The sequence below is a fragment of the Pediococcus ethanolidurans genome (genome assembly GCF_964062635.1).
Lineage (GTDB): Bacteria > Bacillota > Bacilli > Lactobacillales > Lactobacillaceae > Pediococcus > Pediococcus ethanolidurans.
Genome location: NZ_OZ061250.1, coordinates 1 through 57,671 on the forward strand (window position 1 = coordinate 1; position 57,671 = coordinate 57,671).

A 57,671-nucleotide genomic window follows, 5' to 3' on the forward strand; every position below is an offset into this window, starting at 1 on the left:
TTCCACAAGCAGAAAGTATCTTTATTGGGGTGATCTTTGCTGCTACCTCCGTGTCCATTTCGGTTGCCGTTTTAAAGGAATTAGGCGGCCTGCATGGTAAGGCCGGGGCCACAATTTTGGGAGCTGCCGTTGTGGATGATGTCCTAGCCGTTGTTATTCTCAGCGTTATGGTGAGTTTAATGGGGACATCGCCCTCTACCACTGGAAATTTATGGCTTACATTCATGTATCAACTCTTCTTTTTTGTCGGCATTTACTTTGTGGTTAAATTTATAGCTCCAATTCTCACTAGCGTTGGCAAACGGTTGTTTGTCGTCGGTGGCCCTACCCTCATCGCTGTTATTTTATGTTTGAGTATGGCACTACTAGCCGATGCCATTGGCTTAAGTGCAGTAGTGGGTGCCTTTTTTGCGGGAATTGCGATCTCACAAACCACCGTCAAACATGAAGTAGAAGCCAACATTGAACCAATCGGTTATGCTTTTTTCATTCCCGTTTTCTTCGTTAGCATTGGTCTATCGCTATCGTTTGCAGGGTTCATGAAAAACTTTATTTTTATCGTTTTACTGACAGTTCTTGCCACTTTCACAAAGTTATTAGGTGCTGGATTGGGTGCCAAGCTTTCGCAATTCAGCTTAAAAGATTCCTATATTGTCGGGTCCGGAATGGTATCGCGTGGCGAAATGGCGTTGATCATTGCACAAATTGGGTACAGCGCACACCTCATTTCTTCAACTTACTACTCCGCCATTATCACTGCCATCGTATTGACAACCTTACTGGCACCCTTGCTGTTGAAACATGCGTATCGTTTAAAATAAGAATATATAAAATTAGATCTCAAAAAATATGAAGTGCAACAGACCGGTTCACGAGGCACTTCATATTTATTTGTGGTTTATTTTATTTATATTAAATAATCTTATTTTCAAGCAAAACAGTTATGGCATTCCAGCCCTAAATTTTGTTAAGATCATCACTTTTGTTTTTGTTCTTTTAAAACGCGATCAATTTTCATTTAAAAATTGTCTAATTTCATCAAAAGCCAAATTCATTTGTCCCACCTGACAGTGCTGTTCCCCACCAGTTTCCTTGGTAAATAATTTAAATTGCACGTAACTAGAATTAATTAATTCCCTTTGTATTTGCCGAAGGCGCTTATATGGCACATATTGATCTTCCTTTCCTGCTAATAATAAGCAGTTTTGGTTAATCAGCGGTAAGAATTTTTTAGCATTATGTCGTTGTAAATTTTGGATTAAATGAAATGGAGAATTCTCTCCTGTCAACAAGTATCCATTATTGATCTTCCACGTCATATCGATATTATTCTTCATAATTTCAGTAAATAATAAATTCACGATTTTTTGTGCTCGAACCCAAAGTAAAAGGCGTAGCATGCCATACTTCACACGGCCTAAATTCATCGCCAAAGTATCCATCGGTGTATAAAATATATCCATACAAATTATTTTTTTAATTCGTTTTTCAAACGCTGCAGCTCGCAAGACCAGCAAACCACCCCACGATAGGCCAATCGCTACAACTGATTTCAGACCATAGTAATCTAAAACTGCTGAAACTGGTCTTTCAAAATTCGGAATAAAATGCAGACCATGCATGGATGTGTTCCCTTGGCCTGGTCCATCAAAGATGAGAATATTATAATTGGTACCTTTCAAATACTTAAAAAATCCAGCCACTTCTTCCAAGTAGCCATCAAAACCACCTATTACTAACAATGTTTTTTTGGCGTTCTTATTTTTTAAATACAGAGTTGGTAAGTAGGAATTTTCATACGGAACCCACCCACGTGTGAAGGGAAAATCATGATAAGATTTGTAAAAGCACCGAATAAAACTTTCATACAATATATTCTTTCATGAATCATCACCTAAATAAAACATAGCAGCTTTATAATAATTTGCAGCAATAGCAAATTTCTGTTTTTTTTCATAATCTCGAGCATGAACAGACCACCAATTGTACCAATCATCAAGATTGTTTATATGTAATTTCATGTCTCTAAGATCATTGATCACTTCTTGATCATTTGCAAACGGCATTGTAAACCTAGCAATTTGAAAATCTAATTGACGATTGCCAGTTATCGTTTTCATACTATCATCACCTTTCAAACTTGATCTTAGCAATCATAAAGATTAAAGTGAAGGTCAAAGAACGACATAGTGTTGGTTATCGAACACTTTGTTCGATTTCGTCCGATTAGGAGGATTCCCATGTCAACTGATCTTCGTGTTCTCAAAACAAAAAGAAATATTCAACAAGCTTTATTTAGCTTACTAATACAGGGGCAAAGCTACTCTTTAGTAACAATTGACCAAATTTGCCGGGAAGCGCTTTGCAGCCGTTCAACTTTTTATGCACACTATACCCAAAAGAATGACCTGCTAGAAGAAATTACCGATCATTACGTATCTCAATTCCAAAAATTTTTAACTAGACGATTAGAATCCAGCCAAACAACCCATTTTGAATATATTTCCCAGCAACTAATTAACCAATTTATACTCCCATCTCAGCCTCAGTTGCGCGTTTTGTTAGCCATTCGCAATGACCCTACACTTGGTTTAGAAGAAAAATTTCAAAAAGTAATCATCACCGAGTTATCAAAAAAGAGTACCAAAAGCCGAACTCTCATAAAGCTTTATGCTGTTAACGTGACAACCATTTTTAAAATGTTAGTGAATAATGAATTATGCTCCCAAGATCTTCAACAACTTTCTGTTTGGCAGGAGAAGTTGGAATTAACCGAATGAAAATATCTAACTTTCCGACTATACGCTGCAGGTTCCATACTTTCCAATCAAACATTAGGATCCCTCCTTCATTAAGATCAATGATTGCCTCAAAGTATAACCTGATACGCTGCTTTTCTCTATTAACACGTTTCTAAAGCTTTAAGAATTTACATTTAATCTTAAAATTAACTATATTTTCCTAAAAAAATTCTCGGTACTTTTATCTGGAATCCTTGGAAATAACACACAATAGCTAATTAAAAAGGTCCGTCATAACGAGAACTGTGAGTGATTCACATTTTCGTTATGGCGGACCTTTTACGCTATTTAGTTTTAAATCTAACTTACTTATTTAAAGAATTAGCCACCGCTTCATGAACAGCATCTTTTTCAGCTTCAATCAAGTCGACACGACTCTCAATCACTTTAGTGTCCATTTTAATTTCACGGGTCAAACCTGGTGTGTTTAATTTAGGTTCAAAGAAAGCTTTGAATTCTGCAAGCCGTTGTGGCGTGTGGAAAATACCTGCCGTAACTGTGATATAGGTTGTAAATTCCATATCACCACCAACAGTATCTTCTAACCATTGCCAGTCATTACGGATCCAATCCCACGCTGCCTGTTGACCCTTGTCATTGGCTAACAAGCCGCGGAACCAAGCCCGCAGATCTTGTGGCTTAATGGTCTCAGCATCTTCAAACTTCGCAACTAATTTTTGAACCAAGTCGGGATCTGGTGTGCTCGTCAAAGCAGCGCAAATGTCGGCCTTATAACTCGCATCTGAAGATTGACGATGTGCTGCCAAAAGTTGGTCAAATAAGTCCGCGCTGCCATAATTTTTGACTTCATTCCGTAAAATAAAGACACGGGTGTCTGCCGACAGTGTTTCCAAGTGATCCTTGTTAGCTACAAACAGATCATGGGCAGACTTGATGGCAGTCTCATTTTTAGCATACAACGACGCATTCAAGACATATGGTCGTGTTAACTGGTCATCATTTGATTCTCCTGCTTTGGATGTCCACCCCAAACGTGCCACTTGGTTGTGACTTAAGTGATCAAAGAATGCCTGCAAAGCTTTTTCCTCAGCTGAGTCAGGTTCGACAAACTTACGAAGGTTATTGGCCACTTGATAAAGTGCCGCATTTACGACATTAGACTTACTATCCGCAAATTTCACTAATAGTGGAACGACTTCAGCATATGAAATCTGACGTCCTTCAGCTAATAAACGTAAATCTTGTAATAACTGTAATTGTGAAATCGCATCTAAATCTGTTAAATGTGCAAAAATATCATTCAATAAGGTTTCGTCATATTTCACAATAAAGTGTGAGTTATTCCCAACATTCAAGCGGAATGGAACGCCATTTGCATCACGTAACTGGCGATAGTCACCAAGATCAAGAGCTTTGTCAGCCATGATTTGTGGTGCAACTTCGTAGTTAGCACTTAGCGGAATCTGCCATTGACGGCCGACTTCTTGACCTTCACCAATAAAGAATTGTTGTTGGCTTAACTTCAGATGACCATCTTCAATTTTAGCGTTAACAACTGGATAACCAGGCTGCTCCAACCAAGAATTCATGATGGCACCAACATCTAAATCAGAGGCGTCTCCTAAGGCTGCCCAGAGATCTGCACCGGTTGCGTTGGTATATTTATGAGAAGCAAAGTAATTCTTCAAGCCGGCACGCAAAGCATCATCACCCAATAAGGCACGAACCATGACTAACATCCGAGCCCCTTTGGCGTATACAATCGCCCCATCGAACAAAGCATCAATTTCAGCCGGATTATTAACTTGAACGTGTACAGATTGAACGCCATCTGTAGCGTCTCGTTGCAGTGCTGAAGCCGCCTCTTCTGTCTGGAACATTTCCCAAATGTGCCAATCAGGTTCAAGCGCATCAACTGCCACGTACTCCATCATATTGGCAAAACTTTCATTTAACCAAAGATCGTCCCACCACTTCATCGTGACCAAATCACCGAACCATTGATGTGCCAATTCGTGGGCAATCACAGTTGCCACCAATTGTTTTGTGTCTAAGGCTGTATTGTCGGGATCAAGGAGCAAGTAAGCTTCTCGATAAGTTACCAGTCCCCAGTTTTCCATGGCCCCCGCTGAAAAGTCAGGGAGTGCCAATTGCCAAGAATGTGGAAGTGGATATGGCGTATGGTAAAAGTCTTCATAAAATTCAATGGAACGTTTGGCAATATCCAACGCAAAATCTAATTCATTGGCTTTATGCGCTTTTGTCCCAAAAACACCAATTTTGACACCACTATTCGTCGTTGTCAGCTTACTTTGTAGCTCACCAAAGGCAAAAGCCACTAAGTAAGTAGACATCCGTACTGTACTTTCAAAGTAGTGAACGCCATTTTCAACTTTCTTTTCAGGCATGTTACTAATGGTCGTTTCGCCTTCATGTTCATCGTACTTGATTGCTAAGTCAAAAGTAGCCTTAGCTTCCGGCTCGTCCACACAGGGGAAAGCCTGGCGGGCAAAATTAGTTTCAAATTGAGTACCGATAATCTGCTTTTTTTCACCATTAACTTCATAGTAGGAAGGATAGATTCCCATCATTGAATCTGTCAACGGTGCCGTATAAGTAATGGCTAAAGTGACTTCATCAGCTTCTGGTAATTCAATATGAAGGGCATCTGCCTCATCGTCCACTGTAAATGGGACGTCGACTCCTTCGGCTTGAACCGCACTAACTTTTAAGTACTTTTGGTGAAGCGAAAAGTTGGCGGTTAACGCATCCCCCACAATGGTTGTTTTTCCAGAAATGAGTTTGTTTTTCCGGTCAATATCTAAATAGACATCGTAATGTGCCGGTTGGAAATTTTCGTAAAAACGTGTTAATTCTGCCATGATGTTCTCCTTATTTCTTTAGAATAATCTCATTATACGACATTTATACGAAAAACGCTTCATAATTTGCAGGGACAGCTTTTGCTAACCACCCAGCTTCCCCAAATGAGGCGCCTGCTGACTGACTTTCAAAAAAATGCCTTGTGGTGTACTAAAATCGCGTTAATTTTTGAAAAGAGGTTTACGATGACATTTTATTCTTATTCACAATTGTTGGCTCAAAATAACCGTCTGTTGCTTTGGCGTTACAGCATTTTGGTTGTCCTTTCACTCATTGCAGTGCTCATGCTAATCCTATTTTTACGTCACCGAAACGACGGTAAATATCGCGACTTGCTCATCATATTTGTATTAAGCGCCTGCCTAGTTGGTGGCATCCAGTTTAGTAATTATCAACGCTACCAAACGAGTTTGAACCAAAATGCTCAAATCATCCGTTTCTTACAGACCGTGAGTCGCAAGAAAGACGTTTCTTTAAAGAAACTCAAGACAAATAAAACGGTGTTAACCGATAAAATGATCTTAAAAATGAATCACCACTACTATCAAGTCAATTTTGATAGCGACTTTTCAAGCTATTATTTACAACGTACCCAGCTTATTGGTGATCAGGAGGTAAAGTAATATGTTTTCATATCTAGATATCGGCTTAAAATTTGCGCTGGGTTTGGTTTGCGTCATTGTTCAGATTAATCTTCTTGGTAAGGGCAATTTGGCGCCAACTAGCGCCGTGGATCAAATTCAAAATTACGTCCTAGGTGGCATTATCGGTGGTATGATCTACAACACAGACATTACGTTGCTTCAATTCTTCTTAATTTTACTGATCTGGACTTTAATTGTATTAATCGTCAAATTTATCAGCAATCACAACCGATTCTTACGTCGCTTCGTTACAGGTGAACCCTACACGATCGTACAAAACGGCCAAATCTTAGTCGGTGTCGCCACGCGTTTCGGCTTGAGTGCCAGCGAGTTGTCCTTGAAACTGCGTTCGGCTGGCGTTACCGATATTAGTGAAGTTAAACGAGCCGTTTTGGAACAAAATGGTCAAATTACCGTTACTATGCAGGGTGATGATGCGGTAAAGTATCCGTTAATTGTGGATACCGTAATCGACAGCACCATTCTAGAATTAATCAATAAGGATGAATCATGGGTACTGGATAATTTAAAAAAACAACATTATCAGCTAGCAGATGTATACTACGCTGTTTATCGGGACGGCACCTTAAGTGTGACCCCCTATCCTGATCACGACCAGTCATGACACGACCTCTTTATACAAAAAACACGCTTGAATTTGCAGGTTAACTTTCCTGCCGAAATTCAAGCGTGTTTTATTCTTGTTAATTCATAATTTTAAAATAAACTCAGTCGAGCTAAACGTCATTTTCAGACCGCATCTCAAAATTCAGTGGGTTCTTTTTTCTGATTGTCAACCTACAAAAGGCCATAAACATCACGTGCAATCATTAATTCTTCGTTAGTGGGCACTACCAATGTTTTGACGGTGGCATCCGCAGTACTCATATCAACCTCTTTACCAACAATCTTATTTTTTTCAGGATCAATGTGTGCCCCCACATACCCAAAAGATGCCATAACTTGAGCGCGCATTTCAAAGCTATTCTCACCAACACCACCCGTGAAAACGAGCGCATCCACGCCATTCATTAGTGCCATGTAGCTACCGACAAATTTAACTACCCGATTTGCAAAGATATTTAATGCTAATTGGGCTCTGGGATGAGTTGGCGCAAGCTTCTTTAGTTCACGTTGATCTTCTGAAAGACCAGAAATCCCCAATAATCCTGACCGATCATTTAATCTGTCGATCATGTCATCTATGCTTTTTAGATTCAGTTTTCGTACTAAATAGGCCACTAGTGACACATCAACTTGACCACTGCGTGTATTCATCACTAATCCATCTAATGGTGTAAACCCCATCGAAGTATCCACGGATTTTCCCTTATCCACAGCGGTAATACTGCAACCAGCGCCAAGGTGCATCACGATTAACCGCAACTCTGATAATGGTTTGCCAAGGATCTGGGCCGTGCGTCTTGAAACGTAGCGGACGCTTGTTCCGTGCGCTCCGTATTTACGTGCCCCATATTTTTGGTAGTATTCATAAGGAACCCCATACAAATAATTTTCTGCTGGCATCGTCTGATGAAATGCGGAATCAAAGACCGCCACATGTGTTGCCCATGGCATTAGTTGCATAAAGCGTTTAATCCCTTTAGCTTCAAGATGATTGTGTAATGGGGCCGTATTCACGCAAGTCATCAATTTGTGTTAAGACCTTGTCCGTTATCACAACAGATTGCTTAAACAGTTCACCACCCGCAACCACTCGATGGCCGACCCCAACGATGTCATGCAGATGGGCAACTAACTTTAATCGCTTCAACTCATCCATTAAAAGCAGAATCGCATCTTTAAGACTCAGCGTTTCATCGTAGGAACGGGTCCTTTTTTGATCTCCAAATTTAACGGTAATTTCTGCTTTTGTATTGTCAAAAAAATCCACTAATCCTGACGCGACCTGTTGTTCTTCAGGCATCTCAAACAAGCGCCACTTTAGTGTCGAACTCCCCAAATTCACGGATAAAATTTTAGCCATATTATCACCTTCGTCATTCAAATTTCTACCATATTAAGTACATTTACTTAGTATGGTAGGCTTTTTTTGATAAATACGCACGAAGTTAGCTCATTTCATGTAACCGATAACACTTTAAAAATGTCTGCTGCTTTCTCAGTCGGCTAAATCAATCCAATATCGTCGCAACTGATAACCGGTCTTTTTTTCAATTACGGTGTTTTCATAAACACCACCGTTAACTTCGATAACTTTTCCGCTATCGAACTATTCCTTTTTTATCTGTTCAATCCGCCGTTCAATTTCATCCCGAACATTTCTAAAGACCTGCATCACTTCAGTCTCGGTTCCCTGCGCTTGGGCAGGATCTGGTAACGGCCAGTGCAATTTTTGAACCGTCGGCGGTGTAACCGGGCACCGATCTCGAGCATCGCCACAAAGCGTCACCACTAAATCGCTCGTCTTTAAATACTGTGGATCAATTAATTTCGATTTGTTTTTCGAAATATCGATCTGCTTTTCCGCCATAACTTTAACCGCTCGTGGATTTAAGCCATGGGTCTCAATGCCAGCACTGGCTACTCGCCACTGATCACCAAGAATCTTCTTCGCAAATCCCTCTGCCATTTGGCTTCGACAGGAATTTCCTGTACACAAGAAATAAATTTGTTTCATTATTAAACACTCCTAATTCATTTTGGAAATCTTTAGGGCGATCAATTGTAACGATTAAATGTAAATTTTGCATATCTGCATCTAACTATCAAGTATTTAGTTACATGAATTTATTCAAATTTTGCCACAAAATTACTGATGCTTCAAACGTAAAAATTATATCCGGTGCCGAATTCGACTTAGTGAAACCGGAGAGATACCCAAATATGATGCAATATAATAATCGGGAATCCGTTGATTTAAATCCGGCCTATCAGTTTTGAATTTCTTATATCGTGTTGCTGGATCATCCTCTATCCGTGACAAAAAATAACGCGTATATTCAATAAACCGTTTGTCAAGAATTTGATACGCTAGTGTACTAAATTGCGGTTCTTCTTTTTGTAAGACTTTGAAATTCTTTCTATTAAGAATAAGTAATTCTGAATCCTCCAAACTTTCAATTGAGAAGTTACTAGGCGTTTCTTGTGCAAAACTCTCAAAAGAGGCGACTGGCTGATTTTCAACAAAAAATTGAAATGTAACATCTTCCCCATCTTTATTATGTCAAAGCCTTAACACACCCTTTTTAATAAAATAGATGTTATTAGATACATCGCCTTCATATAACAAGGTCGTTTTCGATTTAACAGATTTACGCGTCAGCATTTTTGAAAAATCGATTTGACTATCTTTAAGCCACAATAAAGATTCCGAAAAATTATTATGCATACTTTTACCTCTACTTAACTTATGTTAATGAGTTTCAATAAAATTCTCACTATACTATGATTACGAGAGTATAAAATAGTTTGTGTAAATGAATAAAAGTCCTGTTGAAAAGGGAATCCCTTCCCCGTATGATTAAATCATCCAAATCAAACCAAAACGGAGGGATTCCCCATGGATCAGTTTACCAAAAATCTAACCAAAACTCTATTGTCAAATGGCGATGTTAAAGAACTTTTTCGTCAACAACTCGAAACGGCTATTAATCACATCTTGCAAGCTGAACTAACTGCCTTACTTGGTTATGATCCTTATGACCGCAGTGGCTTTAATACTGGCAATTCTCGTAATGGCCAGTATTATCGTTTAATTGACTCTGAATATGGTAAGTTGAAAATTGCTGTGCCGCGTGACCGTAAAGGCCATTTTCATAACCACCTGCTTCCTGCCTATTCTCGTCGTCAGGACGCTTTAGAAACAACAATCATTCAGCTTTATTCCAAGGGCGTTACGACCCGTGAAATTGCAGATTTGATTAAAAAAATGTATGGCTCTTATTATTCACCTACTACTGTTTCTAATATCACTGCTCAGGTAACAAAACAGATTGAAGCTTTTCATCAACGAACTATTAAGGCAAACTATGTTTGTCTTTTCTTAGATGCAACTTACTTACCTTTGCGCCGCGATTCAGTTCAAAGAGAAGCGGTCTATATTGCTTTAGGTATTACATCTGTCGGCATCAAAGAAGTTCTTGATTATCGAATCGCTCCAAGTGAAAATGCAGGAGTTTGGTCAGAAATGGCAGAAGATCTTAAAAAACGTGGATTAGAACAAGTCCAGTTGATCATTGCAGATGGAATGGTTGGTCTGCAGCCAGCATTATTGCACGCTTTCCCGAAAGCTAAATTTCAAAGATGCCTAGTACATGTTATGCGCAATATTGGTTCGCATGTGCGTTTAAAAGATCGTGAGGCGATCTTAAATGACTTTAAAGAGTTGCATTCAGCGACCGATGTAACTGCAGCACACAAGATCTTAAATGATTTTTATGGTGCATGGGGGAAATCGTATTCCAATCTGATCCAGCAACTTAAATCCATTGAAAATGAACTATTAGCTTTCCTGAGTTTTCCCCCGGCCATTCGACCAACAATTTATTCAACCAATATCTTAGAATCACTGAACAAAAGAATCAAACGCAAGACCAAACCAAAGGAACAATTTCCAAACGAAAAATCTTTAGACAATTTCATTGGAGTTCAAGTCATAAGCTATAACGAAAAGTACTTCAATCGTAGCCATCGCGGATTTGGTCAAGTCAAAGACACGTTAGAATCACTTTTCGATTAATACTTTATTTTGCCAGGAGAAGGGATTTTCATTTACACAAACTTCTTGACACTCCCATCGTATTCATTTGATCCAATTAGATTACCTATTTTTATCAAGTTTATAACCCCTGTGCCAATGCCGAATCAGGTAAACCAATGTGGCAAGTATTAAAACTACGGCTCCCACAATGACGGAAATTCGTGTGTCCGGATTGATAAACATAAAAATCACAATAACAGCTAACATCACAATCGCAAAGTAATTGGAATAAGGAAAAAATGGTAATTTGAATGGATGTGTCCCCATCAAGTTCGCACTATTTTCTCGAAAACGCAGTTCAGCTAACAGAATGACAAACCAAGGCACCATTCCAGGTAAAACTGATGAACTAAAAACAACCACAAATAAGTTAGATGTTGATTTGCTAAAAATCGAAGCGACTGTATCAATAATAAATCCGATCAAGATTCCGCCAGAAATGCCAAGAATGGCCACATTGGGAACGACTCGTTTAGATAACCGACCAAACAGCCTGGGCGCTTCTCCTTCATGAGCTAACTTAAAAAGCATGCGACTTGATGAATAAATACCAGAATTAGCTCCCGATAAAGCAGCTGTTAAGACAACAAAATTGATGACCGCTGCAGCTGAGGTAATGCCGACTTTTGCAAAGGTTGAAACAAAAGGCGATCCTACCGCACTAAGTTCGTTCCACGGATAAATTGTCACAATCACAAAAATCGCACCCACATAAAAAATCAAAATACGCCAAAGTACCGATTTTACGGATTTAATAATTGCTTCTTGAGGATTGGCAACCTCCCCGGCTGAAATTCCAAGAAGTTCGATGCCTTGATAGGAACCGACAATAATCGACATGGAGAAAAAGAATCCTTTGAAGCCACCAGTAAAAAAGCCACCATGACGCCAAAGATTGCTGAAACCAGTTGGATGCCCACCATTTCCAAGACCAAAAAAGATAACCATGAAACCTAAAACAATCATCATAATAATCGTGATCACTTTGATCATTGCAAACCAAAACTCTAGCGATCCGTATGCCTTAGCACTAGCAAGATTGGCAAGCACTAGAAACAAAATAATAAGAATTCCGGCAACGAAAGGATTAATCTTTGGCCACCAATATTTAAGATATTCAGTTGCCGCAACCACTTCGGACATGCCGACCACAATGTATTCAAAAACATTAGCCCATTTTGCTAGATAACCTGCGATAGGATGGACATATTCCGTTGCATAATCTGCAAAAGAACCCGTACCGGGATTAATATAGATCATTTCACCAAGTGCTCGCATGACAATATAAAGAATTAGGCCAACAAACATATAAGCTAATAAAACGGACGGCCCAGTCCATTTTATTGTAGAAGCCGACCCCATAAATAGGCCAACCCCAATAGCGCCACCTAAGGAAATCATTTCCATCTGACCGGCTGTCATTGAGCGTTGCAGTGCTGGCGCATGGTTTCGTTTACGTTTCATTTATTTATCTCCCCAAATTAATTGCTTTTTTGTGATTCGTGCCTTCCTTAAACTTTTTATTCCTCATTTGAAACAGACATGGTCTCATCAAATATGTAGTGAACACACATTTAGTAGGCTATCAGTGGACAAATGTCGAATTAGGCTTTGACGAATTACAGCATGCCGTCAAGCATCTCTTGGCTCTCCTAAAAATGCAAAATCCTAACCGAAAAATCAATTAGCTTTTAATGCCACATGAGATCCTTGTATTTAAAAAGAAAAATTAGTAATATTCGTCAGCCATTATTTTCACCACACCAGTTGCGCCACCCAAATCATACAGGGAATTGTAACTAACGAAAATAACGTTGAGATGCCCACCACGGCAGTGCTATACAAGTAATCTTTGCCATAGGTTTTAGAAAAAACCGCCATTAGCACCCCCACCGGCGTGGCTTGCCCTAACAGTAAAGTCATCTTTAGCACTAATAACTGATTGGGCACAAACATTAAAATGAGAAGCGTTAATAATGGCGCGATGACCAACCGCGATAATGTTGCTTTGTATAAATCGATAGATCGTAAGGCCCGTTTTACATCACCCTCAGCCAAATAGCATCCCAGCGCTACCATCACTAATGGTAAATTCATATTGCTTAAATCAGAAATGGTCGTTCCTATAATATGGGACAGCTGGATATGGGTTAAAGCCAGAAAAAGGCCTAAAAATAACGCGATAATCGCTGGATTTACAATTAATTTTTTCATGGCGATATTTTGTTTGTCTTGAGAAATTAAATATAGGCCATAAGTCCAAATAATAAAATTGGTTACCCCGACAAACAAACTCATATAAAAAACACTCGCATTACCCAGCACTTGTTTGGCCAGTGGAATCCCAATAAAGCCGACATTTGCAAATACCATGGCAAATTGATTGAGTTCCTGATGATGGGGAAACATAAAATAGGCACCCAGAATGGTAACTATGTAAATAACTCCTAATAAGACTAAAGTGTAGCCCGCATAATGTAGTTGACTGGTTGGAAAATGCCCAGCAAATGAATTCACCAATAAGGCTGGATTCGCCACATAAATCACCAGATCCGAAATCTGTTTGCTACCTCGCCGATCTAAAATTTTGACCCGATAACAAATGTAGCCAACCATCATAAGCAAAAACATAATTGCAGTTTGTGAAAAAATTGTCCCAATTGAAGTCATAAGACGCCTCCTGTATCCATCAATAACTTTAATCGTCTTAAAGTCCTCTGACAAGTCTAAGTTGGGAAATCACTACTGGTTAGGCATCCTGTCTGAAGGTTACTGCTCACAATTGACCAAATTTAACATAAAAAAGGGACTAGAAAAACTTCTAGTCCCTTTCTATCGCCGAACTTTAACAATCAAAATCGAGAAAAAAGGCTATGTGCAAAGTCAAAACACCTTTTTCCACGTTTTCATTATGCTTCATTCAAAATTTTAGGCGCCTTCATGTGGTGCCAATTTTTTGTCAAATTGATCCTTATCATAATCTGGTTGATTTGAAATATGCATAGCAGACTTCAAACGGATCGTTAAAAAGTTCCACATAGATGGTGTAATTCCTAATTCATCCAAATCACGCGTTGATATTGTATAACGAATACTATCTTCATCATTTGTTTCAACTTTTTGAACCCATTGTGGTTCCCGCAAGCTTTCACGGCCAATAGCAACAAAGTCAATGCCAGCGTCGACCACTTTTTCAGCATCAGCAGGTGTTTCCACAGAGCCAACCGAAATTAATGGTAACCGACCGTTAACTTGTTTCTGAATTTTCTTGATTAACGGCTCCTTATCAGATTTATCGTTAAGCGAGGTCCGCCATACGTAACCCATAGAAACATGCAAATAATCAATTGGTTGTTCTGCCAAAACATCAATAAATTGTAAGGTATCTGCCATGCGAATACCTGGTTCTTCAATTTCCTCGGGCGAAATACGATACCCGACAATAAATGGGCGATTCGCATACTTTTCCACAGTTTCGTGCACCCGTTTGATAACTTCTAAGGCAAACGTCATGCGTTTTTCAACACTACCGCCCCACTTGTCGGTGCGACGATTAGAATGTGGAGAGAAGAATTGCTGTAACAAATACGTGTTAGCTCCGTGTAATTCAATACCATCAAATCCAGCTTGAATCGCACGTCTTGTTGCTTCACCAAAATCCACAATAATTTGTTCAATTTCATCATTCGTTAATTCCCGAGGAACTTCTGCATTAGGACGTAACGCAGCCACTGCACTAGCACTAACTGGCTGGGTTCCACGTAACACATGTGAATTGGACATCCGACCAGCATGGAAAATCTGCAAAATAGCTTTGGCCCCATTTTCCTTCATAGCTGATGCCATCTTAGTTAACCCTGGCAAAAATCGATCGTCGGTAACGGAAAGTTCGCCTTCAAAACCTTTGCCGTCTTCAGAAACGTTCGCAACAGGTGAAATAAAGAGCCCTGCACCACCGCCATGGATTCGGAAATACCGAATCTCATCACGCGTAACAGATCCTTCTTCAAAGGCAGAAGCTTCTGTCATTGGTGGAATAGCGATTCGATTCTTGACCTTCACACCATTTTTAAACGTATATGGTTCCAAAAATTTGTACTTAGCAGACATAAAAAAATCTCTCCTTTAGCAAAGTTTTGATAATGTACATATTTATTTTAGTTCATTACTTCACAAAGTCTAATGTTTTAACTCCACGCTTCTTCAAAAAAAGACAGCATCACCGTCTTAAAATGCGATTATGCTGCCTTTTTGTATGAAAAATAATTTACTTAAATATCCTCTTCGTCACGTTTTTTACTTTCATCACCAAACTCAAAATCTTTCATTTGTTTTGCGATCGACTCACTTTGGTAGGCATTCTCATCAAACCAGGCTCCAGCACCACTTGCCCGCATCATAACCGGAATTTGACGGCCATCATAATAGTGGTAACGGACGTATTCAAAAGTCCCTGCACCGGCACTTTGATGTCCACCGCGAACATTAAGCCACGTTCTCTTTTTAGTTTTAACCCGTGTTAACTTAAAATCACTGATGGTATCGGTCGAAAAACTAGTGATTTTTTTCTCATAGCCATCATAGGCGTACCACGTCCCCTGATAGGCACTCGGCCAGCGTTGTGGTGAAGCTTTAACCGCACTTGTGAGATCTGCATTTAGTGCCGCGTTCGTCAAGACCTGTGGCTTAACCCCAGTGACAATTTTGGCGAATCCTGCCTGTAACGCACTGTTCTGTGTATCCTGAATGTCTAAATCATTGCCATTCGTGGTTTGCGTCATAAACACGACTGGTTGTTGGTTATGTAAGCAAAAGAAGTACGTCGTGGGAAAGGACTTGCGTTGTTTTCCACCGCCAGTGGCAACAGCCACCACTTGAAAGGCATTTCCATTCTCCCCATTTGTAGACCAGGTTAAATTGACGGTCTGTTCGCCCCACTTTACGTGGCCATTCAAACCACCATCTTTGAGTGCCTTGGGAAATACATTCCCTAAATGATCTGGCTTTTCGTCATTGTAAGTCCCCTGATAACTTTGCTTCATCTGGGATTGCCAATTAGCCATGAATCTAGCCAGCTGGCGTGTTTTGGTTTGATTCCAAACTGTCGCATTCGCTTTACTTGTGTCATCACTCACACTGGTGGATTCTTTTGAAGTTGCCTGAGCGGTAGATGCCTTCTTAACGCTTGATGAAGTTGCTTCTGATGAACGCCGATGATGTGGCCGATTAGCCTGATTTGCCGAACAACCACTCAACAACAAAATAACTATTAATAAACGCCAACCAATTTTTTTCATTTTTTCAATGACCTTTGAAAATACAGGCCATTCCCCCCTCAAGTGACTTTTTAAACAGTCGAATTTTGGTCCTCTACAACGCCAGTATAACATCTGTGAGAGCGGTTAACTGAATCATTTGCCTTAAAAATTTTAGTTTCCTGTTGACTTTAAAACAACACGTGATATACTGAACATGTTAACAATAAAACAACAGGTCAATTGAAAGGAAGTTTTTATTTATGAATTATGCTATCACTGCTGCTACAGGTAACTTTGGACAAACTGCTGTCCGGGAACTTTTAAAACTCGCAACTGACAATCACGTCATTGCTATTGTCCGGAACACGGAAAAAGCGAAGGCTCTATTCCCACAAGACGTTGAAATCCGCCAAGGAGACTATGCAGACGAAGCTTCCATGCAAGCTGCTTTGCAAAATGTCGATCGTCTCCTCTTCATTTCTTCACAACCTGGCGAGGAAGTCACACGTGAAGAGCAACATAGAAATGTGGTCAAAGCAATGACTGCAAACAAGGTTAAATTTGTTGCCTATACCAGCTTTCCTAATGCGCAACAGTCGACCAGTGGTTTAGCTAATGACCACAGATTAACTGAAGAGGCAATTACAAACACTGGTATCAAACATGCCTTTCTGCGTAACAATTGGTACCTTGAAAACGAAATTGGCTTCTTAAAAACTGGTGCGGCAAATCAACTCACTACTTACTGGGCTAACGGAAAAGCTGGCTGGGCGTTGGAACGTGAATTTGCCACTGCCGCTGCCAAAGTGTTAACATTAAGCGATCCTAAGGAAGTTTATGAATTCGCGGGTAAGGCACGTTCCTATACAGATTTGGGCGCAGCATTAAAACAAGCCACAGGTAATGATTTTGAAGTGAAACAAGTGACAGCCAAAGAATATCAAACGGGATTAGAAAAATCTGGACTAAATGGCGATATGGCGGCCCTCTTCACTTCATTTCAAGAACCAATCAATGATGGCTCCTTGAATGAAAACTCAAATGACTTAGAAAAAGTGCTTGGACATGAATTGACTAGCTTACCAGATGCGATCAACGAAATTCTCAATCGAAACTAGGTGTAACTATGAAGTACTCCCACAAACTAAGCGATGCAATCCATATCTTGGCTTATCTTATTATCTATAAAGATGCAGATCTCTCTAGCAAGGCCATTGCGTCAAGTATCGAGGCAAATGCCAGTGTGGTTCGCAACCTAATGTCTGATTTGCGTAAGGCAGGGTTAATTCGCACGCAAGCAGGAACTGCGGCACCTACCTTAAGCTTTGCCCCCAACCAAATTACGCTTTTGCAAGTTTACCAAGCCATCCACATGGATCATAATTTGTTGCACATTGATCCCAAAACAAATCCGCAGTGTATTGTGGGAGGCAACATTCAAGACACTTTAAACAAATACTATACAGATATCGAAGAAAGTGCTTTTCACCGTATGAATGAAATTACCATTCAAGATATCACGAACGATATTTTGACACGACAAAACGCAAAATAAAAATGAGAATTGGAATTTTTCCAACTCTCATTTTTTGTACCTAAATTTTATAACGAAAATTTAGCGCGTTTTATTTAACGATGCGGACTGTCATCCTTCAATTCGTAATTCATAAAAGCCCCTATTTATTAAGCGATCCAACTCCTGTCATTATAGCAATTTTATTAGAATTTTGTCTCCCCCACATGAAATTTGATTTTATTGTTTTTTGATAATTATATATTGCTTATCGATATGCTAAATGCTATACTCAATCTATCAATCTACTGAGGTGATTTCTATGAAATTTCGTCGCACAATCTTAGATTTAGCTTTATTATTTATTACTGGTGTGATTTGGTTAATGGGATTTTTGTATGTAATTCAGGTTTCGACCTCCCGTCAACTTGAGCATCCTATTGTAATTAGTCTCCTAGGTATTACCATGTTAGGAACCGTTATTTTTGGTACCCAAATCATGTACTTCCTACATCGCATGCTTGCCCTGATTGCCAATCATAAGGCTTTTTCGTTAGCGTCCATCAACCTGGTCAAAAAAATTCGCCGCGACATTGGTTGTATCAGTCTTTGTTTTCTCTTTGCGATGCCTTTTTTTGTCACCGCAGCTGATGCTGATGACGCACCGGGAGTCGTTTTACTAGGTGCAGCCGTCGTTTGTGCCCCCTTTGCTATCTACGTCCTTTCTCAAATCATCGAGGATCTCTTTGTCAGTGCCTTTCATCTGCAAAAAGATCATGACTTGACCGTTTAGGAGGCAGATAACATGGCAATAAAAATTGACTTAGACGTGGTCATGGCACAAAAAAAGGTGACCGTCACACAACTATCGCAAGCTGTCGGCATTACGATGGCCAATATCTCCATTTTAAAGACGGGCAAAGCTAGAGCCATTCGTTTTTCTACTTTAGAAAAAATTTGTGAAGTTCTAGACTGTCAGCCTGGTGATATTTTGAAATATGAGGCAGAGCGTGACAAGCCTAGATCTACCAATTAAATTAATTTAGTTTCAACTCAAAAATTGACAAAAAAGGTCAGACTGCGAATGACTATTTCGCAGTATGACCTTTTAAATAACAATTACCAAGGTTGGTCTGTTGGACCGATCGTAAATTCACTTACATTTGTATCCTCTGGCTGATCAATTGCAAAAGCTACAACATTAGCTACCCGATCAGGACTGATTTGATATTTTTGATACAAGTCAGCAGCTCCTTTGGCCGTATCATTATCCGTAATTGTGCGCAACAATTCAGATTGAATGGCTGCTGGATAAATTGTAGCCGTTCGAATATGAGAACCCTCTTGTGCAGATTCCATTCGTAATACTTCCATTAAATCGCGAACTGCCCATTTCGTTGCACCATAAACGGCACCACCTGGATAAGCTTTTAAACCTGCAACCGAAGAAGTTGTAATCACGTGCCCAGATTTTTGTGCTTTAAACAGTGGCAATACAGCTGCGATACCGTTTAAAACTCCTTTAATATTAACATCGACCATTTGATTCCATTCATCCGTTTTCAAATCAGAAAGTGGTGAATTAGGCATTAAACCAGCATTCAAAAAGATTACATCTACTTTACCAAATTCTTTTTAACCTAATTCAACCAATTTCTTGTTGTCTTCTGCTTTTGTAACATCGGTAACTTGATAAACAGCCTGCCCACCATTTTTGGTTATTTCGTTCGTGAGTGCCGCTAATTTTTCTTGACGTCGCGCTCCTAATACTAATTTAGCTCCCTTTTGAGCCAGTTTTTTAGCTGTAGCTGCACCAATGCCGCTTGAAGCTCCAGTAATAATAACAACTTTATCTTTAATTGCCATGTTAAAAACTCCTTTACTTTTTATTAAATAATAATTATTCTATTAAATAATAATCCCTAAACTCAACTTTAGGTCAATAAAAAAATTCCAGAAAATGAGGTTAATTTAATGTCAAAATCATATTCAATTGGTGAAGTGGCTCACCAATTTGGCTTGTCCATTTCCACAATTCGTTACTACGATAAACAAGGGTTAATTCCAAACTTGAATAAAGATCAGACCGGTAACCGTACTTTTACTGAACAGAATATGGCAACCATTAAAATAATTCAATGTTTAAAATTAGCTGGTATGCAGATTAAAGATATAAAGGTCTTCATTCACTGGTGTTTAACTGGTGACTCAACGCTTGAACTACGCAAAGCCATGTTTGATGACTTACAGGTCAAACTGAACAAAAAAATGCATCAACTGGGCAAAACTCTTGACGAAATTAATTTTAAACAAGCTTACTACACAAAGGCTATTGCTGACGGTACGGAGAAGTATGTGCGAGAAATGTCTCCTGATAAAGTTATGCAGACGTCCAAAAATCTAAACGTAAAAAGCTAACATGATAATCACTGTATTTTTTAGAACAGCTTAATTAACGATAAACCGGGCTAATTTAATCCGACATAACTACCAGCATTCGCACATCTTTAATTCTCTGATTCTTGTTTATACTATTTCTTTTCATCAATTAAGACTGTCCCCTGATCTGGATTATGATCAATCGCACCTACAATTTCATGAGGAAAATACGGCGCTTCTAAGCAATCAACATCTTCTTTAGTCAATTTAATCGATAACGCCTCAACGGCATCATCTAAATGTTTCGCTTTCGTTGAACCCACAATGGGCGCCATTACTCCTTTCGCCCATTGCCAAGCTAATGCAATCTGGCTCATAGAAACATTGTATTTCTGGGCTAATTCATCGACTCGTTTCACAATTCTGAGATCCTCAGTTTCTGCACGATCATACTTGCCCATTGCCACGCGATCCGTTTGACTGCGCAAGGTATTAACTTGCCATTCACGATGACTTAAATGTCCTGCAGCTAAGGGGCTATACGGCATCAACGAAACACCCCATTGCTTGCAAACAGGGATTAATTCACGTTCATCTTCGCGATACAACAAATTATAATGATTTTCCATTGCTTGGAATTGTGCCCAACCATGATCCTTAGCCACTTGTTGCATACGATTAAATTGATAACCATACATTGCTGAAGCCCCAATTGCGCGAACCTTTCCAGCTTTAACCAAATCGTTAAGGGCGGCCATGGTTTCTTCCACAGGTGTGTCATAATCAAATCGATGAATAATGTACAAATCTAAGTAGTCTGTGCCTAATCGTTTTAAAGAGCCATCGATTTCACGATGAATGGCCTCACTAGAAAGTCGACCAGGATTGAAATAGACTTTTGATGCTAGCACAACTTTATCACGCGCCACATTATTTTCCTTTAAAGCGCGACCTAAATATTCTTCACTCGTACCTTTAGAATAGGTATTAGCTGTGTCAAAGAAATTAATTCCTAAATTTAAAGCATGTTTGATGATTTTTTCACTATCTGGATATTCAAGACTCCAATCGTGCATGGTTCCTGGCTTACCAAAACTCATGGCACCAATACAAATCTTGGAAACTTCAATAGCTGTTTTACCTAATTTTGCATACTGCATAGCTGTCTTTGTCATCATAAAACCTCCCATACTATTTACTGTGAATTCTACTACTTGAAGTAGACTTCAAGTCAAGTCCTATCGTGCAACCAAGTTAAAAGAGAGCTCGCACCAGTTTCATGTTCACGCACCGTTTTTTGCTATCATCATTTGAAAATTATAGTTGCTCTTTTTCAGTCAAAAACTTTTCCAGCTCAGATTCAATGTCGACATCCAAACGATCAGATAGCTCAATTAGCCACCAGATATTTTCAGCTAATTTATGTTCCAATGTGTACGGTGTTTCGTCATAATAGCGCCCATTCTTGGTCATCACCAGCCTATCTAAATTGCCAATATCATTGGATAAAGCCAATAAATCCTCGTCAATTGTCCATTCAGTCCCATGATTTGCCCGCTCGAGTTCATGATAGCGGGTCCGAATTGCCTGACTACGTGTGATTAATTCTTTTAAGTCCATCTTTTTGCCTTTCTTGTATCCCATTTGTGATCACCTCAGTATGACATCTCTACTCCAGATGAGCCAGCCATAACTATCCGCTCTTCATTTTTAACAAACTCGCTTCAAGAAAGGTGTCTCTCAATAAAAATAGTTGTTGAATTTCATTTACTTACATATCTTGTCAAAAAAAGCTAAAATAATTTTGTTAAACTTTTGAAATGGAGTGAAAGTACGTGTTAGAAAAAACAGTATACAAGAAATTATTGAGTCATGCCTTTGATTTTCCCGTTACCGTCAACTATTGGGACGGCCAGTCTGAGACTTATGGCGACGGCACCCCCAAAGCCGAAATTGACATTAACAAGAAATTATCAATGAAAGAAGTGGCCAAACATGCTACTTTAACATTGGGCGAAGCTTATATGGACGGCGATATCGATATCAAGGGCTCCATCCAGCAAGTGGTAGCCGCTGCTTACCGGCAATCTAGCAGCTTTATGCATGATAAAAGTTTTATGAAATTTCTCCCGAAGCAGGGACATTCCGAAGCTGAAAACAAAAAAGATATTCAAAGCCACTATGATATTGGTAATGATTTCTACAAATTATGGCTAGATCCAACCTTAACTTATTCTTGTGCTTATTTTGAAAATAAAGATGACACTTTGGAACAAGCGCAGTTGAATAAGATTCATCATATTTTAAAAAAGTTGAAACCAGAACGTGGCAAGACATTACTAGACATCGGTTCTGGATGGGGAACGCTGTTGTATATTGCCGCCGAAACCTATGGCTTGCATGCTACCGGCGTTACACTCAGTCAAGAGCAGTACGACTATACAAAAGAACAAATTAAGAAACGTGGTTTAGAAAATTTAGTTGAAGTGAAATTAGAGGATTACCGCGAAATTAAAGGCCAGTTTGACTATGTGATAAGTGTAGGTATGTTTGAACACGTGGGCAAAGATAACCTTCCTGGATACTTTAAAAAGGTAAACGAACTCTTAAAACCTGGTGCACGTGCTTTAATCCATGGCATTACAGGTCAGCATAACGGTGCTGGTGTAGATCCGTGGATTACCAAATATATCTTCCCTGGTGGTTATATTCCTAGTGTTTCCAAGAACCTTGATTACATGATTGAAGCTGATCTACAAATTGATGATTTGGAACCCTTACGTCGTCACTATCAAAAAACACTTGAAATTTGGGATCACAATTTCAACCAGGTACGTGACCAAGTTCGTGACATGTTTGATGAACGCTTCTGTCGGATGTGGGATCTTTATCTTCAGGCAGCGGCCGCTTCGTTTGAAGCTGGCAACATTGATGTCATGCAATTCTTATTAACCAAAGCACCAAGTGGTGATGGCTTACCTATGACCCGTAATTATATGTACACCGAAAATTAGTTTTTAAAAACCGTATCTCGAATTATTTCGAAATACGGTTTTTTGATAATTCCTATTTAGGTTAAATCATGCGTAGACTTTGCTTGCTGTCCGGTGCCGGAAATTGCGTATCAATCTGTTGCATTTCTGCTTTAGATAATTTAATTTCACCGGCGGCAATATTTTGTTTCATATGCTCTAGATTACTCGTCTGTGGTATCGCCATGACATCGTTTGCTTGAATTGTCCATGCCAACAAAAGTTGCATCGGCGTGACTTGATGTGCTTGGGCGATATCTTGAATGATTTCATTTTGCGTCAAATTTTGTCCACGGGAATCGCCCTGATCAACGGGTGAGTATGCAATCAACGGTAATTTTTGTTGCCGTTGCCAATGTAGCAACTCATATTCGATCCCTCGATTAGCCAAATTGTACAAATCTTCATTGGCAAAAACTTGCGCTCCGTTTGGTAAAGCATAAAGTTCTTTCAAATCATCAGTGTCAAAATTGGAAACTCCCCAATGATGAATCTTGCCTGCTTTTTGAAGTTCAACCAAGCCAGCCACAGTTTCTGCCAAAGGTACAGATCCACGCCAATGGAGTAAATATAAATCAAGATAGTCAGTTTTTAGTCGCTTTAAACTGCGATCCAGTGCTTGTTTCATTTTGATTTTAGTGGCGTTTTGTGGATAAAATTTACTGATGAGAAAAACTTTTGAACGATCAAAGTCCTGTAAGACATCCCCTACTAATTTTTCGGCATTACCCTCGCCATACATTTCCGCTGTATCGATGACAGTAGCGCCATGCTGCAGTCCATAAAGAATTGTGGCTTTTTCTTGCGCGTACATTTGTGGCTGGTCGCCCATATGCCAAGTGCCAATTCCAATAGCTGGCAATGAAACGCCCTTAAAATTTAGTTCTTTCATCCTGTTTATCTCCCTTCCATTTAGCGTAACTACTTTTTCACAACTTTCGTAGTTTCTCTTTTTGTGCTTTACTCAAGTGTTCACTTGCGTATCTCAACATCACACGCGGCATGTCATGGGCATACTCACTTAGGAAAGCTAACTGCAATTTTGGCTCCATATCTCCAGCAGCCCGCAACATCCAACCAACTGCTTTGTGTATTAGATCTTCACTGTCATTTAACAAAATTTTGGCAATTTCAAATGTATCTTCGACCTCACCTTGTTTAATAAAAAAAACTGTGCTGACAATCGCAGTTTTACGTTCCCAGATATTAGAAGATTGCGCCAATCCATAATACTAACGGCACCAACACGTGCTTCATGGATCGGGCTTTCAAGGACTTTTTCTATCTCCAAAGTTGGCATCGCAACATACGCCTTCGCCAATTTAAAGACATCCCCCATCTTGACGCCAATAAAATAATCAACGGGCGACTGATCCTCTTTATTGAATTGAAAATAACGTTGATACTTATCCAGTTCAACATCGGATTTAAGCTGAGCCAAGTCAGCTAGAAAGCTTGCAGCAGTTAGTCTATTTGTCATTTCAGACTCCACTCTTTTTTACGCGATTATGTCAAAATTCTATTTCGCCGTTAGTTCAAAACTTGCAGTAATCAACTTTGCTATCTGTTCACTTGTAACTTTGTTAAGTCTGACAGTAATCCAGTTGCGCTTATTCATGTGATACGCCGGAAGAAAGCCGTCGAAGGTCCGCATTATCTCAATTTCTTTCGGTGGAAGTTTCACGTCTAAGATTTCTTCTTCTGCATCCCCCGCCAATCCGATATTTGAACGACTAACGTTCATCGCTATTGCAAACCACTTATTGTTATCACGATGACGTAAAACTGCATATGTAGGATACTTTCGCCATAGGTACTCTGGCTTTGTTTGGTATTTCTTGTCAACATAGTCAAAAACCTCTTCTCGCGTCATTTTCCAACCTCCTTTACAATTACCACTCCGGTGTTGACTTACCTAACACCCTAATTTGGGTGTTGTGCCCGCTGCCACACCAACTATTTAAAGCACGGCCCAATTTTTTGAAACGCCTATACGCTTTGGGCTACTTTTAGTGCTTCTTAGATGAATGATCCCTAATTTTATTTCACTGATTCGGTCCTTATCATGAATATTACACCGTTTTCACGCCAATTAAAAGATATCAAGGACGCGGAGAAAAATTTGTTTTGCCTTTGAGCATAGGTCGTTTTTTCGATTCCCACTATTGAAGGTCAGAGACAGAGAAAGACTGGGATTTTTTCCCAGCCTCCTGAATTTTAATAAAAGTATCTACTTAGAACTCGCAGTCAGTTTCTACCCACGTCGCTGATAAACCAAAACGGTTAATGGCATAAAAATTAAAATAATGATCCCACCACTTATAAGTACCACGGTGGCATTACCGCCCCAGTTTCCAGTCCTCAAAATAGTTCTGATTGCCGTAATGGTTAAACTAACCGGATTAATTTTAACGATTGTTTGAATAAATCTGGGCAACGTCTTTACTGGAATGAAGGCATTTGATAAAAAGGTCATCACCAAAATGATGATCATGGATAAACTGCCGATCAATTCCGCATTCTTAGCCATGAGACCGACCAAGGCAAAAATCCAAGAGGTTGCCCAACCAATAAAAATTGCCAACAGTAGCACTGCTCCTAAAGTTGGCAAGCCAACAGTCGGTCGCCACCCCATCACAAAGGCCGTGATTAAAGCCATCATCCCCGAAAGGAGGAGTCGCAAGCTATCGCCAACTAATTGACCTGCCAACGGGGCAATTGGCGAAATCGGCAAAGTTTTAAATCGGTCAAAGACCCCAGCATTAATATCTTCACGTAATTGTTGTCCAGAACCCGAGGCAGCATTTAAAATGCTTTGCACCAGGATTCCCGATACCAGCATCGGTAAATAGGCGTGCACACTACCCGCAATGACACCGCCAAACAAATAACCGAACAGCAACGTAAAGATCACCGGTTCAATCACAACATCACTAAGGCTATCTGGATTATGCAGCGTTTTGAGTATGTTTCGATGGGTCATTGTCAGTATATTGTGCACAATTTGATTTTTGGTTACTACCATTTTCATAGTTCGTCTCTCCTTAATTTTTGCCAACGGTCAGTTTCAAGAAAACATCATCTAACGGCGGCGTTTCCACAGCAAAATTATTGATGGCAATAGTTGCATCTTGAAGCTGACCTAAGATTTGCGAAACCTTTCGCATTTTCGTATGGTCGAGTAACACGGTCAACGTGCGATCATTGACACTAACCGGTAGAGCCAACGTATCCTGAATAAGCTTTTTGGCTGGCTGTTGCTCTTGTAAATTTGTGACTTCAATTCGAAGTTGCATGCCACCTATTTGTTGTTTCAAATCATTTGGCGTCCCCATTGCCACTAGCTTTCCGTGATCAATGAGCGCAATTCGATCAGCCAAATGATCAGCTTCCTCCAAATATTGGGTGGTTAACAACACTGTCGAGCCTTCCGCAACCAGCTTTTGAATTGCTTGCCACATTTGCATCCGGGTCCGTGGATCCAAGCCAGTAGTCGGTTCATCTAAAAAAAGGATTGCGGGTTTGCCGATCAGACTGATCGCCAAATCTAAACGACGACGCATGCCACCGGAAAAAGTAACCAACGTTTGATCCGCCGACTGCGTCAAATCAAAATCGGTTAATAATTCCGCAGCACGCGCTTTGGCAGCGGTATGCGTTAAGCCATTTAGTTTTCCAAAAATCATTAAATTTTCACGTGCAGTCAAATCTTGATCAATTGCTGCGGTTTGACCCGTGATACTAAACTGTTGCCGTGCTAAACGGCTCTGGGTCAACGTATCAAAGCCATTCAGCAAAACATTACCTGCATCTTGACTTAATAAAGTCGTCATCATTCTTAAAATCGTAGTTTTCCCAGCACCATTGGGTCCCAGTAAACCAAAAATCTCACCTTTTTTAATTTCAAACAACACGTTTCTCACAGCGACTTTGCGACCAAATTGTTTTTTTAAATTATTTACTTGAATCACATATTCTTGATTCATATTGCGACCTCCTTATATTTAATCAGGTGACCTGACTAAATATATAGTAAGGGTACCTGATTAAAATGTCAAGTCTGGCATCGCCGTAAATTTTAGAATGTTGTATACTTAAGAAAACACCGAATGAATGGAGTGATACAGCGTGGCAAATGAAATTAAAGCCGAATTAGCCGCCGGAAAGTTAGCCGAATACGAACAGCTCAGCAAAATCTATGATGATATTGTCAAACAGGCGCGCCCTCGCTTGACCGTTGAAGGCCAGGGCAAAATTTTATTGGCCTTAACGGATGAGGATCACCTTTCCCAACGCCAGCTTGCCACTCGTTTGGGCATGTCACCCCAATCCACGAGCGAATTTGTCTACAAACTAGTTAAACGGGAGTTAGTGACTTTAACCAAGTCCCCAAAAGATCGTCGGGTCAACTTAGTCAACTTAACCCCCGCAGGCCGACAAGAAATTGAATCTGCCGCCCAAGAGGTTCCGCCCTTTGTACGTACGCTCTCGGATACTGAATTAGAACAACTATCCGCGCTCATGACCAAAATCACAACCGCCATGTATGCCGATATTGATGCGGCTAATCCCACATTGGGCGTAAAATTCCACAAATTATTCGCTAGTCGCTATTTAAAACAGTTTAAAAAATAGCTATCAATTGCAGTAGGCTTGCAATTGATAGCTTTTAGTTTAATCAATACGTGACCAAATGCTGTCGCTTCTTATGAGTTGGGTATTGGTATGGCCGTCTCATGGCATTTCAAATCGGATGATCTCGTTCCGGTAAATTACAAAAAATTTAGGAAGGCTAGACACTGAAAAGAAAAGATATAATCTCATGAAACAAGAAAATTGCTCTCCTACCAATGACGGGAAGTTATTTATAAATCAAGCCGAAACATAGTCATACTGAAAGTTGCAAATTAACTTTTCAACCTATATACTATAAATATAAGAAAATATAGTATATAAGGGGTGTGATTAATAACAATGAATACCTTAACTCAACTGGAACATGACTACCCAACGTTCATTTACAAAACCGCACAAGCATACGGTTTATCCAAAGATGAAATTCATGAACTATCAACTGATGGCACCATTAAAAAGATTGATCGTGGTATCTATATTTTCCCAGATTACCTGCTCGATGAATTTAGCTTGATCAGTCAAAAATTCTCGCGCGGTATCTTCTCGTTAGTTAGTGCTTTAATCATTCATGACTTGACTGATGAAATGCCACTTCATTATGATCTGATATTCCCACAAGGATATCATCTTAACGCAGCATCACTGAAGAAGTATCATATTAAAGCCAGATATCTATCAAAAAAACGCTATTTACTTGGTATCGAAACCGCCCAAACCGAAAATGGCGGTACTGTTCAAGTTTATTCAAAGGAACGCACGTTATTAGATGTTTGGGAATCAAAACAAATTCAGCCCTACATCAAGAATGATGCGCTTAAAAAATATCTAGCAAGTTCACCCAGCGCAAAAAGGCTTAAAAATTTAACCGAAATCAAGGATGAATTATACCCAAACAGTACCTTGCTAAAAGTAATGGAGGTCTCCCTGCAATGAGTGAAGTTGATAAAGTTCTACCAATGATCAGCAAACGCGCCCGTAAGCTTGGCTACAATATTCAACATTTTCAGAAACTCTTTTTTCTAGAACACTTTTTAAAGCAGATCTCTGAATCTAATTATCGCCGTTACTTTGTTCTCAAAGGTGGTTTTGAAATCCAAAGTCTTGTCGGAATTGAAAATAGAATGACCCAAGACCTTGATGCAATCTATATTGGACCAGCCTTGCAACCAGATAAATTAGCAACCGTTTTGAATGAAGTCTTCGAGCAATCTACCGATTATGTCAATTTTACAATCAAGTCGATTGAACAAAAACAACTTGATGATGATTATCCTGGAATTCGTGTCAATCTGCTGGCACAAATGGGAAAAAGTAAAGTCAGTGTAAAGCTGGATATTTCAAAAGGTAATCCCTATGAGACGATTCCAATCATGCTCGATCACCAAAGTATTTTAAACGCCGCTGAAACGTTTCCAATTTATGGCATCCCCGTTGAAAAAATCTTGGCAGACAAGTTATCAGCATTTCTAAATCACGGCATGCTAAACACGCGTGCTAAGGATTTGTTTGATGTTTACTCACTGTCCATTCTCTACCGTACCGACATTGATCTTGTGCTTTTAAAAAAAGAATTTTTCAAAAGTGCAGCGTTTGATCATATTCCAAACAAAACGATCGAAAACCGCTTAACCGAAATCAGTACTCTATCCGATTCCGAAAGTTTAAAAACTTCTTGGCAACAGTACCAGCAGCAATATGACTACGCTCAATCAATCGGCTACACAACTGCACTAGAAGCACTTTTCAACTTAATGAAAGAAATTGAGAATTAATACACAGAGAAATAAAATTAAATTCTACCTGACTTTCAAAAAAGCATCGAAAAAATCCATTTTATAGATTCTTATTATCTGTGCAGTCAGAAACGACTCGAAAGCAACATGCTAACATCACAAAAAGTACACTGAAGTGCTTCATAATTATAGTTTTAATCGACATTTAACGTGAGTATATTCTATTTTGTTCATTCGTCATCGTTTTTCATAATCTTTTGTAGTTTTTTGTAAAAATCCATCTGCTGTTTAAACAAATTATCAAAATTAACCGTGTATTCCTTATGATCAATGAAACTGATATAGCTTATTTCGTTACCTTGTATGGTTGAGGATTCTATATCATGGGCTAATGAGTTCCTAAGATTAATCCATTCTTGCTTTGGAGCCTTTTCATTGAAAAGTTGCTTAAATAGCTCATTTCGTTTATTAACACTTCCTCGAAGCTTATTATCAATTTCCTTTGACAAAATTTCCTTGCTGAACTTGCTAATTGCTGTTTCTTTTGGAATTTTAGAAACAATTGCAGACTTTAGTAAGCTTTCACTAATAATAAACGATGATAGAATTAATGCTTTTTTAGTCAGAGTATCAGAAGTATTACTAACTTTTAATGCTATCTCGGATATTGTTTTCTTATAGGTCCCAAATTTAAGGGGGTATTTTCTATAGTTTTCATATTCACTTTCAAGATAGCCATTCTCTAACATGTTATGCCAATACTTTAGCTTTTCTGGTAGTTCATGTTCATATTCCGTCCCCGATGGAATTCCATAATAATCAAAGACAGCAGAAATAATTTCATCTGACTTACTGTCCTTACGTCTTGGAAACTGAATGACCATTTCTGAAATAATATTGCTCTGTGTTGTGATTTCCAATTTGTCTAAATCACAGTCCTCAACAATAGATGTATTCTGAAATACTTCTTGTCTGAGAAGCTCAAAATACTCTGATAAAAATAATTCCTCGCCCCAGGGTAATTGAATGTCAAAATACGCTAGCAGATTTTCTTCTTCGTCCTGCCTAAATCTATCCCAATCAACATAATTACCAAATACAAAATCATCATTCCCAGTTTCTAACTCCGGTTCTATATTCCAATCTTCATAATTAAACTTACGCATAACATTTCCTCCCTTGTACTACACTTTTTAGCATCTAGTCAAAAAATCGTGGAAGATTTTCAATCACTCTTAAGTGACTGAAGACTTCCACGATTCTTGGTGGGGCTTTTGGTGGAGAAACTTTCAGGTTCAACAACGACTTATCCATTTTGCAAGTTCACAAATGCCGTTAAATCAACATTCCGTATCCATTTAATATATATATTTTATTCCCACTCGACCGTTGCCGGTGGCTTGCTCGTAATATCGTACACAATGCGATTAACGTGATCGACTTCATTTACAATGCGCACAGAGATCTTCTGTAACACATCCCACGGAATGCGGGCAAAGTCAGCCGTCATGCCATCCACAGAATCCACAGCTCGGATACCAACCGTATAGTCGTATGTCCGACCATCACCCATCACACCAACACTCTTAATGCCTGGTAAAACGGTGAAGTACTGCCAGATATCTCGATCTAAGCCAGCCTTTTTAATTTCATCTCGCAAGATCCAATCAGAATCACGCACAATGTTTAACTTGTCCTCAGTAATTTCACCGAGCACCCGAATTCCTAAACCAGGACCTGGGAATGGTTGCCGCCAAACTAAGTCAGATGGCATCCCTAATTTTTCGCCTAAGTCACGAGCTTCGTCCTTAAATAAAGTCCGCAAAGGTTCAATTAAAGTAAAGTGCATGTCTTTTGGTAAGCCACCCACGTTATGATGCGATTTGATGGTTTGCGCAGTATCCGTACCACTTTCAATCACATCCGTATACAAGGTGCCTTGAGCCAAGAAATCAATGCCATCCAGCTTTTGAGCTTCATCGTTAAACACTTGAATAAACTCGTTACCAATAATCTTACGTTTCTTTTCAGGATCGGAAACGCCGACCAATTTATCCATAAAGCGTTTTTGAGCATCAACTTTAACCACGTTCAGGCCAAACTTGCCTTCCAAGCTATCCATCACTTGTTTGGCTTCACCCTTACGCAACAGCCCGTGATCTACAAAAATACTGGTCAATTGATTACCAATGGCTTTATGCAATAATACGCCTACCACGCTGGAATCAACACCACCGGAAAGGCCCAATAAGACCTTGCGATCGCCAACTTCTTCACGAATTTTTTTGATTTGTAATTCAATAAAGTCGTTCATGGACCAATTAGCTTTGGCTTCACAAACATCAAACGCAAAGTGTTTAAGAATTTCATTGCCATATTGTGTGTTACGAACCTCAGCATGAAATTGAATGCCATAAAACTTTCGTTTCGGGTCTTCAATAGAAGCAATGGGACAGTTTTTGCTAGTTGCCACGGACGTGAAGCCTTCGGGCACTTGTTTGACTAAGTCTCCATGACTCATCCACACGGTCTGACGGCTAGGTAATCCTTTGAATAAAGGTGTTTGCAAATCCGTAACGTCAATATCAGCATGGCCGTATTCACGGTTGTCTGCTGGTTCAACTTTACCGCCTAAATTGTAGGACATGAGCTGCATGCCGTAACAAATTCCTAAAATAGGAATGCCCAGCTTGTAAATTTCTGGGTCTACACGAAAGGCATCGTCATCATAAACGCTATTGGGGCCACCTGAGAAGATGATTCCTTTAGGGTTAATTTTGCGAATTTCATCGGCGGTAATATTGTGTGAGAGTAACTCTGAATATACGCCAAATTCACGAATGCGTCGTGTGATGAGTTGGTTGTACTGACTACCGAAGTCTAAAACAATGATCTTGTCGAATTGGGACAAATCTAAATTAGCCAAGTTTTCACCTCATGATTAGAGAGTGTCAAACTAAGCGCCCAGCTTCCGAGTATTGCCTAGGAAGGCAAATGATTCGGGTTAGGAATCGTTTGCTTTCCGTAGCAAAACGGAAGAAGCTGCTTAGTTTGGCACGTTTACTCTATGATTTTTTTAAAGTTTAGTTATTCAACATCTAGTATCAATTCTACTGATAATAATGATTAAAGTAAAGCCAGTTTGAAATTGATTCTCGTCAAACTGGCTTCTAGATTTCTAATATTTTCTTAAATAAACGGCGTCCATTGTGTGATGTTCTACTTTATGCAAAATTAAGTTGGCTCGAGAACGAGTTGGTAAAATAAATTCGTCTAAATTGGGGAGATCAACTCGTTGCCAAACTTTTTTAGCTTCTGCAAAAGCCCTTTCTCGTGGCCATTGCGCAAATTCATAATAGTAATCATTCGGATTATGAAAGGCCGTATCCAGTAAAATGCCAAAGCGTTCCAAAAACCACTTTTCAATTAGTTCTGGATTAGCATCTACATAAATTGACCAATCAAAAAAGTCACTGATATAAATGGTTTGGTTGGAAGGCAGTTGCAATACGTTGATCCCTTCAACAATCAAGATATCCGGATTATCAACTATTTCAAACTGATCTGGAACAATATCGTAACTTTGATGAGAGTATAACGGCACCTGAATTTTGGCCTGACCATTCTTAACTGAACCCATAAAGTCCAATAAGCTTGCCATATCATAGCTTTCGGGAAATCCTTTGCGACCCAAAATTTGTCGTTTTTTCAGTTCAGCATTAGGATACAAAAAACCATCCGTTGTGATTAACTGTGAGTGTAATTCAGGAAAAAAATTGGTCAACAGTACTTGAAGTAAACGCGCCGTGGTACTTTTTCCAACCGCTACACTTCCAGAAATACCAATCACAAACGGCACCCGTTTTTCTGGTAATTGTAAAAAATTAGTTTTGGTAGCTTGCCAATCTTGAAAACTCCGAAACTTTTTAATCAACAAGTGCACCAGTGGGACATAAATATCTTGGACATCCTGTAAGGATATGCGGTCATTCAACGCTTTAATTGCTTTTAATTGTTGGTCAGATAATGGCAGCTTTGCTTCAGGTGTCAATTTTTTCCAATCGTCTTTTAGAAATCGATAGTAACTTTGGTCTTCTTCTACCATTTTTATTTCCTCAATAAACTCTTAGTCGTTTGCATATAACTTGGTATTTACGCGGTCTAACAAGCGCGATTGTTTTCCTGTTGCCACAATGGTCAACCGGTGCATCGCTCGTGAACAAATGGTGTAAAGTAGTTGACGTTCGTCTTCATCATGATACGTCTTATCAGAAGCATCCCAGACAATTACCGCATCAAATTCGAGTCCCTTTGCTAAGAACGAAGGCACAACGACAATTCCTTGTGCCAAACGCTGATTTTCAGTATGAATCAACGTTACTCTTTCCCCGGCCGCGCGCAACGCATTAGTAATTTCTTCACAGGCTGCAACTGATTTGCCAATAATCGCAGTGGTTTCACCATCTTGAACATTTTTAGTCAGCTGTTGTTGGACGCGTTTTACTGCCGCATCAAGATCTTTTCTGACACTAATCGTTGGCAGCTCACCTTCACGCTGAAAGGCCTCAATTGCTTCTCCGTTGACTAAAATTTCTTTGGTGAAGTCTGTGATCTGCTGCGTAGAACGATAAGATTTCGCCAGTTGGATCACACGAGTTTTCTCTTTATCAAACATAGTTGATAGTTCTGCCAGTAACGTGGTCGTACTTTCATTACTATAGATAGACTGATTTAAATCACCCAATAATGTGAATTTTGCCCGTGGATAATTAAATTTCAGATAGGCTAACTGAAAGGCTGTGTAATCCTGAATTTCATCAATAAATACGTAGCGCATATCACGTTCGCCTTTTTTACCCACAATCAAATCATACAAGTAAAGATAAGCTGAGGTGTTATTTAATGAAATGGCATGGTTTTTCAAGCCTTCCACCGTCTCATTTACATAGGTACGCCAATCAGATTCCGTTAAGCCAAATTTTTCCAAATTTACTAAATGCGGCACACTTCGTAAAAAGTGAACGTACTGCGCATTAATATTGAGAAAACGATTATGCACGATCGCGTTACGAACCGGCTGTAAAGCCTGAATAACTAATTTACGTGCTAAAAATTTGAATTCTTTATCACTGTCATCGAACTCACGCGGTTCTCCACCGTATAACTTCTCAAGATCTTCATGATTCAAAGATTGAACGGCTTGTTCGGCCCATTTAGAACGCACTTCGCCACCAATACGGTGATTCAAAGATTTTAATAACGTTTCCTTAGTCGCATCCAAACGATTTCCCAAATGATAATTTTCATTAAAACTATAGTAAATATCGTTTAATCGCGTTTGATCAGCAAATGGTTTTTCTCTAAACATCAGGTTGCGGAATTTCATATCCGCTGATTCCAAATGCTTAGCGTATTTAGTTACTGCGTTGAAGTAAACTAAACTATTTTCCAACCGGCGGATCTTTTTAGAAACCGGATCAGTGCGGCCTTCAAATCGCTGCTGAAGGGTTTCAACTTCCATGTTAGGGATGCGGCGTTTGGTGAATTGATAATAGGTCATTTGAACCATATTGTGTTCCCCAAGTTCAGGTAACACCTGGTCCACATAGTCATTAAAGATTTGGTTTGGTGAAAACATAATTACTTGACTAGCCGTTAAATTGCCGCGATAGCGATACAACAGGTAAGCCACTCGTTGCAAAATGGCCGCCGTTTTACCTGAACCAGCAGCACCTTGCACAAACAGTAAGTCCGAATGTGTATCCCGAATAATTTGATTTTGTTCCTTTTGAATCGTAGAAACGATACTTTTCATTTTGGTATCAGAAGAATTGCCCAGTGCTTGCAACAACATTTGATCACCAATCGTTTCGTCGGTATCAAAAATTGTGACAATTTTACTATTTTCAATCGTAAATTGTCGTTTTAATTTAACGTTTACTTCCTGAGTACCATCAGGCGTTTCATAGGATACATTTCCCAACTTACCATCATAGTAAACACTTGAAATTGGTGCTCGCCAATCATAAATCAAGAAATGTTCTGGTGTATCCGAAAATGAGCCAAGGCCAATGTAAATGGTCTCGTCATTTTTTTCGCCTTCTTCATGAAAATCGATGCGCGCAAAATAAGGTCGTTTTTCAAGACGTTTCAAAACGTCCAACTGTTGGCTCGCATGGCGCCAACTATTTTGCCGTTCTGACAACAGTTGTTGTTGTTGCCGCACCGAAATTGCCGTATCCATCATTCCAGAATACGTGCTGGTGTTCATACGAACTTCATTACTAAAATTTTTATCAATCGCTTTGGAGTCAGTCTCCGCTGTTTTCACATCTTTAGTGGCATTTTGAATTGCCTCTTGAATCTTGGTAATTACTTCATTTAAATGGGTCTGTTCGTACTTTTGTATTGAATCAGTCATGAAAACCCTCCAAATAATTGACATTTAAGACACTGAATCATTCAGTTGCTCTCCTAGTAAATCGAAAGTTTTTTGCTTTAAACTTTCACGCTAAAACTAAACAATTAAATTACATCAAGGTAGTTATGCGTTACCTATAATTTAAGTAAATATCTTACCACTTTTCGCCCATTAACTCAAAGATAATCATTGTTTTTCGCTTATAACTTGTGCTATCCTGGTCAAATATTTATGATGGTTCCGGGAGGAAAAATACTATGAATCAAGTTTCGTTATTAATTATGCTTTTTGCAGCTTTAATCACGCCCATGTTAATGGCACGATTTAAAATCACCTTTTTGCCAACTGCCGTGGTTGAAATTATTCTCGGTATCGTTTTAGGGCCTAGTTTATTGGGCTTAGTTCACACAACCGAAATCTTAAAACAACTATCTGATATTGGTGTGATCATTCTTTTGTTTCTCAGTGGAATGGAAATTGACTTTGATCTGTTTAAAAAACCACAAGATACGCCTTCACCATTAGCTCAGAAAAACGCCGTTCAAAATTCAAAATGGTCACCAGTTATTCTTGCCTGTCTGGCATATTCAACAATTATCGTCATCTCACTAGTCTTAGCGGGTCTTTTTAAGTGGGCAAATCTTTTCTCTGATTTCTGGTTGGCAGCCATTCTGTTTGCAACTATTTCACTAGGAATTGTCATCGCAACCTTAAAAGAAAACGAGTTGTTAAGCAAAGCCTTTGGACAAACTGTCCTTCTAATTGCTGTGCTTGGTGAAGTTGTACCAATGCTCGGTCTAACTTTTTATGCTTCCGTTTTTGGTAGCAGTAGTAAGAGTCTTTGGTTATTGCTTCTCATAATTGTTGCCGCCATTTTTCTCCTGCGTCGTTTCAAATTTTTCTTTAACTTTTTCGAACAAATTAATAAATCGACGACCCAACTTGATATTCGACTAGCCTTCTTTTTGATTGTCGCTATGGTCACCGTTGCTTCATCAGTGGGTGCTGAAAATATTCTTGGGGCATTTATTGCCGGAATTATTCTCAAACTCCTGCGTCCTAGCGAAAGTACAAAGGATAAACTGGATTCCATTGGTTACGGTTTTTTCATTCCGATCTTTTTCATGATGAGTGGTATCGGCCTAAATTTACGCACCTTACTGAGTGATCCAGAAGCCTTGACTTTGATTCCGTTATTTTTCTTAGCCTATGTCATTGCCAAATTGGCCATTTATCCGATTTTAAGCCTGCGCTTTAAAAGTGCTAACGCCATTGCGGGGACTAGTTTATCAACCGCTACAATTACCATGGTTGTTGCAATTTTGCAGGTTGCCAAAAATATGCATGTGATCAATGCCCATCAATCTGGTGCCTTTTTATTAGCGGCCATTTTAACCTGTGTCTTTTCACCTTTGATTTTTAGCAAAGCCTATCGTCCGGAAGCTGAAGATTTAAAGAAACAGACTGTTCACTTCATCGGAGCCAATATTTTTACCGTACCCGTAGCCCAGCAACTGACACAGGGATGGTATGACATTCAAATGTACACAGATAATGAAAAAAACTATCGCACCTACAATAGCGAAATTCAAATCCATCTTTTAGAAAACTTAAACGCTGAAGAAATGATCAAACAGGGGATTTTTGACACTGATATTTTGGTGGTGGGTCATTTTCGTGCCCAAGAGAACTACCTATTAGCCAAGGCGGCTAAGGCTTATGGTGTTGAACGCGTGATTGTCCGTTTTGAAGATCGTAATATTTTAAATAAGCATGAAAAAGAATTACATGATTTGGGAATTGAAATCTACAATACACCTGAGGTCAACATTGCGATGCTGCGTGGATTAATTGAAACTCCTTCAACTATGCTTCTTTTAAATGATACAACTAACACCATTTTTGAAGTTCAGGTTCATAATCGAAAGTACACAGGTCTTGAAATTAAAAATCTACCTTTTATTGATAAAATCACAATTAGCCAAATTTTTCGAAATCATCGTCTTATTCGTCCGGTGGGGACCACCCAATTAGAATTAAATGATCGCCTTATTTTTACTGGCAGCAAAAATGATATCGAAGAAATTCGGCATGAACTTGGAAAAATGAATTAGATTTAGATTATAAAACTGACAGTTAAAGGCGAAAAAATTAAATAATTTTCCTTCAAACGATATCTTTTAAAAATGGTATCGTTTTCTTTTTGAATTAACCCAATTGAATTGAAAAAATGTTATAAATGCACTCATAGCCTATGATACAATAGCTTCTGGACATTTAGATGAGAGGAGGTCATCTTTTGAAAAAAATTGAAGTCTATTTCGTACGGCACGGACAAACTTTCTTCAACCGTTACAATCGTATGCAAGGTTGGTCAGACTCACCGTTGACGGAAAAAGGTTGGCAGGATGCTAAAATTGCGGGTCAGAAACTAGCAAACATTGCCTTTAATGCTGCCTATTCCAGTGACACCACACGGGCATTTAACACTGCTAATACAATTGCGCATAGTAACAAGTCTCCTGGACTTAAAGTGCAGCAATTAGCAGAATTTCGGGAAGAATTTTATGGTTACTTTGAAGGTGCAGATTCAGCACAAACCTGGTTTCAAGTTTTACAACCGGTTAGTCAAGTCCGTACTTTTCATGATTTTTTAATGCACCATAATATCAGCGAATCTAAAAATGCCGTTAAGTTGGCTGATCCGTTTCATGATGCCGAAGATCACATTGATTTTTGGAAACGTTTGGACAAAGGATTTCAATATCTAATTGATCAAAGCCATGATCACGACAAAATTTTAGTCGTTTCACACGGCACGACCATTCGCAGCATTGTTGGACGTTACGCACCGGACATGGATATTACCACTAGTCCTAGTAATGGTAGCGTCACAAAAATAACCATTCGTGATTCTCAAATTTCTGTTGATTATTTCAATAACAACGATTCCACAATTAAATAATCAGGAGAATTATTAAAATGAAAAATTCACCACTCGATACAAATAAACACTTTATCAGTTGGCCAGTTGTGGCCCTAATGGACTTTGTTACCGTTATTGGTTTTGATGACTTAATTTATAACTTCCATAATCAAGGTTTGGCGATCGTGACAACCTGGATTATTATGTTAATCCTCTTTGTTTGGCCATACGAAATGATGGTTGGCCAACTGGGTTCTGCCTTTCAAAACGAAGGTGGCGGTTTGTCCTCATGGATTCGCTCCACTAACGGAGATCTTGCCGGTTACATGGTCGCCTTCCTTTATTGGATTGCCGGTTTGCCTTACGTCGTGGATGTTGCCAACTCAGTCGTTGTTTCCATTAGTTGGCTCATCAAAGGTAATGGTGATCTCAACAAGTATATGTCGACTTTTATGTTTGCTATTTTTACGGCCGTGGTTTTCCTAGGTTTTATCTGGTTCCAGCATTTATTTAAAAACAAATCCTTGGAAATCATGAGTACAATCGGCGGTGGCGCCATGTTTGTTATGACTATCTTGTTCGTTGTCATGACGGTTGCTGCTTTAATGTATGGCCGCCACATTGAAACTCAACCTTTCAATCTGGGCGCATTCATCCCTAAAATCAACGGCCATTTTCTTTCCACATTTGGATTATTAATTTTTGCCATTAATGGTGCCGAGTTAGCTGGCCCTTACGTCAAACAAATGAAACATGGCAATCGCGATTTTCCTAAAGCCATGATGATGCTTTTAATTATGACCGGTTTCTTAACCGTCTTTGGTTCCTTCTCACTGGGTGTTTTCTTCAATGCACACCACTTACCTTATGACTTGAAAATGAACGGTTCTTATTATGCCTTCCAAGCACTAGGTAAACAATTTGGCATGGGCAACACTTTAATGTATATCTTTGCGATTGCCCAATTTATTTACATGTGTGCCCAGTTAGCAGTTATTTTGGATGCCAGCACACGAATTTTCATCTCTAATGTTTCAAAGAAATACTTACCAAAACGTTTAACTAAATTGAATAATGATGGCCTGCCAATTAACGGTTACTGGCTGACCACCGCAATTGTTTCATTGGTTCTATTCCTAAGTAATTGGTTACCAAGTATCAATGATATGTTCAACTGGTTATTAAACATTAACGGCATTGTGTCGCCATTTGTCACAAGTTTTGTATTCTATGCCTTCATGCGCATTCGTGCTAAGAGCAAAGACTATCCTTCAGAATACAGATTTATTAAAAACGATCGTTTTGCTTGGTTAGTTGGACTATGGTGTTTGGTCATTACACTGGTATTTTCAGTTATGGGAATTCGGCCAACAGATGCCACCCCTGGAACGGTATTATACACAAAGGAATTAACTTTGAATATTGTCATCCCTATTATTTTTATCGCGCTTTCGGCAGTTTTACCTTACATGGCAAAAATTGGTCGTGAGCATTTGGCTAAACAAGCGTGGTTATCCACACCTTTGGCTTTAATTGTATTTATCATTGTTGGCTTTGTATTAACTCAGCACTTAACTGGTGCCGGCATTGCTACGATGATTCTTAGTTGGGCTTTGAACGTCGTCTTGTTTATCATTATTTATCAACTCACGTTTAAACTCATTACCCGTAATCAATCAACAACGAAATAAATTAAAAAAATGGACTACATAATCTTTTGTATTAGCCCTGTGAAATCAGCAGGTCTAAATACAGGATTACTGTAGTCCATCTTTTTAACTAATTAATTCACTGTCACAACTACTTTGCCAAAACTATGTGAACTTTCCAAATATTCATGTGCTTGGACAACCTGGGAAAAATCAAATACTTTTGTCGGTTTCACGTCAACATGATAGGTGTCGATGAAATCTAACATTTCCTGAATTTTTTGTTGAGAAACATCTCCGGAGTAAAACCCAGTCAAATAACGATTGTTAGGAATATCTGTAATTGGATCGAAATTATTCAGATCCCACACTCCACCTAGTTCACCAGTTGCACTCACAATGCCAAATTCAGTTAAATGTTTTAAAGTATCCCGAACGCTTAGAGGACCGACCAAATCAATAATCTTATCAAAATATCCGGTATGTTCGGGCAATTTATCACTATCTGGTGCAACAATTACCTGATCAAAACCAGCGTTCAACAAGGATTGCACCTTATTTTGATTGCGTGTGGTCCCGGTAACTTTAATCAAGGAATTTAATCCTTTAATCAAATGTAAGTCGGCTAATCCCACTCCACTAGTAGCCGCTCTGATCAGTACCTTATCAGTTGATTTAATCTGTAAACTTTTAAAAATACCATAGGCGGTATAATACGTTTCTGGTACAGCTGCAAGTTCCTCAATCGACAATTTCGTTTCAACTGGATAAATTTGCTTGTCGGTTAATAATACATATTCTGCATAACTACCGTCAAACGCACGTCCCATCTCACCCATAATTGAAATCACTTTTTGACCTCTGGTAAAGGCACTACTATCCGTAGTTTCATCAACTTCGCCAACAACTTCAATACCAAGAATTCGAGGAAACCTAACCGAGGGTGACTTTCCTTCGCGCGTAAAAATTTCGGAATGATTAATGCCAAACCCTAAGACTTTGATGCGCGTCCACCCCGGTTTGACTTTAGGCATTTTCACGTTCATCAACTCTAAAGTTTCTGGTCCACCTGCGTGATTCACCACATATGCTTTCATATTCTTTTCCTTCCTATTAAATTGTATAAAACAACAACTTCATTTTAAGAACGCATTTAAATGAACTCGATGACTAGAACAATCGCTACCTTACTTTACTTGTAATTGTTTGACATCTTTAATTTTATTCTTTAAATGCTGCATGGATCTTTTCAACTGTTTCACTTTTTCTTCGGACTGCACCAGCTGGTCTTGTAAAATGGTCAATCTTTCTCCAATTGTGTCGTCACCCTTTTGATAAATTGCCAGAAAATGCTTGATCTGTCCCAGAGTCATACCGCATTCTTTGACACACAAAATAAAATCAATACGATCAAGATCAGTTGATTCAAACTGACGTATGCCGTTTACCCGTTTAACCGGTCCTAATAGTCCTTCACGCTCATAGTAACGAATGGTGGCTGTGGAAATGTTAAATTGTTTTGCTACTGCGTCAATTTTCAAGATTCTCACCCCTTGACTTGAAGTATACTTCAAGGATTATGATTTATAAATAGAGATCGAAAAATAACGAATCACTAAAAGATTTTTAGAAGAAGGCAAAAAAATGAAAACTTTATATCTTGCACGGCATGGTGAAACTCTTTTTAATGTGGAACATAAAATTCAGGGGTGGTGTGACTCGCCACTGACTTCAAACGGTATTGCACAAGCCAGTCGGTTAGGAGAATTCTTCAAAGAAATTTCCATTGATCATGCCTATAGTTCAACTTCAGAACGATGCTGTGATACGACTGAACTAATTTTGCAGAACCGTTTAACATACACAAGAGTAAAAGCTTTAAAAGAACAAAATTACGGTGTTTTTGAAGGTGAAAGTGAAACACTAAGCCCGAAAACACCTCAAGATTTTGAAACCTTTTTCCTACCCTACGGTGGCGAGTCCTCTAATGACGTCGGTAAAAGAATGTTGCGCTGTTTAACTACTATTATGTCTAAAGCAGATCACCAAAATATTTTAGCTGTTTCCCACAGTGGGGCCTGTTTTAACTTTTTACGTATGCTACAGGATCCCACCGAAGAGTTGAAAAAGGGCTTTTCCAATGGCACGATTTTTGTCTATCATTTTGATCAAGGAAAATTTCAATTGGCAAAAGTTATTCGTCCAAGCAAATAAGAATTGCTGTTTGGATTATTCAGAATAACAAAAATGGATTGAATTGGCGTTTATTAATTCAACCCATTTTCATTAATTCCATCTAGTATCTTTAAAAAAAGTACGGATATGATTTGCACCAGCATCTCGTAATCCAATTGCCGTGTAGAACGACTGAGTCTCCTCCTCATCGTCTGTAATTAGAACTGTTTGACCCACAATCCGATTTTTGCCATTTTTAGTCCTCCCAATTTTGGATACGTATATTTCACTTGGAAGAAAATGTCATTAGAACTGAAAAACTTTATTAAAAAATAGCTATCCCTTTTTCAAGGATAACTATTTTGAATTTAACCTTCACTAATCACTAACAATGATTTGATAGCTGTTCGTTTGTCCATAGCCTCATAGGCATCCTGAATGTGATCCAAATCAAAACGTTTTGTAAAGACCTTTCCAGGATTGATCTTGCCGCTTAAAACAGCATCTAACAAAACTGCCTTATCATCTGTTGTAACCGAAGCAATACCACCTCGTAAACCAATGTTACGCCAGAAAAGATTGTTCGTGTTCATTTCTGCTTTTTGAGGAACGCCAACCCGACCAACTACTGCGCCAGGACGACCAACCTTAACCGCAGTATCAACGGATTGCTCCGTACCGACACATTCCAAAACTGCATCAGCACCACTACCAGTTAATTCCATAACCTTCTTAACTGCGTCATCCCCACGTTCTGGGATGATGTCCGTTGCACCAAATTCACGCGCTAATTTTTGACGATCTTCATGACGGCTCATTGCAATAATCCGTTTTGCACCGCGTAACTTAGCTGAAATTACGCCACATAGGCCAACGGCACCATCACCCATGACAACAACTGTGTCACCCTTTTTAACTTCTGCACTGGCAGCTGCGTGATAACCGGTTGCCATTACATCAGCTAAAGCTAAGAGTGAGTTTAACTGTTCATCTGAATAATCAGCTGGTTTGCCAGGAATTTTAACTAATCCCCAGTTAGCGTTTGTGTAACGTAAATATTCACCTTGATAACCACCGTTGCCACCGGCTTCTTGGTTTAAACAATCCCCATCAAAACCAGCTAAGCAGGCTGCACAATGTCCACAACCATGTGTAAATGGAACTACCACAAAGTCACCAGTTTTGATATCAGAAACATCGGCACCTACTTCTTCAACCACTCCAATTGCTTCGTGTCCCACTAATGAATTAGCTTCCCGTTTGGCAATACCACGATACCACCATAGATCAGAACCACATACACAGGCACGCACGATCTTAATCAGTGCGTCCGTTGGTTTTTCAATTTTTGGTTTGTCAACATCATGAACTTCCATTTTTCCAGGTTCAATAAATACTGCTGCTTTCAAAAAATCCATCTCCTAATGTTCTAATGACTTTTAATACTCAACAACACAATCATAAACCTTAGTGTGCACTTCAAGGCAAGCCTCTTTCGTAAGCTTTTTTAATTAAACTAAAGGTTGAAAGTCCAAAACACATCTCGTTGCCTGATATAACAACCTTTGTATCACTGTGTAGATTGCAAAGATTAGACTTAGTCTGGAAGCAAATGGGCTCAGTAGTTACATTTATCTTAGCGGTTTTCGCTTAGATAAAGGCCGAGCTTGGAGACGTGGTTTGCGGCTTCAAGTCGTGCCCACTACTACGCAAAGAAGAATGATTTTCGTTCCGAAAATCTTAATACTCCGTACGATGTCGATTCTTGTGGCAAAAATCAGCCGCAAGAACTCGCACTACGTTCCAGCCCAAATTTGATGGAAGACGGCATTTTAACTATTTTTTATAGGCCAAGTCATTTAACATCAGTTATTGAAGTGATTTTAATACTTTCAACCTTTAGAAGTAACTTAATTATTTGCTGCAAAATAAGTTGTCAAAAAGTTTGCAACGCCATCATGATCATTATCCACCGCTGTCACCTGATTGGCCGTTTGTTTAGCTTCTGGGGTACCGTTAGCCATTGCGACGCCTACACCCGCACTAGCTAACATTTCTAAATCATTTTGAGCATCCCCAAAAGTCATCAAGTTATCACGTGTCCACTCAAAGTGTTTCAACAATACATCCAGTGCGGATCCTTTATCAATTCCTGGTTTCAAAAACTCTAGGATCATTGGCTGCGAACGCACGATATGAAACTCCTGTTTGAGCTGGGCCGGCATGTGCGTCACGATGTGATCCAACGTTGCTGGTTCCGTACAAATCACAGCCTTACTATAATCAACGGCCGGTAACTTTGCGAATGGCACATGTAGAAAGTGCATGTTGCCCCCTAATCGCTTTTCGTAACCTGAGAGCGGTAAATCATTGATGGGATACACACCGCTAAAATCCAAAATATCAAGAGGATACTCGTTAGCCAAACAGAACTTATGTAGGTCGCCAAAGTGTGCTCTTTTCATACCATCCGCCATCAACGGCTTTTTGTCCACATTGCGAATAACTAACGAACCATTGAAATTAACTGAATAATCATTTTCACCCATTAAACCTAACTGTGTTAGCCAATCCCAAATGGCATTAATTGGTCGGCCGGTGCATAGCACAATTTCTTTGCCTTGTTTATGCAACTTCTTTAAAATTTGGGTATTTGCTTCACTTATTTTTTTGTCCGCATTAAGCAAAGTGTTGTCCAAATCTAGTGCAATCATCTTAATCAAACCAACTACCTCCTACTTTTACTGTTAACCAATCCAACTTTTTGAAAGTTTGTTAAAGTTGTGAAGTTTCGCTTTAGAAAGCCTTTACATTATCTGTCAACTGTTCCATCATATACCTGTACCCAATAAATTGAAAAGAGGCAATATGAATGATTACGATTAAAAACAACAAATTAGAAGTTGAAATTGACCAACTTGGTGCTCAAATTACTCATGTGGTTGATGCAAAAGGTAGCTTTGATTACATCTGGAATGGTAAAGCTTGGAAACGCCACGCACCAATTTTGTTCCCATCAATTGGCAGATCCAATGATGATCACTACGTTGTGGATGGTCAGACTTATCCAATGCCTCAGCATGGCTTTGCCCGTGACTTACAGTGGGAAAATGTTCGTAAGGCCGATGATCAAGTTTTACTCCAACTCAAAGCTAGCCCCAAGACAAAGGAATACTATCCTTTTGATTTCACTTTACAAGTGGACTACAAATTAGTGGGCAATCAATTATTAACTAAATATAGTGTCACTAATAATGATAAAACAACGATGCCCTATGCTCTGGGTTCACATCCTGGTTTCAATATTCCAATTGATGATGACGGTGTATTTGAAGACTACACTTTGACATTTGGCCCTCATCCTAAGGGAATTCAACAATTGGGCATTAACCCTGCCCCATTCCGGGATGGCACTAAAGCACCATTTACAGCTGTGGATAAAGATAATGTTTTGAAGTTAGATCACAGCACCTTTGACAATGGTTTAATCATTTTAGATGCTAAAAAAATCGAAACGGTTACTTTACGCTCTGATCAAACAGCACATGAAATCAAACTTAACGTCAAACATTTTCCATACATTACCTTGTGGACAATGGAAAATGCTACCGAACCCTATCTTTGCATCGAGCCATTCGCTGGCCTTCCTGATCAAGCCAGTGATCAACCAACTGATTGGGCTAACAAGAAAGGTAATAACTTTGCTGAACCTGGTGAAACACAATCATTTGAATACGGCATTGAATTTTCATAACCCACTTTTTACAAATTAAACATGTTAAAATAAGAACAGCGTATGTTTTGCGCTGTTCTTTTTATCTTACTAATAAAATAATATAGAGAGTGTTTTTGCAAAAAGTCACAGAAACGCTTCACAAAATACAGTTTTTTTCACTTACCAGAAGCTAAATGCTTTTTAGACACTCTCAGAATGGAAGTCGTTCTTATCAAAAAATTTACTGTTTACCTCATTCGCCACGGCGAAACCTATCTCAATAAATTCGATCGCATGCAAGGTTGGGCAGATGCTCCCTTAACCGATAAAGGAATCCAAGATGCCCATCAAGCTGCCCAAAAGGTCCTGAACGTCCATTTCGATCAAGCCTTTTCAAGTGACTTGAGTCGGGCTGTCAATACCGCTCATATCATTTTAAAGGATACCCATAATGATTCCTTGCAAATCACCCAACTCAAAAATATTCGGGAAGCTTTCTTTGGCTATTTTGAAGGCGCCAATGGTCCTGAAACTTGGGACACCATTTGTCGACCTTTAGGCTACAGCGGCATCGACGATTTCTTAAGTGAACACACTTTTTATGAAGCTCGTGATGCTATGCATGCTGCCGATCCATTCAAAGTAGCTGAAGACGCTAAAACTTTCAAAAAACGAATTTTGGCTGGTGTCGATCAATTGGCAGAACAGGCACACGACGGAGAAACGTTACTCGTTGTTTCCCACATGGATGCCATCCGCAGTTTGATTCAGCTCTTAAACCCACAAATAGATGTCCACCTACCAATCAAAAACGGCAGTCTTAACATTCTTAATTTTACCGATAATCACGCTGAAGTTGTGGCTTATGATAGATAAAAATCTTCTATGCAAACTATTTTAATTCTGTTTCTAACCATGAGACAATCAGGATAGAAAGCAGGTGGCAAAATGACTGATAAAAAGCAAACCGGCATGCCCGCGTGTCTAATTGAACCTACTGGCAAGGATAAAATTGAACAAGATCGTCTTGCCCGCATTCACGACGAATTGGTAAATCGCCAACTCGCAGAATTAGGAATTACACCTCGTCAGTTATCCACAGAAAAAAATTAACCAGTTTCCAAAAATGAGCACGAGAAAGCCAATTTTCTCATGCTCATTTTTTAAGCTATATTTTTCTGTTTAATGGTTTTATTGATTGCATACACCAGTACCACAATTGCCACCGCCATTAAAATTGTCAAAACTAACAGTGCGTGGCGTGAACCTATCGCTGTTAAATCAGCCTGATTGCCTCTTTTACTTAACTGACTTGCCCCAATTATGGTGGAGACAATTGAGGTACCAACCGCACCCGCAAACTGCTGAATGGTGTTTAAAATCGCATTACCATCTGCTTGTTGATCGTTTTTCAATGTGGATAACCCGTTTGTCATGACATTGCCAAAAATCAACCCGATACCAAACATATAAAATACATAAATAGTTAAGATCAATCCATTTGAAACATTTAAGGCTAAACCGGTAAATAAAACTAAGCCGATAAACACGATTGAACTTCCTGTGAGTAAAGGTTTTTTAGCTCCAAAGTGATCAAAAATGCGTCCACTAATGGGTGACATGACTGCTCCTAAGGCAGCTCCTGGCAAAACGACTAACCCGGCGGTTGTGGAAGTTGCCCCATTTACCAATTGCATGTAGTTGGGTAAAATAAAGGACATCCCTAACGAAATTAATTGTAACGCGAAAAACACAAACACATGCGCGGCAAAGGCCACATTCCCCAAAACTCGTAAATCAATAACCGGCTGAGCAATATGTAAGCTGCGATAAATCAAACCAACTAACCCAATCACTCCTACCACAATTGCACCTGCAACGGCTAAACTCATAAAACTTGTCGCGCCCATATTGCTGAATCCTAAGATAAATCCAATGAAGGTAGCGGCAATTAATAGAACACTCAATGGGTCAAATTTTATGGCTCGTGTGGGCCTTTTTTGTTCAATCGTTTTAATTCCCGTAAACAAAGAAATTAATAATAATGGCACTAAAATGATGAAGACAAAACGCCAACCTAGACTAGCCACCACAACACCACCAAATGTGGGTCCAATTGCCGGTGCAACAGCTGTAATTAACGTTCCAATTCCCATCATCATGCCAATTTTACTGCTGGGGACCTGATCAATAATAATATTAAACATTAACGGCAGTGCAATCCCAGTGCCACATCCCTGAACAATGCGACCAAGTAATAGGATCGGAAAAATCGGTGCTACCGCATCCATGATTAATCCGGTTAAAAACAACAAGTTAGCCACAATAAATAAAGATTTGGTTCTAAACCGCGTTTTCAGTGCGGAAGATAGCGGCACAATGATCGCGACGGTCAATAAATACCCGGTTGTTAACCATTGCACAATACTAGTTGTGACATTAAATTCTTTCATTAACGTTGGGAACGTAATGTTCATGGCAGTCTCGACAATTACGCCACTGAAGGACATTAATCCTGTTGCAATTACTGCTGCGATAACTTGTGGACGAATACGCTGATTGGTTTCATTTTTCATATTTATTATCTCTCACGTTCCTTTCCGTAATTCTTTCCGACTTCATCAATGATTAAAAATTGCAAAACTTTTGTAAACGTTAAAAGTTCCTCTTGGCTAAAGTTTGTTTCCAGACTATCACGCTGAGCTTTCATATAATCGCGATTCAACTGAACAAACGGTTGCGCTTTTTTAGTCAGTTGAATTTCTTTTTGGCGTGCATCATCCTTGGCAACTAACCGAAGAATCAATCCCTTTTTCTCCATGCGTTGTAAAAGCGTGGTTGCACTTGATCTGCGAATGGCAAATTCAGTTTCAATATCGCGTTGTAAACACATTTGCTGCGGATATTTGCCAAGAAAATCAATGATTGATAACTGAACACCAGTTAAGCCATAACCAGCGGCAAAGGTATCGATATGGCGCCTAAGCGTATTATTGGCATGTTTCACTAACCGCCCGTATTTAGATAGATCTTTTGGCATTAATCTCATCTCCTTATTTTCGTTAGCAAGCTAACGTTTTACATTATAAAACAATTTACGTTAAAAATGCAAAAAAATCACCAAGATGCTGATCATCTTGGTGACTTAATGGAATTATTCTGTTAAAAATCATAATCCTATTTAAGAAATAAGCTTAATTATCTACTGCCAACTTTTGAGACTGGAAATTCAGCAATTTGTTCTTTAATTATTTGTTGATGCAGTTCTTCAGCGGTATCAATTTCGTTTTTTTCTTCTGTTGATAATGTTTTCTTTTCTGTGTCAGCCATTTCGATCTACCTCTTTAGTTTTGAATTGGCTTAATGTCGATTAATTTTCCTTTGACACCAGGTAAGATTCCCTGTGCAATTTTATCAGTTCTAACAGCGTGCGCCATTTGAAACTTGTTTTGCTTCACAATCATCTTATTAGTTGCTTTAAAGCCATCTGGTAATGGTTGATTAGTTCCTTGCAAAACCATCACAATTGCCTTAAAACCGCTATCGTCTACCTTGCATGGGCTGTAATGTAATGTATCACTGTACATTTCAAAAACAGTGCCCCGAGGAACAAAGAAGAGTTTAGCATGTTCTTCAGCATTATACTCATAGTTATGAATGTCTTGTCGTTTGCCTAAAACCATCACAACGTCTGTAAACGTAATATTAACTTCACTACCCTGGTGAAATTCAATTGCTGAAAATGAAGTACTTTGTCCCATACAAGGACCAGCAGAAATTGGCATCCCCGCATAAACATCAGCAGCGATTTGCTTGATAGCAGCATCATTTTCAATAGTTTCATCATCAGGAATATAGTCGTTATGATCGCTTGGAATCTTCACTTGAGAGTCCATGTAACTTGTGACCTTACTTAAATCATATTGCTTATAAACTAAACCAAAATCAGCAAATTCATCACTGTTAATGTCATAAATGGTCTTATCCGGATTAGCTTTTTTTATTTCATCGAAATTACTCATAAATTTTCTCCATTTTCAGAAAAAGGATTGCACCGATTCGGCACAATCCTTAAGGTTAAAAGCAATTATTTTTGAACCTTGTCGTACCATGAAGTTGCAGTAGCAGCCAAAACTTTATTCAAGTCTTCAATATTTTGACGACCTTGTGTTTGTAACCATTTACGACCAGCTGCTTCACTTTCACCAGCAAATGGTTCAACTGAATGACGCCATGTTGCACGGCCACAAAGCACACCATTGAATGTTGAGCCTGCTTCTTTAGCAAATTTCAATTCGTCTTGGAACAATTCAGCAGAAACACCAGCACTCAAGAAGATAAATGGTAAGTCTGTTGCATCACTTTGTTCTTTATAATACTTAGCAGCATCTGCCTTACTATAAACAACATCATCAGAGTTCTTAGCAAATCCTTCAACATAAGCTTGGTTTACAGGAACTTCAAGCTTCAATACATCTACACCGTATTGAGGTTTTGAGAATTCTTTAGTCATTTCAATAACTTTGTGTGGCTTTACTTTGGCATATTCTTTGCCTGTTGCGTCATCGTTATTAGCATCGTATGATACTAATTCCAAGAACAACGGCATATCTTCGCCCTTGCATTCACTACCTAAACGTTCGATAAAGACTTGTTTGCGATGATTAATGTCGCCGCCTTCGTCTGGATCGTAGTAAAGCAAGAACTTAATAGCGTCAGCGCCTTGTTCCTTCAAACGACGTACTGACCAATCATCCAAAATGTCTGGGAAACGACCAGGTTCAGTAGCATCATAACCAGTGCGTTCGTATGCAAGTAATAAGCCGGCACCATCTGCACGAGCCTTTGAAGCTGGGAGTCCATATTGAGGATCCAACAAAATACCTGTTGCATATTGTGTTAATTCACTTGATACAGCAACTTTGAAGTCTTCAATTTCTTTTTGAGAAGCTTCTTTGCCACTTGCAGCACCAATCATCTTTTTGAGTGATCCACGTTGGTCAATAGCTAAAGCATCAATGACGCCATTTTTATTTGATAAAGCTTTGATTCCTTTTTCCTTACCTGGTGTTAATTTCAACATAAAATGATTACCCCTTTTTTGTTTTTTCATGATCTCTCATGATTTATTTCAACACTTTCATTATAAGTCGGTAGCGGTAACTTTACAACTAATCGTGATAAACGCCTTCAGCCCATTTTTCATTTTCTTCATCAAAGAAATGTGGGTTATCTTTTTGTTCTGGATTTGGAGTAGCAATGTGATCGATTTTATCGATTAATTTCTTGTTTTCATCTGTTTCTTTATATTCAGAGTCTAAGAATACAGAGATGATGTCTTCACATAAATGCTCACCAACTGTTGCACCACCAAAACCAATTACATTGGCATTCAATTCTTCTTTAGCATAACGAGCAGCAACCAAGTTTGAAACTAAAGCTGCACGGACACCTTCGTTTTTGTCTGCAGCAGTACTGATACCAATACCTGTTCCACAAAGAACAACACCTAAATCGGCACGACCATCAGCGACATCTTCAGCAACACGTTTCCCATAAATTGGATAATGAGTCCGCGTTGTATCATAGGTACCTTCGTCAATAACTGTGTGACCGTTAGCCTTTAAAAAGTTTGATAATTGAATTTTTACATCTGTAACAATATGGTCATTACCAATAGAAATAATCATGTATATATCCTCCTCAATATTAATGTTTAAAACTAAAACAGTTTCGAATGTACTATATTTCGAGATTGTTTTCTTAGACTCTTATGCCTTTACAAAGTGAGTTTGTAGATGGTCATTTTGGTTTGGCTTTGAAAGATACTTATCTTTCTCCGCACTCTTATCTAGATCGGCTCCTTGAAGCATTTGCCTCCGCTGAGCTACACCTATCAACAATCCTCAAACCGGATTATTGATAGGCTAGGCTCTGCTCAGCAAATAACCGCTTCACTCCGCACTCTTTAGATCATCTTTTCCAACATATCCAAACGTACTTGGTGACGACCACCTGCATATTCTGTATCTAGATAATATTGAACAATGTTATAAGCTAACTTTTCACCAACAATGCCACTACCAATTGCAATTGCCTTGGCACCATTATGCATAGCTGTCATATGAGCTGTGTTTTCTTCAACAACGTTAGCAGTAACCATTCCTTTAACCTTGTTACTTGCCATTGCTGAGCCAACACCGTATTCATCAAACATAACAGCCTTATCAGCATCACCATTCAAAACTTCTTTGGTAACAGCCAATGAAGAATCAACAAAGTCATCTGCGGGCTTCTCACTCACATCAATAACTTCATAACTATGATCCAACAAGTATTTCTTAACTTGTTCCTTTAAATTAAATCCTTTTTTATCTGAGCCAATTACGACTTTCATGCAAATCTCTCCTTTTGTTTTTTATCTAAGCTAGTAAAAACATGCGTTATTTTCTGATATCGTTTCAAAACCTGTGGATCAACATCCTGATCTGTAATTAGACCGTCACATCTATCTAATTGATAGAACGTATAAAAATCATTTCGATCCAATTTGGAATGATCAGCCACCACAAATTTTTCTTGCGATTGGTCTAACGCAATGCTCTGCGTCTGGCCTTCATCAGAATTCGCATTCATAATGCTGTTACCATTAATACCATTAACACCAACAAAAGCTTTGTGCATCTTGATATTTTTCAATAGCTCAATTGCTAAACTTCCTATAAATGCACCACTCCGCTCGCGGTATGTTCCGCCTACTAGACACAATTCATAACTCCCGTGTTCATCTCTAAAACGTTCAAATACTGGCAAACTATTCGTCACAATACGTAAGTTGGTCAACTTCAAATATTTTGAAACTAACTCGTTTGTTGTTCCTGGGCCTAAAAAAATGGTTTCATTTTCATCAATCATCCCTGCCACTCGTTGTGCAATACTGCTTTTCTCTGTTACATGCAGCTTTCGTTTCTGTATATAGGAAGCTTCCTGTTTATCAGAGAAATGTCGGCTTTGTGCACCACCATGAATTCGAATAATTTGATGTTCCTGTTCAAGTTCATCAAGATCACGTCGAATGGTCATTGACGAAACATTCAAAGCATCAACCAATTCTTGAACGGTGACAACACCTGATTGATTGACCGTGCTCAAAATGGTAGCTACTCGTTCATTTTTTAGCACTGGCCTCCCTCCTTTTATATAATTTAAGAACAAAAATGTTCGTTTTTGTTTATTTATGTTTCGATTTATAGAATAGACGAGCTCTCACTAAAAGTCAATACCCGTTCACTATTTTTTAAACTTAAATTTTTTGTTGACATTTGAAAGCGCTTGTATATAATTAGATTTGTAAACGAAATCAAACAAAAGTGAACATTATTTCACATTTGTAATTGAGGTGGTGAATATATTATGTCAGATAAGATAGCAGAAACTTCTCTTTTTGATCGAGACACAGTTTATGTAAGTGATGCAACTTCACGGGCTGATGTTTTTAAGTCAGTTGCCGAAGACCTTTATAAAAAGGGTCACGTAACTAAAGACTTTTTAAAGAACTTGAACGAACGAGAAGATAAGTATCCAACTGGAATTGACTTGTCAGTGGTTTCGCCTGAATACCCTAACGTTGCAATTCCACATACGGAAGCCGAGTTTGTTAAGGAACGTAAAGTTGTTCCTATTAAGTTGAAGAATCCTATTTCTTTCAACAATATGATTGATCCAAGTCAAGAATTTGAAGTTAGCTTCTTATTTATGATTTTGAACAATGATCCTGAAGGCCAGTCTAATGTACTTGCACAGATCATGGATTTCATTAACAAAACTCCACAAAATCAGCTTTTGACTTTCTTCAAAAGTACTTCTGCGGATGCAATCTATTCATTCTTGCAATCCAAGTTTTAGATATTCGTTTCATTAACTTATGGTAATAAATTTTAAAAATTTCTAAGGAGGAATTTACTATGATTAAGATGTTAACTGCTTGTGGTGCTGGTGTTAATTCAAGCCACCAAATTAAGGATGCTGTTGAGGCAGAAATGAAGAAACGTGGCTATCAAGTTAGTGTTGAGGCTATTCAAATCAAAGACCTTAACCCTGAAACAATGAAGGGTGTTCAAATTTTCTTACCTATTAATAAACCAGATTTGAGCTTCAAGGTAACTGTTCCTGAAATTGACGCTGGTGCCATTCTTTACAGAATGCCTGCTATGGCTGCTCCAGTATATGACAAAATTGAAGACACCATTAAAAAGAATCATTTAAGTTAATATTTTTTGAAGAGAATTATTTCTCTTCACCTACATATTTCCTTTATGGAGTCTTCCACTAAATTTGGTAACAAAATTTTATAAAACTAAAGGAGTTGAACAAAATGCAGACCATTATTCATTTTGCCAACGTGGTATTTAAACCTATTATTAATTTGGGTGCCGCGCCAGTTATGTTAATTGTTCTAACCTTGATTGCCTGGGCTTTAGGCGTAAAGTTCTTTAGAGCCCTCGAAGGTGGTATTCGTTTAGCGATCGCTTTGACTGGTATTAGTGCTATTATTAATATTCTTACTACGACTTACCAACCAGCCTTAGCAGCGTTCGTTAAATCAACAGGGATCCAACTTTCTATTACTGATGTTGGTTGGGCACCATTAGCAACAATCACTTGGGGTTCTCCATACACCCTATTCTTCCTGTTACTAATAGTTCTTCTAAACGTCGGAATGTTACTCCTCAAATGGACTAACACCCTTGATGTTGATATTTTCAATATTTGGCACATTTCCTTTACTGCCTTGATGGCAATCTACTTCGGAGCTAACTTCTGGGTAGCTACCTTACTTGTTCTTTTGATTGGTGCTTTAAAGATCGTCAACTCTGATCTTATGAAGCCTACTTTCAATGATTTGTTGCACAACAACGATAACCCAATGACAACAACTCATTTAAACTACATGATGAATCCTGTAATCATGATTTTAGATAAGATTTATGATTTATTGTTCCGTTGGTTAGATCGTTTCGATTTTGATTCCGCAAAACTTAATGAAAAAATTGGTTTCTGGGGAAGCAATTTCTCTATTGGATGTTACTTAGGTATCTTTATTGGTTTAGTTGGCCAACAAGGTGTTGAAAAAATCTTCACATTGTCATTTACTGGTGGTGTCTGCTTGCAGTTATTCTCACTTATCGGTTCATGGTTCATCAAAGCTGTTGAACCATTATCACAAGGTGTTACTGACTTAGCTAACAAACACTTAAAGGGTCGTAAGTTGAACATTGGACTTGACTGGCCATTTATCGCCGGCCGCTCTGAAATGTGGGCAGCTGCAAACGTCCTTGCACCTATTCTTTTACTCGAAGCTTTAATCCTTCCTGGTAACCATATTCTTCCTTTAGGTGGAATCATTGCCATGGGTGTTACACCAGCTCTTTTAGTTGTAACTCGTGGACGTATCATTCGAATGATCGTTATTGGTGCTGTTGAATTACCTATCTTCCTTTGGGCTGGTACTTTAAGTGCACCATTCATCACCCATGTTGCAAAACAAGTTGGTGCATTCCCTGCCGGTGTTAAAGCAGGAACCCAAATTGCTGAATCTACTAAGGAAGGTCCTATCGAACAATTCTTAGCTTATGCAGTTGGTAAAGCTTCAACTGGTGAAATTAAGTTTATTATGTACGCTGTTTTAGGACTTGCTGCATATTGCTTAGTATTCTGGTGGTACGCTCGTCAAATGAAGAAACGTAATGCTATTTACGCTAAGGAATTATCAGACAACAAAGACTAATTGTTAATTTAAACTTTTAATTATGACTGAACAAAGGAGGTCAATAAAATGAACGAAAGACCAGAATTAAGTAACAAACAAAAGAAAGAAAAAATTACAAAGACTATGTTGTGGGCCGTGGTTGTGATTATTGCGGCTGTGATTGCTTCAATTTCACACCATAATCTTTGGGTAACTCTTGGCCAGCTCGTCGTTACCTTCTTTGCTCTTCGTGAAGTGTTAAAAATTTAAACAATGATGTGTAAATAAGATTAAAAAGACCAATCCTTCCTCCCAAGGATTGGTCTTTTTGTATGCTTATTAAAAATAAGTCTCTTTCATTTCAGTATTTATCTTTCTAACAAATACTTTTCAATTAAATAAACCGGTGTGCAGCTCCATGCATGGCAATAACTTGTTAACAACGGACTTCCATAAGGCGAATATTCGGGCTTCTCAGGATTAAATGCTTCCCAATAAGTATCAGCACCAAGTTGAACCATCTTTCCCCAATATGATTTCATTAGCTCAACCGCTTCGTCAGTTAAGTTAGCTTCAAATAAAGCTTGTGTCACGTGATGATACATATAAGGTGTTGCAATATTCTTAATTGGAAATAATTGATGAACTGTGTTCTGCATCAGTTTCTGATTTTCCTGATCATTGAAAACATGCGCCAGTACCATCCAGGCTTGACTAGCTACGTTAATCTCCCGTGCATTTCCTGAAACAAATAAACCAATCTTTTCATCAAATAAATGCCGTCTGGTAAATTTCTCTAGGCTTGCCAATTTTTCCTTATAGAAACTTGTTTCCGGATCTTTAACTAATCGCGCTAACGCAATAAATTGCTTCAAAGTATAGATCATGATGGCCTGTCCAGCGGTCGTCTTATCAAATTCATTGGACCAATCAATAAATACCGGATATGTATCATCTAACTTTAATTCTCCTTGCTTTGAAACTTGCTTCAAAGCTATATTAACTTGTTTTTTAGCTACATCATAAAGGTCATTTAGAATCGCTTTTTCATGACTGAATTTTTCAAAATCCGCTAAAGTTGAAACAAAAAATAAACTATAATCGAATAAGAAAGTATCATCCGGAATTTCAGTTGGGTTGGTAAACACGTCAGCTGGTAAACATCCGTCACTACTAGGCATCGCCGCAAAAAGATATAAACAGCGCTTAACCAAATCAGTGTTTTTAAAAGTAGCATAGTTTGCCAGAGCTTGTAAGCGTAAATCTCCTAGCCATAACCTTTGATCTCGTTTAGGCCCATCCTCAAAGACATCTTGCATGCATCCCTCTAAAGTCTTTAAACCTACCGTATATATCTTAGTGATTTCTGAATCTGCTAATTTTGGAACACTAACTTTTGACAGATCCACAGAACTTTCTGTGGTTACAACCGGATTTTCAAAAAAGACTCGCCACTTTGATGAAATACCTAAAAT

At 38.9% G+C, this 57,671-nt stretch carries 58 protein-coding genes and 2 pseudogenes (1 of these 60 running past the window's edge); 25 read left to right on the top strand and 35 right to left on the bottom strand.

What is annotated here, in order from left to right:
• Window positions 1-821: cation:proton antiporter (locus tag AB3219_RS00005; protein WP_367369226.1), on the top strand; the 821-nt coding region annotated here is incomplete at its 5' end.
• A gap of 186 nt (window positions 822-1,007) precedes the next feature.
• Here the strand turns inward: AB3219_RS00005 and AB3219_RS00010 are convergent.
• Together AB3219_RS00010 and AB3219_RS00015 are read right to left on the bottom strand one after the other, a co-directional pair.
• A complete protein-coding gene (locus AB3219_RS00010) occupies window positions 1,008-1,871 on the bottom strand; it encodes an alpha/beta hydrolase (protein ID WP_263749837.1) in 864 nt (287 codons plus the stop codon).
• A gap of 9 nt (window positions 1,872-1,880) precedes the next feature.
• A complete protein-coding gene (locus tag AB3219_RS00015; RefSeq protein WP_236698951.1) occupies window positions 1,881-2,120 on the bottom strand; it encodes a hypothetical protein in 240 nt (79 codons plus the stop codon).
• A 120-nt stretch (window positions 2,121-2,240) separates the two neighbouring features.
• Between AB3219_RS00015 and AB3219_RS00020 the strand changes: the two genes are divergently transcribed.
• Complete coding sequence (locus AB3219_RS00020; protein WP_216762933.1) at window positions 2,241-2,780, top strand: TetR/AcrR family transcriptional regulator; 540 nt, start codon at window positions 2,241-2,243, stop codon at window positions 2,778-2,780.
• Window positions 2,781-3,106: 326 nt separating this feature from the next.
• Here AB3219_RS00020 and AB3219_RS00025 read toward each other — a convergent pair whose 3' ends face one another.
• Entirely contained in the window at window positions 3,107-5,644 is a 2,538-nt protein-coding gene (locus tag AB3219_RS00025) for a M1 family metallopeptidase (protein WP_216762932.1), read from the bottom strand.
• A gap of 186 nt (window positions 5,645-5,830) precedes the next feature.
• Between AB3219_RS00025 and AB3219_RS00030 the strand changes: the two genes are divergently transcribed.
• Window positions 5,831-6,268, top strand: a complete 438-nt coding sequence (locus AB3219_RS00030) for a DUF3290 domain-containing protein (RefSeq protein WP_263749838.1) — start codon at window positions 5,831-5,833, stop codon at window positions 6,266-6,268.
• Window position 6,269: 1 nt separating this feature from the next.
• On the top strand, window positions 6,270-6,914 hold the full coding sequence (locus tag AB3219_RS00035; RefSeq protein WP_216753462.1) for a DUF421 domain-containing protein: 645 nt from the start codon (window positions 6,270-6,272) through the stop codon (window positions 6,912-6,914).
• Window positions 6,915-7,087: 173 nt separating this feature from the next.
• Here the strand turns inward: AB3219_RS00035 and AB3219_RS00040 are convergent.
• Window positions 7,088-8,276: pseudogene (locus tag AB3219_RS00040) on the bottom strand (acetate/propionate family kinase).
• A gap of 246 nt (window positions 8,277-8,522) precedes the next feature.
• The gene (gene arsC / locus AB3219_RS00045) at window positions 8,523-8,930 is read right to left on the bottom strand and encodes an arsenate reductase (thioredoxin) (protein ID WP_263773554.1); all 408 of its coding nucleotides are present in this window, start codon (window positions 8,928-8,930) and stop codon (window positions 8,523-8,525) included.
• Window positions 8,931-9,812: 882 nt separating this feature from the next.
• Between arsC and AB3219_RS00050 the strand changes: the two genes are divergently transcribed.
• Window positions 9,813-10,991 carry an IS256 family transposase gene (locus tag AB3219_RS00050; protein WP_367369227.1) on the top strand — a complete coding sequence of 393 codons (1,179 nt, stop codon included), beginning with the start codon at window positions 9,813-9,815 and terminating at the stop codon, window positions 10,989-10,991.
• Between the two features lie 81 nt (window positions 10,992-11,072).
• Here AB3219_RS00050 and AB3219_RS00055 read toward each other — a convergent pair whose 3' ends face one another.
• From AB3219_RS00055 to AB3219_RS00070, 4 genes are all read right to left on the bottom strand, one after another.
• Window positions 11,073-12,476 (bottom strand): amino acid permease, encoded by a 1,404-nt coding sequence (locus tag AB3219_RS00055; RefSeq protein ID WP_260365249.1) that lies wholly within the window; start codon window positions 12,474-12,476, stop codon window positions 11,073-11,075.
• Window positions 12,477-12,767: 291 nt separating this feature from the next.
• A complete protein-coding gene (locus AB3219_RS00060) occupies window positions 12,768-13,682 on the bottom strand; it encodes an AEC family transporter (protein ID WP_216754432.1) in 915 nt (304 codons plus the stop codon).
• A gap of 258 nt (window positions 13,683-13,940) precedes the next feature.
• Window positions 13,941-15,122: an NADH-dependent flavin oxidoreductase gene (locus tag AB3219_RS00065; protein ID WP_263807480.1), complete on the bottom strand. Its 1,182-nt coding sequence runs from the start codon at window positions 15,120-15,122 to the stop codon at window positions 13,941-13,943.
• A gap of 161 nt (window positions 15,123-15,283) precedes the next feature.
• Complete coding sequence (locus AB3219_RS00070) at window positions 15,284-16,309, bottom strand: DUF4767 domain-containing protein (protein WP_216754433.1); 1,026 nt, start codon at window positions 16,307-16,309, stop codon at window positions 15,284-15,286.
• 221 nt (window positions 16,310-16,530) lie between these two features.
• Between AB3219_RS00070 and AB3219_RS00075 the strand changes: the two genes are divergently transcribed.
• The 4 genes from AB3219_RS00075 to AB3219_RS00090 all read left to right on the top strand — a co-directional run bounded on the left by AB3219_RS00075 (window position 16,531) and on the right by AB3219_RS00090 (window position 18,819).
• On the top strand, window positions 16,531-17,388 hold the full coding sequence (locus AB3219_RS00075) for an SDR family oxidoreductase (protein WP_216754434.1): 858 nt from the start codon (window positions 16,531-16,533) through the stop codon (window positions 17,386-17,388).
• Between the two features lie 8 nt (window positions 17,389-17,396).
• Window positions 17,397-17,825, top strand: a complete 429-nt coding sequence (locus tag AB3219_RS00080; RefSeq protein WP_216754435.1) for an Rrf2 family transcriptional regulator — start codon at window positions 17,397-17,399, stop codon at window positions 17,823-17,825.
• A gap of 280 nt (window positions 17,826-18,105) precedes the next feature.
• Window positions 18,106-18,576: a DUF2975 domain-containing protein gene (locus tag AB3219_RS00085; RefSeq protein WP_057748870.1), complete on the top strand. Its 471-nt coding sequence runs from the start codon at window positions 18,106-18,108 to the stop codon at window positions 18,574-18,576.
• Window positions 18,577-18,588: 12 nt separating this feature from the next.
• Window positions 18,589-18,819, top strand: a complete 231-nt coding sequence (locus AB3219_RS00090; RefSeq protein ID WP_263749628.1) for a helix-turn-helix transcriptional regulator — start codon at window positions 18,589-18,591, stop codon at window positions 18,817-18,819.
• A gap of 83 nt (window positions 18,820-18,902) precedes the next feature.
• On the opposite strand, the pseudogene AB3219_RS00095 reads toward AB3219_RS00090, so the two are convergent.
• Window positions 18,903-19,649 (bottom strand): annotated as a pseudogene (locus tag AB3219_RS00095) (SDR family oxidoreductase).
• A gap of 108 nt (window positions 19,650-19,757) precedes the next feature.
• Between AB3219_RS00095 and AB3219_RS00100 the strand changes: the two are divergent.
• A complete protein-coding gene (locus AB3219_RS00100) occupies window positions 19,758-20,201 on the top strand; it encodes a MerR family transcriptional regulator (protein ID WP_216754439.1) in 444 nt (147 codons plus the stop codon).
• A 113-nt stretch (window positions 20,202-20,314) separates the two neighbouring features.
• Here the strand turns inward: AB3219_RS00100 and AB3219_RS00105 are convergent, their stop codons facing one another.
• Together AB3219_RS00105 and AB3219_RS00110 are read right to left on the bottom strand one after the other, a co-directional pair.
• A complete protein-coding gene (locus tag AB3219_RS00105) occupies window positions 20,315-21,322 on the bottom strand; it encodes an aldo/keto reductase (RefSeq protein ID WP_216754446.1) in 1,008 nt (335 codons plus the stop codon).
• Window positions 21,323-21,479: 157 nt separating this feature from the next.
• Window positions 21,480-21,782 carry a MazG-like protein gene (locus tag AB3219_RS00110; RefSeq protein WP_216754447.1) on the bottom strand — a complete coding sequence of 101 codons (303 nt, stop codon included), beginning with the start codon at window positions 21,780-21,782 and terminating at the stop codon, window positions 21,480-21,482.
• A gap of 215 nt (window positions 21,783-21,997) precedes the next feature.
• Between AB3219_RS00110 and AB3219_RS00115 the strand changes: the two genes are divergently transcribed.
• Window positions 21,998-23,176, top strand: a complete 1,179-nt coding sequence (locus AB3219_RS00115) for a cyclopropane-fatty-acyl-phospholipid synthase family protein (RefSeq protein ID WP_263773430.1) — start codon at window positions 21,998-22,000, stop codon at window positions 23,174-23,176.
• Window positions 23,177-23,237: 61 nt separating this feature from the next.
• Here AB3219_RS00115 and AB3219_RS00120 read toward each other — a convergent pair whose 3' ends face one another.
• From AB3219_RS00120 to AB3219_RS00145, 6 genes are all read right to left on the bottom strand, one after another.
• The gene (locus tag AB3219_RS00120; protein ID WP_263794710.1) at window positions 23,238-24,086 is read right to left on the bottom strand and encodes an aldo/keto reductase; all 849 of its coding nucleotides are present in this window, start codon (window positions 24,084-24,086) and stop codon (window positions 23,238-23,240) included.
• A 37-nt stretch (window positions 24,087-24,123) separates the two neighbouring features.
• The gene (locus AB3219_RS00125; RefSeq protein ID WP_216754442.1) at window positions 24,124-24,417 is read right to left on the bottom strand and encodes a DNA alkylation repair protein; all 294 of its coding nucleotides are present in this window, start codon (window positions 24,415-24,417) and stop codon (window positions 24,124-24,126) included.
• Window positions 24,306-24,674 carry a DNA alkylation repair protein gene (locus tag AB3219_RS00130; protein WP_216754443.1) on the bottom strand — a complete coding sequence of 123 codons (369 nt, stop codon included), beginning with the start codon at window positions 24,672-24,674 and terminating at the stop codon, window positions 24,306-24,308. The genes AB3219_RS00125 and AB3219_RS00130 overlap by 112 nt, the downstream gene beginning before the upstream one ends.
• A 39-nt stretch (window positions 24,675-24,713) precedes the next feature.
• Window positions 24,714-25,067 carry an MmcQ/YjbR family DNA-binding protein gene (locus AB3219_RS00135; RefSeq protein ID WP_216754444.1) on the bottom strand — a complete coding sequence of 118 codons (354 nt, stop codon included), beginning with the start codon at window positions 25,065-25,067 and terminating at the stop codon, window positions 24,714-24,716.
• A gap of 381 nt (window positions 25,068-25,448) precedes the next feature.
• Complete coding sequence (locus tag AB3219_RS00140) at window positions 25,449-26,225, bottom strand: ABC transporter permease (RefSeq protein ID WP_216762916.1); 777 nt, start codon at window positions 26,223-26,225, stop codon at window positions 25,449-25,451.
• A 13-nt stretch (window positions 26,226-26,238) separates the two neighbouring features.
• Window positions 26,239-27,180: an ATP-binding cassette domain-containing protein gene (locus tag AB3219_RS00145; protein WP_263794708.1), complete on the bottom strand. Its 942-nt coding sequence runs from the start codon at window positions 27,178-27,180 to the stop codon at window positions 26,239-26,241.
• A 142-nt stretch (window positions 27,181-27,322) separates the two neighbouring features.
• Here AB3219_RS00145 and AB3219_RS00150 point away from each other — a divergent pair, with 142 nt between their 5' ends.
• The 3 genes from AB3219_RS00150 to AB3219_RS00160 all read left to right on the top strand — a co-directional run bounded on the left by AB3219_RS00150 (window position 27,323) and on the right by AB3219_RS00160 (window position 29,601).
• Window positions 27,323-27,829: a MarR family winged helix-turn-helix transcriptional regulator gene (locus tag AB3219_RS00150; protein ID WP_057748908.1), complete on the top strand. Its 507-nt coding sequence runs from the start codon at window positions 27,323-27,325 to the stop codon at window positions 27,827-27,829.
• Between the two features lie 339 nt (window positions 27,830-28,168).
• Window positions 28,169-28,762, top strand: a complete 594-nt coding sequence (locus tag AB3219_RS00155; RefSeq protein WP_216754393.1) for an abortive phage infection protein — start codon at window positions 28,169-28,171, stop codon at window positions 28,760-28,762.
• The gene (locus AB3219_RS00160) at window positions 28,759-29,601 is read left to right on the top strand and encodes a nucleotidyl transferase AbiEii/AbiGii toxin family protein (RefSeq protein WP_216762918.1); all 843 of its coding nucleotides are present in this window, start codon (window positions 28,759-28,761) and stop codon (window positions 29,599-29,601) included. Before AB3219_RS00155 ends, AB3219_RS00160 begins: the two co-directional genes overlap by 4 nt.
• A gap of 191 nt (window positions 29,602-29,792) precedes the next feature.
• Here AB3219_RS00160 and AB3219_RS00165 read toward each other — a convergent pair whose 3' ends face one another.
• The 4 genes from AB3219_RS00165 to helD form a co-directional block, all read right to left on the bottom strand.
• Window positions 29,793-30,728 (bottom strand): hypothetical protein, encoded by a 936-nt coding sequence (locus AB3219_RS00165; protein ID WP_216754395.1) that lies wholly within the window; start codon window positions 30,726-30,728, stop codon window positions 29,793-29,795.
• A 206-nt stretch (window positions 30,729-30,934) separates the two neighbouring features.
• On the bottom strand, window positions 30,935-32,488 hold the full coding sequence (gene guaA / locus AB3219_RS00170; protein WP_216754396.1) for a glutamine-hydrolyzing GMP synthase: 1,554 nt from the start codon (window positions 32,486-32,488) through the stop codon (window positions 30,935-30,937).
• Window positions 32,489-32,740: 252 nt separating this feature from the next.
• Window positions 32,741-33,667 carry a type I pantothenate kinase gene (gene coaA / locus AB3219_RS00175; protein ID WP_216754397.1) on the bottom strand — a complete coding sequence of 309 codons (927 nt, stop codon included), beginning with the start codon at window positions 33,665-33,667 and terminating at the stop codon, window positions 32,741-32,743.
• 21 nt (window positions 33,668-33,688) lie between these two features.
• A complete protein-coding gene (gene helD, locus AB3219_RS00180; RefSeq protein WP_216754398.1) occupies window positions 33,689-35,983 on the bottom strand; it encodes an RNA polymerase recycling motor HelD in 2,295 nt (764 codons plus the stop codon).
• Between the two features lie 257 nt (window positions 35,984-36,240).
• On the opposite strand from helD, the gene AB3219_RS00185 reads away from it, so the two are divergent.
• The 3 genes from AB3219_RS00185 to AB3219_RS00195 all read left to right on the top strand — a co-directional run bounded on the left by AB3219_RS00185 (window position 36,241) and on the right by AB3219_RS00195 (window position 40,600).
• Window positions 36,241-38,097 carry a cation:proton antiporter family protein gene (locus AB3219_RS00185; protein WP_216754399.1) on the top strand — a complete coding sequence of 619 codons (1,857 nt, stop codon included), beginning with the start codon at window positions 36,241-36,243 and terminating at the stop codon, window positions 38,095-38,097.
• 185 nt (window positions 38,098-38,282) lie between these two features.
• The gene (locus tag AB3219_RS00190) at window positions 38,283-38,948 is read left to right on the top strand and encodes a histidine phosphatase family protein (RefSeq protein ID WP_216754400.1); all 666 of its coding nucleotides are present in this window, start codon (window positions 38,283-38,285) and stop codon (window positions 38,946-38,948) included.
• A gap of 17 nt (window positions 38,949-38,965) precedes the next feature.
• A complete protein-coding gene (locus AB3219_RS00195) occupies window positions 38,966-40,600 on the top strand; it encodes an APC family permease (RefSeq protein ID WP_216754401.1) in 1,635 nt (544 codons plus the stop codon).
• Window positions 40,601-40,692: 92 nt separating this feature from the next.
• Here the strand turns inward: AB3219_RS00195 and AB3219_RS00200 are convergent, their stop codons facing one another.
• Window positions 40,693-41,655 carry a zinc-binding alcohol dehydrogenase family protein gene (locus tag AB3219_RS00200; protein ID WP_216762919.1) on the bottom strand — a complete coding sequence of 321 codons (963 nt, stop codon included), beginning with the start codon at window positions 41,653-41,655 and terminating at the stop codon, window positions 40,693-40,695.
• A 90-nt stretch (window positions 41,656-41,745) separates the two neighbouring features.
• On the bottom strand, window positions 41,746-42,099 hold the full coding sequence (locus tag AB3219_RS00205) for a MerR family transcriptional regulator (RefSeq protein ID WP_216754403.1): 354 nt from the start codon (window positions 42,097-42,099) through the stop codon (window positions 41,746-41,748).
• Between the two features lie 103 nt (window positions 42,100-42,202).
• Between AB3219_RS00205 and AB3219_RS00210 the strand changes: the two genes are divergently transcribed.
• Window positions 42,203-42,772: a histidine phosphatase family protein gene (locus AB3219_RS00210; RefSeq protein ID WP_216762920.1), complete on the top strand. Its 570-nt coding sequence runs from the start codon at window positions 42,203-42,205 to the stop codon at window positions 42,770-42,772.
• Window positions 42,773-43,101: 329 nt separating this feature from the next.
• Here AB3219_RS00210 and AB3219_RS00215 read toward each other — a convergent pair whose 3' ends face one another.
• Window positions 43,102-44,142, bottom strand: coding sequence for a zinc-dependent alcohol dehydrogenase family protein (locus tag AB3219_RS00215; RefSeq protein WP_216754405.1), 1,041 nt, complete (start codon window positions 44,140-44,142; stop codon window positions 43,102-43,104).
• Between the two features lie 501 nt (window positions 44,143-44,643).
• A complete protein-coding gene (locus tag AB3219_RS00220) occupies window positions 44,644-45,447 on the bottom strand; it encodes a Cof-type HAD-IIB family hydrolase (protein WP_311735508.1) in 804 nt (267 codons plus the stop codon).
• Between the two features lie 158 nt (window positions 45,448-45,605).
• Here AB3219_RS00220 and AB3219_RS00225 point away from each other — a divergent pair, with 158 nt between their 5' ends.
• From AB3219_RS00225 to AB3219_RS00235, 3 genes are all read left to right on the top strand, one after another.
• Window positions 45,606-46,487 (top strand): aldose 1-epimerase family protein, encoded by an 882-nt coding sequence (locus tag AB3219_RS00225; protein WP_216762921.1) that lies wholly within the window; start codon window positions 45,606-45,608, stop codon window positions 46,485-46,487.
• Window positions 46,488-46,664: 177 nt separating this feature from the next.
• Complete coding sequence (locus tag AB3219_RS00230) at window positions 46,665-47,324, top strand: histidine phosphatase family protein (protein ID WP_260365255.1); 660 nt, start codon at window positions 46,665-46,667, stop codon at window positions 47,322-47,324.
• Window positions 47,325-47,396: 72 nt separating this feature from the next.
• A complete protein-coding gene (locus AB3219_RS00235; protein ID WP_216754571.1) occupies window positions 47,397-47,561 on the top strand; it encodes a hypothetical protein in 165 nt (54 codons plus the stop codon).
• A 50-nt stretch (window positions 47,562-47,611) separates the two neighbouring features.
• On the opposite strand, the gene AB3219_RS00240 is transcribed toward AB3219_RS00235, so the two are convergent.
• From AB3219_RS00240 to AB3219_RS00275, 8 genes are all read right to left on the bottom strand, one after another.
• Window positions 47,612-49,024, bottom strand: coding sequence for a DHA2 family efflux MFS transporter permease subunit (locus tag AB3219_RS00240; protein WP_216754572.1), 1,413 nt, complete (start codon window positions 49,022-49,024; stop codon window positions 47,612-47,614).
• Between the two features lie 5 nt (window positions 49,025-49,029).
• Window positions 49,030-49,488 carry a MarR family winged helix-turn-helix transcriptional regulator gene (locus tag AB3219_RS00245; protein ID WP_216763113.1) on the bottom strand — a complete coding sequence of 153 codons (459 nt, stop codon included), beginning with the start codon at window positions 49,486-49,488 and terminating at the stop codon, window positions 49,030-49,032.
• A 158-nt stretch (window positions 49,489-49,646) separates the two neighbouring features.
• On the bottom strand, window positions 49,647-49,778 hold the full coding sequence (locus tag AB3219_RS00250) for a hypothetical protein (RefSeq protein ID WP_260365256.1): 132 nt from the start codon (window positions 49,776-49,778) through the stop codon (window positions 49,647-49,649).
• 14 nt (window positions 49,779-49,792) lie between these two features.
• Entirely contained in the window at window positions 49,793-50,470 is a 678-nt protein-coding gene (locus AB3219_RS00255) for a DUF4867 family protein (RefSeq protein WP_216763114.1), read from the bottom strand.
• A gap of 65 nt (window positions 50,471-50,535) precedes the next feature.
• A complete protein-coding gene (lacD, locus tag AB3219_RS00260) occupies window positions 50,536-51,531 on the bottom strand; it encodes a tagatose-bisphosphate aldolase (protein WP_216754575.1) in 996 nt (331 codons plus the stop codon).
• Between the two features lie 88 nt (window positions 51,532-51,619).
• On the bottom strand, window positions 51,620-52,138 hold the full coding sequence (gene lacB / locus AB3219_RS00265; protein WP_057805109.1) for a galactose-6-phosphate isomerase subunit LacB: 519 nt from the start codon (window positions 52,136-52,138) through the stop codon (window positions 51,620-51,622).
• Between the two features lie 278 nt (window positions 52,139-52,416).
• Window positions 52,417-52,845, bottom strand: coding sequence for a galactose-6-phosphate isomerase subunit LacA (gene lacA, locus AB3219_RS00270; protein WP_057805110.1), 429 nt, complete (start codon window positions 52,843-52,845; stop codon window positions 52,417-52,419).
• Window positions 52,842-53,630 (bottom strand): DeoR/GlpR family DNA-binding transcription regulator, encoded by a 789-nt coding sequence (locus AB3219_RS00275; protein ID WP_057805111.1) that lies wholly within the window; start codon window positions 53,628-53,630, stop codon window positions 52,842-52,844. Before AB3219_RS00275 ends, lacA begins: the two co-directional genes overlap by 4 nt.
• Before the next feature lie 231 nt (window positions 53,631-53,861).
• Here AB3219_RS00275 and AB3219_RS00280 point away from each other — a divergent pair, with 231 nt between their 5' ends.
• The 4 genes from AB3219_RS00280 to AB3219_RS00295 all read left to right on the top strand — a co-directional run bounded on the left by AB3219_RS00280 (window position 53,862) and on the right by AB3219_RS00295 (window position 56,466).
• Window positions 53,862-54,353, top strand: a complete 492-nt coding sequence (locus tag AB3219_RS00280) for a PTS sugar transporter subunit IIA (RefSeq protein ID WP_057805112.1) — start codon at window positions 53,862-53,864, stop codon at window positions 54,351-54,353.
• A gap of 59 nt (window positions 54,354-54,412) precedes the next feature.
• A complete protein-coding gene (locus AB3219_RS00285) occupies window positions 54,413-54,718 on the top strand; it encodes a PTS fructose transporter subunit IIB (protein ID WP_216754577.1) in 306 nt (101 codons plus the stop codon).
• A gap of 104 nt (window positions 54,719-54,822) precedes the next feature.
• Window positions 54,823-56,235: a PTS galactitol transporter subunit IIC gene (locus tag AB3219_RS00290; protein ID WP_216763115.1), complete on the top strand. Its 1,413-nt coding sequence runs from the start codon at window positions 54,823-54,825 to the stop codon at window positions 56,233-56,235.
• A gap of 48 nt (window positions 56,236-56,283) precedes the next feature.
• The gene (locus AB3219_RS00295; RefSeq protein WP_057805113.1) at window positions 56,284-56,466 is read left to right on the top strand and encodes a hypothetical protein; all 183 of its coding nucleotides are present in this window, start codon (window positions 56,284-56,286) and stop codon (window positions 56,464-56,466) included.
• 98 nt (window positions 56,467-56,564) lie between these two features.
• On the opposite strand, the gene AB3219_RS00300 is transcribed toward AB3219_RS00295, so the two are convergent.
• Window positions 56,565-57,671 carry the 3' portion of an alpha-rhamnosidase gene (locus AB3219_RS00300; protein WP_260365259.1) on the bottom strand. The gene runs 477 nt beyond the window's last position, so only the last 1,107 of its 1,584 coding nucleotides appear in the window; the start codon falls outside the window, past its right edge; its stop codon occupies window positions 56,565-56,567.

What these genes read in the sequence shown, in the direction of transcription:
- AB3219_RS00015 (WP_236698951.1), bottom strand. Translation starts at nt 2,120, where the DNA reads ATGAAAACGATAACTGGCAATCGTCAATTAGATTTTCAAATTGCTAGG.
- AB3219_RS00020 (WP_216762933.1), top strand. Translation starts at nt 2,241, where the DNA reads ATGTCAACTGATCTTCGTGTTCTCAAAACAAAAAGAAATATTCAACAA.
- AB3219_RS00025 (WP_216762932.1), bottom strand. Translation starts at nt 5,644, where the DNA reads ATGGCAGAATTAACACGTTTTTACGAAAATTTCCAACCGGCACATTAC.
- AB3219_RS00030 (WP_263749838.1), top strand. Translation starts at nt 5,831, where the DNA reads ATGACATTTTATTCTTATTCACAATTGTTGGCTCAAAATAACCGTCTG.
- AB3219_RS00035 (WP_216753462.1), top strand. Translation starts at nt 6,270, where the DNA reads ATGTTTTCATATCTAGATATCGGCTTAAAATTTGCGCTGGGTTTGGTT.
- arsC (WP_263773554.1), bottom strand. Translation starts at nt 8,930, where the DNA reads ATGAAACAAATTTATTTCTTGTGTACAGGAAATTCCTGTCGAAGCCAA.
- AB3219_RS00050 (WP_367369227.1), top strand. Translation starts at nt 9,813, where the DNA reads ATGGATCAGTTTACCAAAAATCTAACCAAAACTCTATTGTCAAATGGC.
- AB3219_RS00055 (WP_260365249.1), bottom strand. Translation starts at nt 12,476, where the DNA reads ATGAAACGTAAACGAAACCATGCGCCAGCACTGCAACGCTCAATGACA.
- AB3219_RS00060 (WP_216754432.1), bottom strand. Translation starts at nt 13,682, where the DNA reads ATGACTTCAATTGGGACAATTTTTTCACAAACTGCAATTATGTTTTTG.
- AB3219_RS00065 (WP_263807480.1), bottom strand. Translation starts at nt 15,122, where the DNA reads ATGTCTGCTAAGTACAAATTTTTGGAACCATATACGTTTAAAAATGGT.
- AB3219_RS00070 (WP_216754433.1), bottom strand. Translation starts at nt 16,309, where the DNA reads ATGAAAAAAATTGGTTGGCGTTTATTAATAGTTATTTTGTTGTTGAGT.
- AB3219_RS00075 (WP_216754434.1), top strand. Translation starts at nt 16,531, where the DNA reads ATGAATTATGCTATCACTGCTGCTACAGGTAACTTTGGACAAACTGCT.
- AB3219_RS00080 (WP_216754435.1), top strand. Translation starts at nt 17,397, where the DNA reads ATGAAGTACTCCCACAAACTAAGCGATGCAATCCATATCTTGGCTTAT.
- AB3219_RS00085 (WP_057748870.1), top strand. Translation starts at nt 18,106, where the DNA reads ATGAAATTTCGTCGCACAATCTTAGATTTAGCTTTATTATTTATTACT.
- AB3219_RS00090 (WP_263749628.1), top strand. Translation starts at nt 18,589, where the DNA reads ATGGCAATAAAAATTGACTTAGACGTGGTCATGGCACAAAAAAAGGTG.
- AB3219_RS00100 (WP_216754439.1), top strand. Translation starts at nt 19,758, where the DNA reads ATGTCAAAATCATATTCAATTGGTGAAGTGGCTCACCAATTTGGCTTG.
- AB3219_RS00105 (WP_216754446.1), bottom strand. Translation starts at nt 21,322, where the DNA reads ATGCAGTATGCAAAATTAGGTAAAACAGCTATTGAAGTTTCCAAGATT.
- AB3219_RS00110 (WP_216754447.1), bottom strand. Translation starts at nt 21,782, where the DNA reads ATGGACTTAAAAGAATTAATCACACGTAGTCAGGCAATTCGGACCCGC.
- AB3219_RS00120 (WP_263794710.1), bottom strand. Translation starts at nt 24,086, where the DNA reads ATGAAAGAACTAAATTTTAAGGGCGTTTCATTGCCAGCTATTGGAATT.
- AB3219_RS00130 (WP_216754443.1), bottom strand. Translation starts at nt 24,674, where the DNA reads ATGACAAATAGACTAACTGCTGCAAGCTTTCTAGCTGACTTGGCTCAG.
- AB3219_RS00135 (WP_216754444.1), bottom strand. Translation starts at nt 25,067, where the DNA reads ATGACGCGAGAAGAGGTTTTTGACTATGTTGACAAGAAATACCAAACA.
- AB3219_RS00140 (WP_216762916.1), bottom strand. Translation starts at nt 26,225, where the DNA reads ATGAAAATGGTAGTAACCAAAAATCAAATTGTGCACAATATACTGACA.
- AB3219_RS00145 (WP_263794708.1), bottom strand. Translation starts at nt 27,180, where the DNA reads ATGAATCAAGAATATGTGATTCAAGTAAATAATTTAAAAAAACAATTT.
- AB3219_RS00155 (WP_216754393.1), top strand. Translation starts at nt 28,169, where the DNA reads ATGAATACCTTAACTCAACTGGAACATGACTACCCAACGTTCATTTAC.
- AB3219_RS00160 (WP_216762918.1), top strand. Translation starts at nt 28,759, where the DNA reads ATGAGTGAAGTTGATAAAGTTCTACCAATGATCAGCAAACGCGCCCGT.
- AB3219_RS00165 (WP_216754395.1), bottom strand. Translation starts at nt 30,728, where the DNA reads ATGCGTAAGTTTAATTATGAAGATTGGAATATAGAACCGGAGTTAGAA.
- coaA (WP_216754397.1), bottom strand. Translation starts at nt 33,667, where the DNA reads ATGGTAGAAGAAGACCAAAGTTACTATCGATTTCTAAAAGACGATTGG.
- helD (WP_216754398.1), bottom strand. Translation starts at nt 35,983, where the DNA reads ATGACTGATTCAATACAAAAGTACGAACAGACCCATTTAAATGAAGTA.
- AB3219_RS00185 (WP_216754399.1), top strand. Translation starts at nt 36,241, where the DNA reads ATGAATCAAGTTTCGTTATTAATTATGCTTTTTGCAGCTTTAATCACG.
- AB3219_RS00195 (WP_216754401.1), top strand. Translation starts at nt 38,966, where the DNA reads ATGAAAAATTCACCACTCGATACAAATAAACACTTTATCAGTTGGCCA.
- AB3219_RS00200 (WP_216762919.1), bottom strand. Translation starts at nt 41,655, where the DNA reads ATGAAAGCATATGTGGTGAATCACGCAGGTGGACCAGAAACTTTAGAG.
- AB3219_RS00210 (WP_216762920.1), top strand. Translation starts at nt 42,203, where the DNA reads ATGAAAACTTTATATCTTGCACGGCATGGTGAAACTCTTTTTAATGTG.
- AB3219_RS00220 (WP_311735508.1), bottom strand. Translation starts at nt 45,447, where the DNA reads ATGATTGCACTAGATTTGGACAACACTTTGCTTAATGCGGACAAAAAA.
- AB3219_RS00225 (WP_216762921.1), top strand. Translation starts at nt 45,606, where the DNA reads ATGATTACGATTAAAAACAACAAATTAGAAGTTGAAATTGACCAACTT.
- AB3219_RS00230 (WP_260365255.1), top strand. Translation starts at nt 46,665, where the DNA reads ATGGAAGTCGTTCTTATCAAAAAATTTACTGTTTACCTCATTCGCCAC.
- AB3219_RS00235 (WP_216754571.1), top strand. Translation starts at nt 47,397, where the DNA reads ATGACTGATAAAAAGCAAACCGGCATGCCCGCGTGTCTAATTGAACCT.
- AB3219_RS00240 (WP_216754572.1), bottom strand. Translation starts at nt 49,024, where the DNA reads ATGAAAAATGAAACCAATCAGCGTATTCGTCCACAAGTTATCGCAGCA.
- AB3219_RS00245 (WP_216763113.1), bottom strand. Translation starts at nt 49,488, where the DNA reads ATGCCAAAAGATCTATCTAAATACGGGCGGTTAGTGAAACATGCCAAT.
- AB3219_RS00250 (WP_260365256.1), bottom strand. Translation starts at nt 49,778, where the DNA reads ATGGCTGACACAGAAAAGAAAACATTATCAACAGAAGAAAAAAACGAA.
- AB3219_RS00255 (WP_216763114.1), bottom strand. Translation starts at nt 50,470, where the DNA reads ATGAGTAATTTCGATGAAATAAAAAAAGCTAATCCGGATAAGACCATT.
- lacD (WP_216754575.1), bottom strand. Translation starts at nt 51,531, where the DNA reads ATGTTGAAATTAACACCAGGTAAGGAAAAAGGAATCAAAGCTTTATCA.
- lacB (WP_057805109.1), bottom strand. Translation starts at nt 52,138, where the DNA reads ATGATTATTTCTATTGGTAATGACCATATTGTTACAGATGTAAAAATT.
- lacA (WP_057805110.1), bottom strand. Translation starts at nt 52,845, where the DNA reads ATGAAAGTCGTAATTGGCTCAGATAAAAAAGGATTTAATTTAAAGGAA.
- AB3219_RS00280 (WP_057805112.1), top strand. Translation starts at nt 53,862, where the DNA reads ATGTCAGATAAGATAGCAGAAACTTCTCTTTTTGATCGAGACACAGTT.
- AB3219_RS00285 (WP_216754577.1), top strand. Translation starts at nt 54,413, where the DNA reads ATGATTAAGATGTTAACTGCTTGTGGTGCTGGTGTTAATTCAAGCCAC.
- AB3219_RS00290 (WP_216763115.1), top strand. Translation starts at nt 54,823, where the DNA reads ATGCAGACCATTATTCATTTTGCCAACGTGGTATTTAAACCTATTATT.
- AB3219_RS00295 (WP_057805113.1), top strand. Translation starts at nt 56,284, where the DNA reads ATGAACGAAAGACCAGAATTAAGTAACAAACAAAAGAAAGAAAAAATT.